The sequence below is a fragment of the Neoakkermansia glycaniphila genome, assembly GCF_001683795.1.
GTDB lineage: Bacteria > Verrucomicrobiota > Verrucomicrobiia > Verrucomicrobiales > Akkermansiaceae > Akkermansia > Akkermansia glycaniphila.
The window spans coordinates 57,672-108,196 of the sequence record NZ_LIGX01000020.1 but is presented as its reverse complement, the minus strand read 5'-3'; the positions used below and the strand labels follow the sequence as shown (position 1 = coordinate 108,196).

The window sequence follows — 50,525 nt, the reverse complement described above, 5'->3', positions numbered from 1 at the left end:
GGGGGAGATCCGGGGGGCGGTCGGTGCGGGTCGTTTCGCGGCGGACGAGGGTTTCCCGGTCGCAATGGACGCGGACGGTGTGGAGAGGGACGGAGCCGAGGCGGCGGCGGAGGTCGTGTATCCAGTCCGGGTTTTCTCCGATGACGTGGTCGGCGATGACGCAGGCTCCGGCGCGGGCGGCGGCGGCCAATGCGGCGTGGTAGGCTTCGACGAGGGGGAGGCCGGAGGCGTCCAGCGTGCCGGTGAGGGTGCTGGAGGCGGTGCCGCAGGCCGGGAGAAAGTCGTCCACGGAGAAGATCATGACGGGCCGGGGCGAGAGGCGGCGGAGGGCTTGCGCGAGCGTGGTTTTGCCTGCGCTGGATGGGCCGTTCAGCAGGATGATTTTTCCTTGGAGGCGGGCGGCTGTTTCCGGGGTGGGGAGGGGCTGCGCCCAGTACAGGTGGATGTATCCGGCGCGGATGTTGCCGTGGGAGATTCCGTCGCGGCAGGCGGAACCGTCCCGCCCCGTCCATGTGTAGAGCGAAGGGTAGTCGCGGTGGTGTTCGATGGAGGACCAGTGGAATTCATGCCCGCGCAGGGTGGTGCGTTCGAGGCCGAGGGGGGAAGTTCCGGGGATGGAGACTTCACGGTAGCCGAGGGAGCGGAGTGCGGAACCCATGCGGGCGGTGGCGTCGAGGATGCCGCTCATGGGCCATTCCGTGCCGTCCGGGGTGACGAGGGTGCGGCAGAGGTACATGTAGCCGCCGCATTCGGCGAAGATTTCCTTGCCTCCATCGGCATGCTGCCGGAGGGCGCGGCGCATGGCTTCGTTGGCGGAGAGTTCGCGGGCGAAGGTTTCGGGGTAGCCGCCGCCGAGGTAGACGGCGTCCGTTCCTGCGGGCAGGGCGGTGTCGTGAAGGGGGGAGAAGGGAAGGATTTCCCAGCCGAGCTGTTCAAGGCGGGAGAGGTTGTCGTCGTAGTAAAAGCAGAAGGCGCGGTCGCGGGCGACGGCGAGGCGGCGGCGCGTGCCGGATGATGCCTGAACGGGGTGAGCGGGTTTCGGGCGCGGAAGGCGGGTCAGTTCCAGCAGGGCGTCGAGGTCGACGGACTGTTCGGCGGCATCGGCCAGAGTGTCGTACCAGTCGCTGCCGCACGGGGTTTCTTCGGCGGGGACGAGGCCGAGCTGTCGGGAGTCGAGAGCCCATGAAGCGTTGTGCGGGATGGCTCCGAGGAGTGGCGGAAGGTGGTCGCGACGGAGGGCCTCGGCCAGAATCCGCGTATGAGAGGGGCTGCCGACGCGGTTCGCGATGATTCCCGCGATGCGGAGTCCGGGGTGGTAGTGGGCGTATCCTGCGACGAGGGCGGAGATGGAGGCGGCCATGCCTTTGGCCGGGACGACGAGGATGACGGGCAGGCCGAGGGCGAGGGCGCAATCCGCCGTGCTGCCGGAGAGGTCGCCGGGGGCGCGGCTGTCGAACAGTCCCATGACTCCTTCGCAAAGAACGACATCCGCCGAGGCGGCATGCCGTTGCCAGACGGAGCGGACACCTTCGCGGCCCATCATCCATGTGTCGATGTTGAGGGAGGGACGGCCTGTAGCCTGCCGGTGGAAGGAGGGGTCGATGTAGTCCGGCCCGCATTTGAATCCCTGGACGGAGAGTCCGCGCCGCACCAGCGCACGCATGAGGGCGAGCGCGACGGTGGTTTTGCCGCCGCCGGAGTGGGGGGCGGCGAGGCAGAATCCGTGGAAGGGTTTGCTGTCCGGTTGCGGAGGCATGGGGGAGATTACATTTTCGGAGCCACAGATTTCACGGATTTTCACAGATTGTTGATAATAAATTAAATATAATTTATTCAGATTTTAATATGATCCGATTTCCTGTTTTTTCATGAAATCATCTGTGAAGATCTGTGCCATCTGTGGCTTTTTTCTTATTCCTTTTCGAGATATTTTTCCTGATAGCCCCGGGCTTCGTAGAGGGTGTCGCCGCTGCGTCTGGTGCGGGGGCCGCCGATGAGGATGAGGCTGGACATGTCCACCCGGTCGCAGGGGAATTCGGCGAGGGTGCCGATCCACGCGGATTCCTGCGGGCGTCCGGCATGGCGCACGATGGCGCAGAGGGTTTCCGCACCCCGGGCTTCAGTGAAGCGGGCGACGGCTTCTTCCATGAGGTGGCGGCGTTTGCGTCCGGCGGGGTTGTAGAGGACGGCGGGGAGGGCGGTGTGGACGGTGTGGGTGAGGTTGCGCCGGACTTCTTCGGTGGGGACGAGGAGGTCGGAAAGGCTGATGAGGTGGTAGCCGTTTTGCAGGGGGGCGCCGAGGCGGGCCGCCGCGAGGCTGGCAGCGGTGATGCCGGGGAGGACGCGGATGACGACTTCGGCGAATGGGGGTTCGTTGTCCCGGAGTTCGTAGAGGAGTCCGGCCATGGCGAGGACGCCGGGGTCTCCGGAGCAGACCATGCATACTTCCTTGCCTTCGGCTGCGGCGGCGAGTGCATCGCGGCAGCGGGCGACTTCGCCGAGCATGCCGTTCTGGATGAGCGGTTTCCCGGCGATTTCATCGCGGATGAAGTCGAGGTATTTGGTGTATCCGGCGACGATGTCGCAGCGGCGGATCGCATCGGAGACTTCGGGAGTGATGTGGGCAGGGGAGCCGGAGCCGAGGCCGACGACGGTGATGCGGCCGCAGGCGGGTGCAGGGGCGCGGGAGCCGTGCGGGATGGAGGCGAGGGAGAGGGTGATGCCTTCGTATTTGGTTTTCGGAACGGCGACGTGACCGCCGGAGGCGAGGATGGCTGCGGCTTCGGCGACGGAGGGGATGCCGATTTTTTCCTGTACGGTCGAGGATGGGGTGGGTGTGTCGATGGCCGCGAGGCGGTCGCGTTCAAAGACGGAGAGCGGGAGGCCGTGTTCTTCGGCAAGGGCGAGGATGGCGGGTTCGTCGGCCTTGAGGTCGCAGGTGGCGATGGAGGCTATTTGCTGCGGTGCGAGGCCGTGGCGTTGGAGGAGGTCGCGCAGGGCGGCGCACAGGGTGCTTGCCGGGGTGTCTTTTTTGCAGCCGATGCCGAGGACGAAGGCGGCTTCATCGATGAGGAGGGTGCGGGGAGGGATGGAGGCCGGGTCGAGCCGGGAGCCCCAGACGACGAGGTGTTCTCCGGGCTGCCGGGTGGCGGGGGCGCCTGTGCGGACGTTCGGAGCATTTTCCCACAGGGCTGCGATGGCTGCCGGGGCGGAGAGGAGGATGGGGGAGCCGTCGAGCAGGGCGGCATTGAGTTCCTTGACGGCATCCGGGTTGAGGATGCGGGCGCGGTGTTGTGCGGCGGTTTCGTCGAAGGAGGGGATACCGCGCGAGTCGGTGGCGGTGCTGACGACGGCCTGTCCCCCGGTGATGCGGGCGAGGCGGCGGCAGAGGCGATTGGCTCCGCCGAGGTGGCCGGAGACGAGGCTGATGAGGTGGGAGCCGCTTTCGGTGCAGGAGACGACGGCAGGGTCGGTGGTTTTGTCACGCAGGAGAGGAGCGATTTTGCGGACGGCGATGCCCGTCGCTCCGATGAAGATGTGGGCGGTGTAGCGCCGCCAGTTGTGTTCCAGCCGGGAGTCGAGTTCTTCGGAGGCGACGACGGATGCGCCGAAGTGTGCGCCTGCCGGGCGGGTGGTGAAGATGTCCGCATGGTCGAGTGCGGCGGCGAGTTCGGCGGCGCGGGCGAGACCTTTTTCGGTGAATGCGTAGATGGCGCAGTTGCCTGCGTATTGTTCGCCGGGCAGGTTGTTGCGGTAGCCGTGGCTGAAGCTGCGGTCGTAGAGTTTGGAGCGGTTGCCGTGGGCATCGAGGGCTTTGCCGACGAGGATGAGGGCCTGCCTGCCGATGCCGCTTTCTTCCGCCTGCCGCCCCATGGTGGCGATGGTGCCGCGCAGGATGCGTTCTTCCGGCCACGAGGCGCGGTAGACGATGGCGGCGGGGGTGTCGTCCGGGAGTCCGGTCTGCCGGAGTTGTTCCATGAGGTCGGAGGCGTTGCCCATGCTGAGGTAGAAGGCGAGGGTGGCTCCGGTGCGTGCGAAGGCTTCGACGCTTTCGCCGGATGGCATCGGGGTGCGGCCCGGCGTGCGGGTGAGGATGAGGCTCTGGCTGACGCCGGGGTAGGTGAGTTCCGCCTTGAGGGCGGCGGCGGCGGCAAAGACGCTGCTGACGCCGGGGACGATGACGGGGGTGATGCCGCGTTCGGCGAGGCCTTCGATTTGTTCGGCGATGGCTCCGTACATGGAGGGGTCTCCGGTGTGGAGTCGGACAACGAGTTTGCCATTCAGGGCGGCTTCGCTCATGGCGTCAACCTGTTCGCCGAGGTCCATTTTCGCACTGTCGAGGAGGGTGCAGCCGGAGGGGCAGCGCGTCAGGTGGTCCGGGTTGACGAGGGATCCGGCATAGACGACGAGGTCGGCGCGGCGCAGGAGGTCGCCGCCGCGTTCGGTGATGAGGTCGGAGGCTCCGGGGCCTGCCCCGATGAAGTGGACGATGGGAGGTGGCGTGGTCATGCTTGGGAGAAGGTGTGGATGTAGATGCGGTGCAGGGGCTTGTAGTGGGTGTATTGCCCGGCGATGGGGGAGGAGGTGGCGATGTCGATGCTGGCGGAGCCGAGGCGGAGTTCGGGCCGCCAGTTGTGGAGGATGTGTTCGGCTTCGAGGGTGACGGCGGAGGCTGCAAGGATGCCGCCGGGGCGGAGTCGCGCGATGCAGGCATCAAGGATGCCGGCGAGTTCACGTCCGCCGCCGCCGATGAAGATGCGGTCGGGGGCGGGCAGGAGATCGAGGTCGGCAGGCGCCGTGCCGCAGACGGCGGCGTAGCGGATGGCGGAGAGGTTTTCGCGGTTACGGCGGATGTCGTTCAACCTGTTTTCGTTTTTTTCGAGGCCGTAAACGTCCAATCCGGGGCGGAGTGCGGCGGCTTCCAGTCCGATGGAGCCGCTGCCCGCGCCGATGTCCCAGAGGACTCCCCATGCCGGGAGGCGGAGGCGGGAGAGGATGACGGCGCGTACGTCTTCCTGCGTGATGAGGTTGTTTTCCTTGCTGTATGAGGCGTTGTTCAGCCCGAGGGGGAGGATGGGGGCTGCTGCGGCGGTGTCCGCAGGCAGGAGGAGGAGGATGGAGGTGGGTGAGGCGGTTTCTTCCGCGAGGGTGGAGATGGTGCCGCGTGTGATGCGTTCGCCGGGCGTGCCGAGGTTTTCCGCGAGGATGGCGGGGCGTTCTGCGCAGGCGGGATGGTGGCCGAGGCAGGCGCGGGCGATGCCTGCGGCGGTGTGGCGGGTGCCACCGTAAACGGCGGCGAGGGTGCAGGAGAGGATTTCCCGGAGGGGGATGGTTTCCTGATGGTGCGCGCTGAAGTGCCGGGCTTCGTCCCAGGGGAGGCCGAGGCGGTGGAAGAGGGTCTGGAAGGCAGTGACGCCGGGTACGAAGGTGACGGGGATTCCCTGTTTGTTCAGGGAGAGGATGGTGCCGCCGATACCGTGGTAGAGGGCGTCTCCGGAAGCGAGGATGAGGATGTTTTGGCCGAATGCTGCTGCGGCGAGGGCTTCGGCGGCTTTGCTGCGGGCATCGGCTCCGAGGAGGATGCTTTTGCCTTCCGGCAGGTTCAGGGCGGCAAGCAGGCGTGCGGAACCATAGACGAGATCGGCCTGAGCGGCAGCGTGCCGGAGGCGGGGATCGGCGGCGGGGTCGTCGATGCCGCAGGAGTGGACGGTTACGGGTGGCATGGTTCGGCAGGGGCGGGGTGTTCGAGGAGGAAGGTGCCGTCGAAGTCGAAGACGAGGAGGCGCGTGCGGAGCGCGGGTGCGTGGAGGGCGAAGCAGGCGGAGGCCTGTTCGCAGAAGTCGGCGAGGAGGGGGAGCCTGTCCTGCAGGGAGACGCAGGCGAGGGCTTGCCGGACGGAGGCACAGGAGAGGATGGCTCGTTCCTGTTCGGCGGTGGTTCGGTGGTGCCTCCGCAGGGTGGCGAGGAAGAGCTGCATGTCCTGTTCCTTGCGGTGGGCGTGGGTGTTGGCGTATCCGGCGGCGTATTTGCAGAGTTTGCCGGGCATGCAGGCGACGACGGCGGTGCGGATGCCGGATTGTTCGGCGGCGGCGAGGCTGTCTGCGATGAAGTCGCCGATGCAGGTGAAGTTTTCCGGAGGAAGGTGGGGGAGGCGTGCCTGTGCGGCGGTCTGGGTGCGGCCTCCGGTGCAGTAGACGACGGTGTCCGCGCCACGCAGGGCGGCGGAGCGGGTGCAGATGCGGATGGTGGCGATGTAGGCTTCGTGGCTGAAGGGGCGCACGACGCCCGTGGTGCCGAGGACGGAGAGGCCGCCGACGATGCCGAGGCGGCTGTTGAGGGTTTTCGCGGCGAGTTCTTCGCCTCGTTCGATGGAGAGTTCGGCGAGGATGCAGCCGCAGGAGTATCCGGCGGCGCGGAGGTTGTCCGCGATCATGCGGCGGGGGCCGGCGTTGATGGCCCAGCGGTTTTGTTCGCAGTCGAGGCCGGGCAGGGTGCAGAGGCCGATGCCTCCGCTGGCGCGCAGGATGAGTGAGCCGCTGCCGATGGAGAGGAGGTAGTCGTGCGGTTCCGCTTCGTGCGGGGCGGCGGGGCGCACTGTGGCGCGGATGAGGGCTCCGTGGGTGCAGTCGGGGTCGTCCCCTCCGTCCTTCACGATGGAGGCGATGCCCGGCTGCCATGAGGCAAGGGGGAGTGTGCGCCGGAGTCCGTCCGGAAAGAGGAGGGGGTAGGAAAGGGCGGATGCTGTGCGGGTGAGGCCGTCTTCCAGAGCCTGCCATGCTGCGGAGATGGCGGCGGCAGCGCAGGCTCCCGTCGAATATCCGTAGCGGAGGGGTTGTCCGGAGGCGGCAGGCATGGTGTCAGGCGCTTTCGATGATGGCGTGCAGGGTGGTGACGGCGAGTGCGCTGCCTCCCCGGCGGCCTTCGAGGACGATCTGGGGGACGCCGCAGAGGGCGAGGAGCTGTTTGGATTCGACGACGTTGACGAATCCGACGGGCATGCCGACGACGAGGGCGGGGCGCACGCCTTCTTCGAGGATGTAGCGTGCAATGCGGGCGAGCGAGAGGGGGGCGTTGCCGATGAGGACGATGCAGCCGTCGAGGATGGGGCGCGCTTTTTCGGCGGCGCAGATGGCGCGGGTGCGGTGGGTGGCGGCAGCCTGCGCGGCGATGTCTTCATCGCTGATGTGGCAATGGATGTCGTCGCGGGTGTAGGCCGGGTTCAGGCGGCGGAGGCGGTCGAGGGAGAGTCCGGCGCGGATCATGTTGGAATCGCAGAAGACGGGGGCTTTTGCACTCAGTGCGGCGAGGCCGCTTTCGATGGGGTTGTGGCGGAAGACGAGGCTTTCCGCGATCCGGGTGTCTGCCGTGGTGTGGATGAGCCTCCGGGCGACGCGCCATGCGGGGAGGGGCATTTCCGCGTGCTGCGGGCATTCGCGTTCGATGGTGCGGAAGCTTTCCGCCTCGATTTCGGCGGCATTCATGTCCCAGCGTATGTCGGGGTAGTCTTGCATCGGTTCAGGGATGGGTGTAGTGGATGAAGAGGGCGGTGAGGGTGATGAGGATGGCGGTGCCGATGAGGCGGGAGAGCTGCATGCCGAGGACGATGGTGAAGGCTTCCCGTGCCGGGAAGATGCCGAGGGCGGAGGGCAGGTTGCGGCGTAGGGTGCGGATGGGGTTGCCGACCATGCTGCCGACGAGCATGGCGAGCAGGATTTGAGGGTTGGTGACGGCCCCCATGTCGCGCAGGCCTGCGGCGACGGTGGCAGACTGGACGAGGCCGCCGATCTGGGCGAAGACGATGCCCATCAGTTCGGAGGGGAAGATGCGGTGTACCCAGTCCGGTGCGTGGCGTTCCCAGAATTCGAAGAGTCCCTGTTTCGTGAGCCATTCGATGAAGAGCATCAGCGGGATGGTGAGGCAGAGCATGCGGAAGAGGATGGTGCCGACGCGGCGGCAGCCCATGCCGAAGGCGGCTTTCCACGGGAGGGCCTGCGGTTGTTCGTCCGGCGGGGCGGTTTCGGCAGTGGGCGTTTCTTCGTCGCTGCGGCGGCGGAGGGTGCGGCGCCTGTTCCACAGCAGCACGCAGAGGATGAACATGAGGCCGACGGTGAACTGGCCGCCGAAGTAGAAGATGCCGGGGATGCCGATGGCTCCGATGACGGGGTAGACGACGCGCAGCGAATGGGAGACGTAGGCGAGGTAGCTGTTGGCCATGCCTCCGGCGATGAGGGCGGAGCGGTTGATTTTCCCTTCCGCATGGCTGGCGACGAGCATGCTGTTGGCGGCGGCGTTGGAGTACAGGGCCGTGGGCATGGCGACGCTGACGATGGGGGGCAGGCGCATGGCGCGGGCGAAGCCGCCGAGGATGTAGCCGAAGACGAGGTGCCAGCGGCGGGCTTCGATGATGCTGCCGATCATGGCGGCGATGCCGACCATGAGGAGGAGGCTGCCGATGGTATCGAGGCGGTCGAGGATGTTGTCCCAGAAGGCCGTTTCGCTGTCGGCGGGGGCGGCTTTCTTGTGGTGGCGTTTTTTCGGCGGCTGGGCGGAGGGTTCGGCCGCACCGGGAGCCGTGGCGCCGGCCTTGCCATGGTGTTTGCCTGCTTCGGCAGGTTTGGCTTCAGAAGAAGGGGCTGCAACCATCGTTGCCGAAGCGCGTTTCATGCCGCCCATGCCTTCGGATGCGGGCATGATGAGGATCAGCCAGGCGGATGCGGCGAGAGAGAGCGCCAGCCAGAGCCAGTGCCATTTGCTTTTCCACGGCGGGAGGCGTCTGGAGCGTTTGCCTTTCATTTTTTCTTCACCAGCATGAGGGAGAGGTAGGCTTCAGGCCGGTCGAGGATTTCCTCGCTGTTCGTGGAGATGTACTGTTCGGGCATGCCGAGCCGTTCGCCATAGACGATTTCGATGCCGGGCTCGTGCCGGAGGCGTTCGAGAAGAGCGTTGCGGCTGCGGTAGGTTTTCATCAGCACGGTGGTGGTGCCGGAGGGGAATTCGAGGTCGTCCGCCGTTTCGCTGCGGAAGGCAGGGACGATGCGGAGCTGCTCCCCGTTTTCCACCATGATGGTTTGGGAGACGGCGGAGAGGGTGCAAAAGGAGGTGATGCCGGGTACGACTTCCGTGGGCAGGCCGGGATGGTCGGCCTTCAGTTTTTGCAGGACGTAGCCGAAGGTGCTGTACGTCATCGCATCGCCGAGGGTCGCGAAGGCGCAGTTGCGGCCTTGCGCGAGTTCGGCGGAGATGGCGGCGGCGTTTTCGTCGATCTGCCGCTGCCGTGTTTCGGGGTCGCGCGACATGCTGAAGACGAGAGGGCGGACTTCTCCGCGTACGCCGCCGAGGGATTGGACGATGGCTTCGGAGATGCTGGTTTCCGTGTTGGGGCCGGTGACGGTGTAGATGATGTCCACCGAGCGCAGCACATTGGCAGCGCGAAGGGTGAGGTATTCAGGGTGGCCGGGGCCGATACCGACTCCGTAGAAGGTGCCTGTTTTCATGCGTGTATGAGGGAAGGGAAACGGAAAGCTTTCACAAGAAGAGAAGCGGAAGGTGGGGAAGACGGCAGACTGCGAAAAGTGCAGAGGCTCGTACCGGGCAAAGAGGTCGGTGCAACAAAAGGAGGGGCAAGGCCCCGGATGGTCGACGGTTCAATCATGCGTTGAAGTTTTCGGTGGTTCACCTCAGGCATTGGATATTCGGACTCCGGGCTTCATGCCTTCCTCCCGCCTTCACCCGGAAGATGTTCCGGATTGGCTTTCGTGCCTGTGTTGCACAATGGGAGGTTGTATCCCGTTACCGCAGCGCGACTGTTTCCGATTTTCACGGAATTCCCCGTTGCCGCAGGCAATGTAGTCGAAACAAGTCTCCAAGTCAAGGTGAGATATCTGGGGCAATACACGAAAGACGGGCTTATTCGGAAAATTTTGAAAGCAATTGCTCATGTTTACGGCTTGTTTTCAATTTTGTTATTGTCGATTGATTGTTGAATGACAATACATGCATCATGTATCGTTTAAGTTGAGATTTGATGATTTACAAAAAATTCATCGTATAATACCTAATTATAATAAAGTAAAATTGCATTGAGAATATTCCAAAAATACAAAAAATTAACAAATAAAGCATATTAAATTATTGGTAATATTAATATTATAAATGTTTTTATTTTTTGCTTTGACAACAGGATTCATTATTTGTTATATAGCTCGGCGTCATGAGATCAATGATGAAAACGGGGTTGTTATTCCTTGTTGCTACCGGATCGGCAGGCTATGCCGCCGATCAGGATAATCTGCAATATTACTGGGATTTTACGACTCCTCCTACTGCCACAACGACCAATCCTGTACGGATTGACCCTGCCAAAAGCGTGAACCAAATCGGGATCAACCGTTTTGTTGACGGAACCAACTCGACTGTCTACCATCAGACGGGCGGTGCATTCGGCGGAGGTTATATCGCCGCCAATGCAGCCAATGCCGGATATAACAACTTTCACGTATATTATGGCATGGAGTCGTACATCAATATGACGACCGGTTTTTCCATTTCCATGCAGGTCAGGAACGACAAGAACGCCAGTTTCAACACTTCCGGCGTGTCCTTTTCGATGGTGTTCGGCAGCAACGACGACGCCACATTCCGTATTACGAACAATGCGATCGCTCTGGGCGGCTACACGGGCAGCTGGACCTACACGGGCGCGGCAGGCATCGTGGATAACGGAGCTTCCTGGCAATCCGTCGTCCTGTCGGTGAATGGCAGCGGAGCCAATGCCGGTATCATGTCGGTGTATGTGGACGGCAACCTGTTTGCAACCTCTTCGGCTGCCTTTACGTCGCGCATGAACGGCGGTGTGACCAAATTTGCCATCGGTGGCAAACTGGCGGACAATTATCAGGAAACGCGCACGGACGCCTCCGATCTCGCTTTCTGGAATACGGCTTTGTCGGCTCAGGATGCTGCTTTCCTGAAAGACCATGCCGCTGACCAGCTCGGCGTCATTCCCGAACCGGCCACGGCTTCCCTCGGATTGCTGGGCAGCCTGATGCTCATGCTTCGCCGCCGCCGTTCCTGAACACGAGCTAATCATCCTTGAATGAGAAAAGGCTGCCTCACGCAAAGAGGCAGCTTTTTTTGCTTCGCAGGGATTACAGAACGATTTCCTCCCCTGTGCCCATGTACCGCACCTTGTTGTCCATCATGGCATGCAATTGCTCGAAAGGCGTCCAGCCCCGTGCAGTGGCAGGTATGGTACACGGTCGGAAGCTTGCACAGGTGGGAAGACAATCCTTCCCAAACGGACGGCTCGACGCTTTTCCCCGTACGGGGGGTGAGCAGATGGAAGCCGCCGATGACCCGGTCGGGAACGATTCCCGTTCTCTGTTCGCATTGTTCAAGAATATTGAGAATCCCACAGTGTGAACATCCGGTAAAAAGTACATTTACCCCTCCGTCGGATACCATCAGATTCTGTTCGTGAAGAAAAGTGTCCCGGACATATTCTTCTCCGTGCTTGACGGACAGAGTCGAGTTCGATTCTGGAACCCACTCTTTTTTTCCCTCCACGCAGGACAGAAGCCGGAGTTCTCGATCAATGGTAAGATCGCCTTGGAGTTTCACGAGGCAGGAATGGCGCTCCAATTCTCTGTCGAGGCCGATGAAGGCATAGCCCTGCGGCTTTCTGGAATAGAAATCTCCGAAAGCTCCAGCTTGCACATACACGGGAGCCTTTTCATTTTTATCGAGGAAGGTACGGAGGCCTCCTCCATGATCATAATGCCCGTGGGAAAGAATAGCCAGATCGACTCCGGACAAGTCGATCCCGAGCGCACAGGCGTTTTCCCAGAAATCGGAACCTGTTCCCATATCGAAAATGACCTTGTGCGATGCTGTTTCCAGATAAAAGCTAAGGCCGAATTCGCTTTTCAGGCATTCCGTTTCAGACGTGTTTTCTATCAGGCATACAACCCTCATCGTTTTTCCGGTTGACTCGGAAAATATAACGTTTCACTGCATGGAACGAAAGACGAAAGGGAGGCATTCCAATGGTTCGAGCTTGTTTTGCACCATAAAAGAGGCTGTCTCATTGGTTTGAGACAGCCTCTTTTTATGGGCAGGTAAATGGCAGTAATGCCATGAGAGAATCGATAATCTTCAGGAGTGGCCGGCATCGGCGGCTGCCGGAGCGGAAACGGGCACCATGTCGTCAACCGTCTCGAGAGCATGGCGCAGGAAAATGCGACGAATGCCTTCCATCTCACCCAGTCCTTTGAGGTGGGCCTTGACGTTGAAACCTTCTTTTTTCAGGATGCTGGCCCAGGAATCTTCGTCGCTGCCGACGAGATCGTTGTTGGCATGGTCTCCGGCGACGATCATGAAGGGGGCGAGCCAGACGGTTTTGACACCTTTGTTCTTCAATTCCTGCAAGGCGCGTTCCAAAGAGTAGGTACCTTCGACGGTGGCCATGAAGGTGAGGGAGTCGCGGCGCTGCAATTCGTCGCGCACGGCGGCAAGGACGAGGTCGGCCCGGCCGTGCTGCTGCCCGTGGGCCATGTACAGGACGGCTTCGTCGGGACGGCGTTCTTTCGGCAGTTCTTCGGCGAGCGTCTGCACGACGCCATCGAGATCCGCATGGCTTTCAAGCAGCGGACGGCCGAGCAGGACGCGGTCGAAGGCTTGCGGATGGGCATCGATATAGTTCTGGACGGTTCGCTCCATTTCGGAGAATTCTTCACCAGCTGCCATGTGGAGCGACTGGATGCGTATGTTGCGGACTCCCTGCCGGGAAAGGTTGTCGAGGCTTTCGCGGATGGAAGGCACGGGCTTGCCTTGCTTGGCCAGCTTCTTGCGGATGATGTCCGAAGTGTAGGACCAGTGAATGCGGTCTTTGGAAAAGGAGGGCTGGAAGGTTTCTTCCGTCTTGTCGTAGGAGACGCGGGCTTTGCCGTAGCTGGTACCGAAAGCGACGAGAAGAATTCCATCGTTCATGGGTGGAGGTGGTGTGGCGGCGAAAGAGGCAGGGAATATCATGAGTGCAGCGCTCATGCCCAGGGCCAGATTGCGGGTTAATGTCATGTCGGTGATGTGGTTTGGCTGTCCGCATGGCTGTACTTTCCCCGATTCGGATATTTCGAATACAGGTGCGGTTGTGATACCGCAGAATGCTCAATCATGCGTTGAATATGGATGGGGCGTGGTGCCCCAGGCGACGGATATTCGGACTTCTGGTTTCAAACCTTCCTCCCGCCTTCACCCGGCATGTGTCCGGATTGGCTTTCACGATTTGCATCGCGATGAGAGGTCGTAACCAGTTACCGCAGCGCGACTGTTCCTGATTTTCACAGGATTCCCCGTTGCTGCGGGCATGATAGCGAACACGTATAAAGGCGTCAAGCGGGAATTCATGAAATAAAAACAATCTTACACGCACGTGTAACCCGGCGATAACGAATACAATTGATAGTCTATTGATGGAACGGTAAAAAGGCAATTCTTCCTTGTATGCCTTCCTTTTGGAAACACACGCAGGAAAGGATCGCCGGGAACGGTTGATTCGTGACGTTCTTTCGTTTTTTGGCTTCCGGTCGGCATGTTTTCTGTGATACACTATGACTAATATGATATCGCGTATTTTGTTTGGAACTCTATTGATGGCTACCATGGCCCATGCCCAGGCTCCGGCCGGGGATAACTCACCCGAAACCAAACCGGCCCGCCGAGAGGCCTCCGAAAAAAATACGGCACGCAGCAAAGCTCTGTATCCCCGGACGCAGGAATCCATCAACAAAACCATTGCCGCCATTCAGGCCAAGAAAGGAAGTGGGAATCTTGCCGAAGCGCAGGAGGCCGTCAATGCCTTGAACGTGTACCGCTACCTGTGTGGAGTGCCTTTTTCCGTCAAGGTGAACGCATCCATGTGTTCTCAAGCGCAGTCTGCCGCTGATGCCTGTGCTGCCAAAGGAACGCTCTCCCACTCGCTCGGAGCCTACACCGACCAGTGCAATCTGGCTGCAGCCAGCGGCAATCTGCCGATGGTGAACACAGTACACATTTACATGGATGATGCCGGCGCGAACAACCGTGAAGTGCGCGGGCACAGGCAACATTGTTTGAAATATGGTCTGACGTCTACCGGATTCGGTAAACAGAAGGGGTTCGGCGCCATGAGGGTCATGTTGGGAAGAGGTGCAAAAATGCCTAAAATGAAACGTGGATGGAGCTATCCCGGCAACGGATTCTACCCTGCCGCCTGGATGAAAGGCAACGGATGGAGCTATTACGCTCCGGCCGGAATTTCGATGAAAAAAGCGAACGTCACCATGTGGAAACTGGCCCAGCCGCCCACCAAGGTTCCTACGCCGAGCGAATTGCAACAGGCGCAAAAAATTTCGATGGGCAGTGTCTTCACGCATGATGGGCAAATCGTGTTCGAACCCGGCATTCAGACTCCTGAAGGCATTTACTGGGTAGAGATCAAGGCCGGTAATTTCTCGGATAAATACGTTGTCGAATTTTTCTGACAGACGACGGCCAGTGCGGGCTGACTGCTTATTCTCTTGCAGATTGTTGGCTGTTAGAATAGAATAGCATCCGGTACATGAGTACGTTGAAACACAAGTGGACGGATAGCAAGGGCATCGCCTGCTTCGGCGCATGGGAAAAAGTAGTCTGGGGCATTGCCATTCTCTGGTGCCTCTCCTTTACGATACTGGCTTTTCCCGATTTTTCGGAAGATGCCCCCGGACTGGCTGCTCTGATCGTAGGGTTCGACAAATACCTTCCCGTCTTCTTCCTGATCGAATATATCCTTCGCATTGCCGTGTCGCAGTCGCGGTTGCGGTACATCTTCAGCTTCATGGGACTCATCGACCTCGTGGTTTGCCTTCCGGCCCTTCTGCCTCTGCTGGGAGTGGACGAGGCCAACGTCCTGTACTCCCTGCGCATTGTCGAATTGTTCTGCATCTTCAAAATCGTCCGGTTCAACAGGATATTCGCTCCTTTCGCCCAGATATTCAAATCTATCAGCAAGGAACTGTATATTTTCTTCGGACTGTTCTTCTTCCTGCATTACTTCTTCGCCATGGGCATCTATATGGCCGAAAGGAAGGCGCAGCCGGAAGTATTCTCCTCGCTTCTGGACGGTTTCTGGTTCGCAGCAGTCTCCTTGACGACGACGGGATACGGCGATGTGGTGCCCGTTACGGTCCTAGGCAAGGTATTCAGCGGTTGCATGCTGGTACTTGGCGTCGCCGTCGTCGCGGTACCCACGGCACTCATCACCTCGGCAACGACGCGGCTGTGGCAGAGCCGTAAACTGGATATGATCGAAAAGGCGGCCAAACAGGCATCCATCGCCGCAAACGCACAATTGACCGCTTCGGGCACCGACCCGAAACCGGCACAGCCTTCCCAGTCTGCTCCCCAGGCAAAGGCACCTGCCGTGCATCAGGCCAAATAAAGCCTGCATGAACGTGATATTGCTTGACCTTGACACATATATCGTCTAGGCTCCCTGACCCTGCATGTCCACGAATCTTACGCGCAATTTTTCGATCATCGCCCATATCGACCACGGCAAAACGACTCTGTCCGACCGCCTGCTGGAATATACCAATACGATCTCCGACCGTCAAAAGCAGGACCAGCTTCTCGATGCCATGGATCTCGAACGGGAAAAGGGCATCACCATCAAATCCCATCCCGTGACGATGCACTACCGGGCGAAGGATGGTAAAACATACAAACTTAACCTGCTGGACACCCCCGGCCACGTGGACTTCTCCTACGAAGTCTCCCGCTCGCTCGCCGCTTGCGAAGGCGCGATTCTCATCGTCGACGCTGCGCAGGGCGTGGAAGCCCAAACGCTGGCGAACATGCACCTTGCCATGGACCAGGGGCTGACCATTGTCCCCGTCATCAACAAGATCGACCTTCCCAGCGCCAACCTTCCCGGCGTCTACCGCCAGCTCGAAGACGTCGTCTGCATCCCGCGCGAAGAAGCCATCAAGGCATCCGCCAAAACGGGAGTCGGCATCGAAGACATTCTTGAAGCCATCGTCACGCGCATGCCACCGCCTCGCGAAAGCGAAGACAATCTCCTGCGTGCGCTGGTATTCGACTCCGTGTACGACGCCTATCGAGGCGTCGTCTCCTATGTGCGCGTCGTCTCGGGACAAGTCAAGCGAGGTATGCGCGTGCGCCTGTTCGCCACGGACGAAACCTATGAAGTCAAGGAAGTCGGCGTCTTCACACCGAAAATGCAGCGGACGGACACCCTTGAAACGGGAGATGTGGGCTACATCATCGCCAACATGAAATCGGCGGCCGACGTCAAGATCGGCGACACCTACACGGACACCGCCAATCCTTGCAAAGAACCGCTGGCCGGCTTCAAGGAAATCCACCCGATGGTCTTCTCGGGCATCTACCCCGTCGACTCCTCGGACTTTGAAGCACTCAAGGCCGCCATGGCCAAGCTCCAGATCAACGACGCGGCCTTCACCTACTCCGCAGAATCCTCCATCGCTCTCGGCTTCGGTTTCCGCTGCGGCTTCCTCGGCCTCCTGCACATGGAAATCATTCAGGAACGCCTCCGCCGCGAGTTCAACATGGACGTGATCTCCACGTACCCCTCCGTCATCTATGAAGTGACGCGCACGGACGGCGAAGAAATGCTCGTGGACAACCCGAGCATCCTGCCGGAACCGCAGGAAATTCAGGAAATCCGCGAACCGCTCGTCCGCGTCTTCATCATGATCCCCGGCGACTACATCGGCGACGTGATGCAGCTCATCCTCGAAAAACGCGGCGCTGTCGAACACACCGAAACCATCGACGATACCCGCGTGATGATCACCGGCACGCTGCCTCTGGCGGAAATCCTCGTCGACTTCAACGACAAGCTCAAATCCATGACACGCGGCTACGGCTCCATGGACTATGAACATGCAGGCTACCGCGCCGCCAACCTCATCAAAATGGACATGATGATCGCCGGGGAACCGGTGGATGCCTTCTCGATGATCGTCCACCGCGACAAGGCGGAAAGCCGGGGCCGCGAACTGGCGACCAAACTCAAGGACGTCATCCCCAAGCAGCTCTTCACCGTGGCCATTCAGGCCTGCATCGGCGGCAAAATCATCGCCCGTGAAAGCATCTCCGCCATGCGCAAAAACGTGACGGCCAAATGCTACGGCGGCGACGTGACCCGAAAGCGTAAACTCCTCGAAAAGCAGAAGGAAGGCAAAAAGCGCATGAAAGCCATCGGCCGCGTCAACATCCCTCAGGAAGCCTTCATTCGCGTGCTCAAGAGTGGCGACTGATTGCGTGGCATACGCCTTTGAACAAAAAAGAGCAGGGACTTGATGTCTCTGCTCTTTTTGCATGAAATGAACCGGAAACGGCTTATTCCTTGAACTGGATATTTACGCCCTTTTCCTTCCAGGCGGCGGAAAAATCATCCTGAAGCTGCTTGAAATTCTTGCGCTTGCCGAGCAGGGTCTTCTTGCATTTGTCCGGAGCAGTACCGCGCTGCAGGGCATTCATGTAATTCGTGAAATTACGAAGCCCGTAACGGTCGTCGAGATGGAAATGGTACGCTACCAGCATCGCGGCCAGCGTATAATTGCGGTGTCCGTAATTGGGATCCGTACTGCCTTTGCCGTAGAACGTATCCTGGCTCATGTCGATGAACTCCTCGATCGTGAACGGAAGCGTCCATTTCCCGTGTTGTTCGTAAACCATGGCTGCTTCGCGGATATTCTTGAAAGCTCCCGTGAAATCGAACTCGTTACCGTCGTACGGCACATAACCCACATACTCGGACATCCCTTCGTTGATCCAGATCGAATTGCGGAAATTGCACAGGCAGGTCAACTGGTGCGTAATTTCATGCGCCAGAGTATGGCTGTCGATCTTGTCGTCGAGCAGCTTGCCGTCGGGTGAAATACCGAGCGCCGTAAAAGGCACAATCGTCATATCATCCTGCACGTCTTTCTCGGTCAATCGCTTGTTGGTTTGAGCCATGGCCGAGCGGAATACACCGACGGAGCCTTGAGGACCGCCGGCTGCATAATAGGAAGCCATATCCGGCGTCAGCAAAGCCTTCAGTTCCTGTCCTGGACGCCGCTTGCTCTTCACGCGGGGAATCGGCAGGGGCATCCGTTTGACGGCGGCGAACGTACCTTCATACAAACGTCCGATTGCTTCCTGAGCCTTTTCATCCAGAGGCTTCTGGGAAGTAAACCGGAAATTGGCCGTCTTGTAAATATAGGTCGACCGGTTCTTGTCCTTGGCATTCTCTTCCTTCAATCGGAAATTCTTGGGCCCCGGAACCTTCTCCGGCCAACGGTCGGGCATATCGACCACATCCGCGCTATCGACGGGTTCCTGTGTCTCTTGCTCATTCACGAAAGCAACATCCTTCGGACTGAGAGAGTCGATGGGAACCGTAGCGGTCTTGCCTGTCTTGGTAAGCTTGAGCGTAACATTCGTGCCGTCAGTCGACACGAAATCGGCATCAATGGTACGGCCCTTCTTATCCGTCCAGGAACGGGCGTCTGCATTGGTAAAGAGGAAAGCGGCCGCGAGAACGGCTGACATGGATTTTAACCAGGTGAAATGCATGGTAATCAATTAATTAGGAGTTGGTTGAGAAGGATAGTGCGTCCAGCTCGCTGTGGTAGTGGTCCAGATCGAAGGGAGATTGGGTAGCCATCATGGTATTGATCTCCCAAAGTAAAACGGAAGCCATGGCGTGCAAAGCCTCGTCTTCCGCACAGCCGTCGGCTGTCAAGCGATCGAAAGTACAACGCACGAACGCCGTCTCATCGCTTGCCATCTGCTGGCGGAGAGCCGTCAACAGATCGGCAAGAACATCATCGGGAATCCGTTCGTCAACGGAAGAAAGGGCATCGTCTGAATTCATGAAATCAAATGCGTCCGAGCTGCGTACGGATGATATGCCCCAATTCCTTTTGGAAAGCATTCAAATCCTCTTCCGAAGGTTCGCCAAGAATCGGCTCCCAAGACACACTCCCGCGGGCGTCGATCAACCATGTGGCGCGTGCTCCGGTCGGGAAAGCCACCTGTCCGGAAAGAAACACGCCGGGTTGCTTCACCTCGTCGATCGTCACCTTCAACTGGCCGGATGAAATCGATTGCGGAACCTCCTGTGCGGCAGCATCGGCAGCAGGTGCAGCCTCTGCCGGGGAACGAAGCTCAATACCGAGATCCAGCAAAAGAAAACGCGTATCCATATATGTCATGTGAATACCCAGCTGCTCCGTCAGGGCCTTTTGGATGCCATTGAGATCCAATCCATCTTCCGCCCACTTGCGCAAAGTGGCGATTTGGTCTTCTGACAATGATTTGCTCATACATGAAGGATGCCCGAAACAGCCAGTCAGTTCAAGCAGAAAGGGGAAAACAGACGAAAAAACAGGCAATACGGACTCCTTGAGACTCGGAAAACAACACCAAAGATCCGAACACATCGTTCATAGAACCCGCTCACCAACGTGAACGATACAATACCGCAATCTTCTTTCGTAGCCTGGCAATAGGAGCCGGATTAAAGCCATTATCCTGATAATGCTGCAACAGAACGAGGCAACGCTTATCCATCATGGACAGCAAATCTCGAACGACCTGCCGGACATCTCCCTCCAGCTCTACCATATCACCGGGGTGTGCATCATGGGCGATCTCTCCAATATGCCTGAGACTGTCTTCCAGATACATTCCAATACCATCTCGCAGAATCTCTTCCAACTTGTTTTTGCTGCGATGGTTTATATCTTCCATCATCACACCGCGAACAGTATCCTCCGTCACCGTAATCGTTCGGGGCATCGCCATATTATCGGAACAAGAAGTCTCGGACTGGCCGCTCTTGGTACGTTGTATCGGAACACCTTGAACATGCGATAGAATATCCATGTCGAACGCCTGTTTTGGCGTCGGAACACAGGCCAACACCATGAGAATACCCCATGCTGCCGCATAAAACACCCACAAGGTCGGATCATACAAGGTACATGCCAGCAACACTCCTGCCAGCGCGAAAACTGCCACTGCAACCGAAAAACGGGAACCGCACAGACGAGACAAAAACAACGGTAACAAAAACAGGAACGCGGCGATCCATGGTAAGGCTTTGTCTGTCCAAACGTTTTCCGACCTCGCCCCAGATTCCTCAGAGATTACGGTCTCATCTCGTTCCATGCCTGATTCTACATCCGGTTTCAAATCGATCCCCTGATGTGATCGGTTATTGGGCAATACCACCTTCGGTTTCGGTGGAGTCAGAACCGTCAGGGCAGGGACTCTCTTCATCGCAACCGGGCGATCAAGCCCCGGCATCTGCAGATTCAGAATATCGCCACGCACCCGCACGCTCCAAGCCTCTTCTTCCTCCTGCCCCTTCCGTCTCACGGAAAGCGGCATGAACCCGTCGCTATCGGCTGCACCTGCCACCGTAAAAGCGTACTGTTTCGACTTGCCGTTCTGCCGGATGGCGATCGTTCCTCGGATTCTCCCTTGGGCATCGGTTTCCCTCGCATTGAACTCATACTCCGGGAAATCCTTCCCGGCAACCTGCTTGCTGCTCAAGACGATAGGATGATACGTCGACTGTTCCCCCTCCCAGTCGAAAGGCGAACCCTGAACCGTCAAACAGCAAAACATCAAAAGCAGAATGAAAGCAACATGCCGCATACGGATTTATATATAAATGATCATGAATTAAATAACAAGAAAAAGATAGAAAAAAAAGCATATGTCATGATTCAAATGGATGATTGAACGACCTGCTTTTCTGTTGTTCAGGTAATACGACCGAAAGACTTTGTGTACGTGTACCAATACAATACTCAAGTCCATTTTTTTCAATGGGAATTCGCATGGCATACACCAAAAAACTGAAGCCATATCCACCCAAACATTCAAAAATCGAGGCATGAAAAAGCCGCCCGTAGGCGGCTTGGAAAAGGTTTGCAGCTTAGGAAACCAAGGCTTCTTTTACATGGAGCCGGTTGTCGGATTTGAACCGACGACCGTCCGATTACAAATCGGGTGCTCTACCACTGAGCTAAACCGGCTTGAAGCATTGTCTGCGGCGGGATGATACACGAGTTCATGAAGCAGGGCAAGTGATTTTTTCAAAAAACTTGCCATGCCTGCCGCCACGAACCGTTCCATCAGAAGTTGTAGCGAACGTCCACACCAGCGGTGAACTGGAAGTGGTCGATGATGCCTGTGCCGACGGCCTGGTTGATTTTCGTGCGGTTGTTACCGGCCCATGATGTTTGCACCCATGGGACAAGCTGCCATTGGGCATCGCGGCCCATCGTGCCGCCGATGTTGTAGGGAAGGGCTTCACAACGGATATAGTAGGCATCGACGCCATCCGCATTGCCTGCCCAGTAACCGAAGGAGTAGCTCATGCCGGCGCGCACGGTCGCATCCCAGCCGATGTTACCCCGGGTGGGGAGGACATCCTGCCAGCGGTAGCCGCCTTCGATGAGGCCGTACCATCCGGTGAGTCCGTAGAAGCCGGCCCCAAGGTCGAAGCGGCCGAAGTATCCGGTCTGGCGGTCGTCGTAGGTGAGGTTGATGTGGATGTTCTGGGCGAGCTGGTGGGGGGCTTTGCCTCTGTATTCGGAGAGGAAGCCTTCCAAGCCGCCGTATTGAAGTCCGTAGCCTGCCTTGGCCACGAGGTTCGGGAAGATTTCCTTGGTGAGGCCGTAGCCTGCGCCCAATACGGGTTCATTGCCGAGCACTCCGCTGCCGTAGATGGCGCCGGCCTGAAGGTCGAGCTGCTGGCCGATGCCCCACCCGAAGAGGTTGGTGTTGCCGGGTTTCAGTTGCAGATTGACGAAACTCCATCCTGCATCGGAGTATCGGTTGGTGACTCCCATGCCGCGCACCTGATAGTTGCTGGAGTAGGCGTTGATGTCGAGGGTGGCCCATTTCCGGTTGCTGTATGCGCTGATTTGGCGCGGAGCGGCAGCCGGGGTGGGGGTGGCGTAGTCCGAGTGCGAGGCAAAGTCATCCGCATAGTCCGTTTGCCCGTTGACGGCAGTGTAGGTGATGGATCCGGAGGGGATGGCAGGAGGGGCTTCTGAGAAAGCGATTCCTGCGGACAGGGCAGAACCCGCCATGAGGGTAAGAAGGTTGATCGATTTCATAAACGTTTCTATGGTACAGGGTGCATCGGGGCGATTCAAGCCCAAATTTCCGGACGATCCTTTTTCCCATAGCCAGATGCCGCTATACTCAGTATTGCTGTACGGGCGAGCCGGGCGCACTTCCGGCGGAGGGGACGGTGCGGCACAGTGTGTCGGCACGGCTCATGAGTTTGTCCCACTGTTTTTGGGAGAATTTGGGTGGTACGCATGATTTGTGCATGTTGTATTCCACCCGGCGAATGGTGTCGTGCATGGTTTGCGGGCAGATGCGGGCGATGCCTTCCGCAATGCCATCGATGATGTCCATGACGTTGTGGCAGACGAGAGGCAGGTCGCATCCTGCTTCCAAAGCCCGCGGTACGGAGAGATGGGGGGGCAGTGTGCGAGCAATGGAACCCATGCAGAGGTCGTCCGTATAGACGAGGCCGCGATAGTCCAGCCTTTCGCGCAAGATTTGTTCGATGAGCGTGCGGGAGAGCGAAGCTGGGTTGTCCGGATCAATGTCCGGGAGAAGGATGTGGGCGAGCATGACACCGGAAAGTTCGTCGTCCAGAGCCATGAACGGGACGATGTCTTCGGTGATGAATTCCTCCAGCGTGGCATGGATGACGGGCAGATCGCTGTGCGGATCGGTTTCCGCCTTACCCATGCCCGGGAAGTGTTTGCCGCAGGTCATCAGGCCGTAGTGTCTCTGGTTGCGGTTGAAGATTCCGGCATAGGCGAGTACCTGCTGGGGTTCCGTGCCCCAGCAGCGGGAAGGCAAAGCATTGGCCTGGGGAGAAGGGGAAGCGAGGTCGAGTACGGGAGCGAAGTTGGTGTTGAATCCCAGCTGGCGGAGTGTGAACGTGGAGACGATGGCCGTTTCTATGATGGATGCCACGCTGCCGAAAGAAGCCAGGTCGGCAGCACCGGGTAGTTGCAGGCCCAATGCTGCTGTGCGGATGACGCGGCCTCCTTCCTGATCGATACCGACAACAGGTTGAAAGTTGAGGCTGCGCGCCCGCAGTTCATCGGTGAGGGCACGCGTTTGTTCGACGCTTTCGATGTTGCGCGAGAAGAGGATGTACCCGGCAGGCTGGAGACGGTCAATGATCTCCCGTTCCCTTAAGGTGAGGGCGGTCGTTTCCAATCCCAGGATAACAGGGAGCATGTGGTGGAATATCAGTGATTTTCGATGAGCTCAACTTCATAGCCGTCCGGATCGGTGACGAAGGCGATTTTCGATTTTCCTTCCGGTACGGCGGGCAGGGCGCTCTTCCAGTTTTCCGGCCATATCTCAATGCCTTGGGCTTCCAAATCCGCACAGGCCGCCATGATGTCGTCCACGCCGATGGCGGTGTGCATGAGGTCTTCGGGAACCTGTACGTCGTAATCGGCGCTCCAGCAGAGTTCCAGCAGGTGTTTCGAACCGGGAATGCCAACGTAGGCCAGTTGGTTGCCCTGGGGAGAGATCATGCGTTTCGTGAGTTCGAAACCGAGCTTTTCATAAAAAGCGATGGTGCGTTCGAGGTCGGAAACGCGGATGCGGGTATGGAGGAATTGCAGCATGGCGAAGAGGTATGGAATCGGGGTGTACGAATAGAGCCAGCACGGTGTGCTTTAACGGCTTCCGAAGATGGATTGGCGCGTGAAGAGCGGGAAGACGGGGATGTCGCGGGCTTCGATGGCTTCGCGGCCTCCTTCTTCGCGGTCGACGAGGACGAGCGCAGCGACGACTTTGCCGCCTTCGGCTTCAATGGCGTCAATGGCTTTCAGAGTGGAGCCGCCGGTGGTGATGACATCGTCCACCACGATGATTTCCTGTCCGGATTCAAAGTTGCCTTCGATGCGCTTGCCGCGGCCGTGATCCTTGGCTTCCTTACGGACGGTGAAGACGTTCAGCGTAGTGCCGCATGTCTGGTCCAGCGAGCTGTACATGCCGATTGCCAGAGAGATGGGGTCGGCGCCCATGGTCATGCCGCCGATGGACGAGACGTTCGGGAATTGCGCGAGGATGTCTTTTTTGACAAGCTCCCAGCCGACCTGGCCGATGAGGTTGGCTCCACGGGCATCAAGCGCGGTGACGCGGCAATCGCAATACAAGTCGGATTCCTTGCCGGATGCGAGGACGAAGTGGCCCGTGCGAATGGATTTGGCCAGAAGAATATCGAGGAGTTCTTGTTTCGGTGCGTCGTTCATGTCAGGCGCATTGTAAGGCACAGTACGGAGAAAATCAATATCAATTCAAGGATGGTTGGCAAGGCCGTTCATGAACATTGCATGACTCCGGCCTGCACAGGTATCCAATATATTTTTATTACTTCGCATAATATATGTAATGCAAAATAGAATGATTTGATTTTCTGACGACAGTGGATGTTTGCAATCATACTCACAATCGTCAGAAAATAGCACGTGCCGTTAAATCTCCTGCAGTTCGATGACGCAGGACTGCAATTCTTTGCCCCAGCCGAAGGAAATGCCATTGCCCATCAGGTAATCTCCGCCCACTTCCTTCCCATCAAGGAAAGTACGCTTGCCGCTGTGGTCGACATTGAGTTCGGTCACCTTGTAGCGCTTGTCCGGTTTCAGACCCTTCAGTCTGATAGGAGAAGTAGAATCCGCCTGAAGTCTGCTTAACAAATAAGCAAATACAACGGCTCTTTGTTTTCCACTTTCTTCCTTGACGTACATTAAGGACGCTTCTTTTGTATCATAAGGCGAGCGCAAACGATAAAGATCTCCCAATTGGACGACGGGGCGAATTCTCTTATACTCTGTGAGAGCTTTCTTTGAGAAGGTCACTTCATCCTGAGTTAAATTCTGTGGTTGAAGCTCGAATCCAAGGCGAGCTGCGCTTGCCACATCAAAGCGGAACTTGAGCGGCGTTGATCTCGATGTCTGGTGACAGGGGGAAACCGTGACGTGAGATGCCATTGAAATCGCCGGGAACAAATGTCCTACCCCCCACTGCATAAATATACGATCATAGGGGTCAGTATTGTCGGAGACCCAGAACTCATGATGGTACTTCATTGCTCCAAAATCAGCTCGTCCGCCACCGGAGGCGCATGCTTGGAATATAACACTGGGATGCTTTTTCACCAGTTCATCCATGATGCGGTAGTAGCCGTTGACATAATCAACGTGTAAATTCTTCTGATTGGCATCGGAAAGATAGGTTGAGCCCGGATCCCAGACAGTACGATTGCAGTCCCATTTGATATAGGCAATCTCGGGATTGCCGGACAATAAATCGTCCATGCACTTGATGATGTAATCCTGAACTGCCGGATTCGACAAATCCAGCACTAGCTGGCTGCGCTCTTCTCTGAGGGGGCGGTGGGGGAGCTTGATGACCCAGTCAGGATGTGTCTCGTACAGTTCAGACTTGGGATTCACCATTTCCGGTTCAACCCAAATGCCGAACTTGATTTTGTTATCCTTAGCAACTTTCACTAGCCCTTCTACGCCGTTTGGAAGCTTCTTCTTATTGACAGTCCAGTCTCCAAGGCCGGCATTATCATAGTTGCGAGGGTATTTGTTGGCAAACCAGCCGTCGTCTAATACGAACAGCTCCAATCCCATGTCAGCAGAGCGCTCCATCATCTTGTGCAACAAAGGCTCATCGAAATTGAAATGCGCTCCTTCCCATGAGTTAAGCAACGTATCACGTTCGGAAGTTCCTTTCTGGATGCCTCCGGCTCTTGCCCAGCGGTGCAATTGGCGTGTTGCTTCGCCCTTGCCCTTGTCACTATATGTTACGATCCAGCGAGGCAGGGTCAAGGTCCTATCTGCTTCCAAACGATAGGGAGATTGACACAAGTTCGCTCCAAAAGAGGCAAACATATGATGATTTGGCGAGTGTTTGAATCGTAAATCATAGTTGCCCGACCATGCCAGAGCCCCCAAGAATACCTCGCCCTCATCTTCTTGCGCAGGACCATTCAGGGACAAAATGAATCCCGGTGTTCCTTCCTGAGCTGTACGTGTTCCGGTATGAGAGGAACGTTCCAGGATATTTCCTTGTTTCACTTCCTCTTCACTGATGAAGGATTCTCCTCCCCACGTGCCACTGAATGTGGAAACATAATAACGAGTTCCTTTTACCTTCAAATGTCCGGATGCCGCTTCGTCAATCGTAATCGCATCCTTCCCATTATTCGTGATTTCGATCCATTGCTCAAAAACATCCGAATCTTCGTGCGCTAGCACGGAAAGGCGCACTCTGACGGGGTAATGAGTGTCTCTGAATTCAAAAACGGCTAGTTCCTGCCCGGGCGTCGGTGTACTCACCTTATAAGAATCCAGAACCAAATCCAGAGACACACGACCATCCCCCTGGGTAATGGAAATATTATATTCTCCCGATGCGTTGGCCCAGCCTTCGTTGGCATTCCAAAGCGTAGGGTAAGCAAGCGTGGAGGAAGAACTGTTAAGGCGTGCGTCATCCTGATTCGCCAGTTTACGACCGAAATAACATCTGTACAGCTGTCCTGAATTTTTGATATCAAATGACATCTGAGATGATTTTGTCTTCAGGTCTATTTTTTGATCCGCGGATGCGGAACCGAGAGAAAGGCTGGCTATCGCCGTCGCCAGTAATACTTGTGTCGTCATACGCGGTATAGGTTTGGATTCTTTTAGTACGAGAAAACACGGAACTATCTATCACGACTGCTCCTATATTGTTCATTTATATCCTCCTTGAGTTTAGACGAATTGAGCCGCATACCGAAAAAAGATTTGAGCGGCCACGCGCCTTAATCTGCCCACAATCTATACTGTATCAGGGTCAGAATGACCGATGCCGGATAATCGACGGCAATTTTGTCCAGTACGCATATCCCTTGTTGAAACCATGTCGCGCGGTCAGGTTGAGAGACGATTCTTTGTGGGGAAAATCGATAATCATGGCTGGCATGCTCTGGGCTTTCCAGAGATCTAAATGATTCCGGCATGTCGACGGTCGATTTGAGAGTACGCAGGGTGTCGAGATGGCCGAAGAAGATACGCCCGTCTACTTTCCGGTTCTCCTCGGGATGGTACCATTTGATCGGAATTTTGCTGGCTTTTCGCTGATCGAATTGAGCATCCGGTATCGGCAAGGGGTAGCCGAGAGTTTGTCCGAGGTCGTCGGCATAGTATGATGTAGTTTCATCATGATCATTGCTGCGGGTAAATCCGTCGCCATTTTTTGTCAGGAACCTGTCGACTTCTTTCGGAGAACATTCCATGTAGACGTACCGGGGTGCCTCCTGCTCCGCCATGCGCTGATAAAGAGTCGGATTTAATTCTGCCATGAATATGCTGCCCGTCCATTCCGGGATGCGCTTGTATGTGTGGACACGGCGCTTCATGTAGTATTTTCCATCCAGCCGGTACAGGCATTTGTCTTCAATCGGGCCGTACACGAGGCGTTCGCGCCCGATCTCTGCGATTTTCTCGGAAGACCGGAGGTAGTGGCAGGAGGAAGCGGTTGTCAGGAGGCAAGATGCACCAAGGATGCAGCATGCGAGGCGAAGGGAGCGGGTCATGGAACGCATGATACTCTCAATATGCGCCCATGACCGCAAGAGTGTTTTCGCCCGTTAATGGTATTTGTGCTGCATTCTGCCGACAACGGCAAGGAAGAGGATGCCGACAATCAGGGCGATGCCGCTGTACGTCAGGAACATGCCCGTGGATGCGGCATTGCCGGGAAACAGGCAGGTGAGCGCGACGACGAGCAGGTTGCCAAGGCAGATGGTGAGGTTCCAGAAGCTGGTTGTGATGCTTTTCATGGAAGCCGGTGCCTGCGTATAGGCGAATTCAAGGCCCGTGGTGCTGACGAGAACTTCTGCGACGGTGAGGACGCAGTAGGGGATGAGCTGCCAGATGATGGAGAGTGTGGCTCCCTGCTCAAGGCTGTATTGCAGCCAGGCTACAATGGCGAAGGATACTGAAGCGAGGATGATCCCTGCCCCCATGCGACAGATGGGTTTGCCCCATTTGCCGACGTGCGGATAGATGGCCAGCGTGAGCAGAGGGACGAAGATCATCACGAAGATGGGATTGGCGGACTGGAATTCTTCGGGACCGATTTTCCAGACAAGGCCGTCCACCAGCCATTGCAGGTTGATGTACAGGGGTTCCATGGATTTGCCCTGAATGACCCACGATGTGGCGGTCTGTTCGTAGAGAGACCAGAAGGGGATGATGAAGGCGAAGACGGTCAATACCTTGAGCATGCGGTGGGCATTGTCCACTTTTTCTTCTCCGTGAAGGGCCAGGGCCTTGTTCCAGCCGGAGCTGCATGCCGTTTTGAGTACGGCAAAGAAGCCGGTGCCTCCTTTTTTGCGGGAAGGCGGTACGATGTGGTACCGTTTGCGGCCGATCCAGAAGATGAAGGTGGCGAGCCCCATGGCGATGCCCGGCACGCCGAAGGCCCAGCCGTAGCCGAAGGAGTCCCGCATGGCCGGGATGACGAGGAAGGAGAAGAAGGATCCGAGGTTGATGGACCAGTAGAAGGCGGCGTATGCCCGGGTCATCAGCGTACTGTCCTGATTCCGTATCTGGTCGCCGACGAAGGCGGAGACACAGGGCTTGATGCCGCCGGAACCCATGCCGATGATGGCAAGGCCCATGTAGAGGATGATCCTGTGCATCTCGATGGATTCGAACATGTCCGCCGTGGCCAGAATGCCGTGGCCGAGGCAGTAGAAGAGGGAGACGAAGAGGATGGTGTGGTACCGCCCCAGAAAACGGTCCGCCAGCCATGCTCCGATGAGGGGCATGGTGTAGTTCAGGGCGACGAAGCCGTGAAAGATGGCTTTGGCATTGTCTTCGCTGAGCAGCAGTTGCTGCGTCATGTAGATCATCAGGATGCTGCGCATGCCGTAGTAGCTGAAGCGTTCGCATGCTTCGTTACCGATGATGTAGCGAGTCTGTGGAGGTAGAGCGGACATAAAAATAGTACGTTGGAACAAAAAAGAACCCCCGGGTTGACCGCCGGGGGTAATGGGTTGATGCAGTCGTCAGTGCTGGGCTACCTGTACCTTGTACTTGACATAGCATTGCAGCAGCCAGTCTGTCATGATTTCGCTGCGGTGTATGTTTTCCAGCTGCGGAAAGTAGTAACCAGTACGGATGGCCGCCTGCTGTGGGCCGTCTTCGACACTGCGCTTGCGGATGCCGACGAGCAGGATGCCGTCCTTGTCTTCCATGATAGGTGCCAGTTTTCCGGTATCCGTCGTGAGAAGCGCCTCTCCGGCATTGAGCAGGGCTGCAGGCGCATTTTCCATTTCGCCGGTAAACTTGTCGATCGTGGCGACTTCAGCGCCCACTTCCTTGGCAATGGTGAAAGCCTTGTCCAGGGAATCTTCCTTTTCCATGCGGGCGAAAAGTTCCTGGGCCGTCTGGTGCAGTTTATCGCTGGTGAGCTTCGTCTTCAGGTCGGCCAAAGCGGATGCACGGGCTTCTTCATACGGAAGTTCGGTAGGCTTTTCGATGGTGTTGACGCGTATGATGGCGTATTTTCCGTCTTTCGTGCTGTATACGCCGCGCATCTGTCCGGCTTTGATTTCGGAGTCCGCTTTGCCTGCTTCCTTGCGCTGTTCGTAAACTGCGGGCGCAGGTGCGTCTTCTACAGTAAAGGCAGCATCGGCGATGGTTTCGATACCTTGATCGGCTCCTACGATGGGAGTGGCGAGTCCGGCAGCCATCTGGTCACGGGCGGCGAGAGGATAGGTTTCTTCCTTGACGATGAATTCGCTGCCGGCTCTGGTGGATGCGGTTTCCAACTGTTTGACGACGGCGCGGCCGTTGGCTTCCATGACGGTTTCGTAAAGTTCTTCGATATCTGCGCGGAAGTTGTCGTCGTTCTTGACGTTTTCAGCCGGAGTGAGAGTGAAGAGGGTAACTCCGCGGCGTTCCTTGCTGAGGTATTTGCCCTTGTTCTGTTCCCAGAATGCCTTGACATCTTCTTCGGACGGATCGGTGGAGGGAGCATATTTCGCGCGATGAAGTCTGGCGGTGCTCAGGTCGAAGGTCTGCTGGTTGATATCCAGCATTTTGCCTTCGATGGCTTCATTGATCTTGAGGTCGTCCACGAGGATGGCCTGCAGGGCGTTCCATGCGATGATGTCGGCCACGAGAGAGTGGAAGGCGGCTTCGCGCTCCTTATTGATGTTTCCATCCTTTTTGCCGATGAACTGCATGTAGGCTTCCGCATCGAAGTCGCCGCTGCCGTTCTGGAATGCAGCGAGGTTTTCAATAAATGTATCGGTCTGCTTCTTGTCGGGATAGACACCGTATTTTTTCGCTTCTTCCCGGACGATGATGCGATTGGTCATCGCTTTCGTATCTTCCTTGCTATTGTTGGGGCCGATACCCGCCCACATTTGGTAAAGCTGATTCAAAAATACGACTGCTTCAAGATTCCGCTGGAGGGCTGTTTCGTTGGCCGGCCCCATGGCGGCGCGTTCCTTGTCGTCGAGCTGTCCGTCCTTGTTCGTATCGAACTGTGCAAGCATGCCGGCATGGTGCCGTTGGCATTCCGAAGACAGCATTCCGAGCATGCGCAGGCCGTTCTCGCCCAATTCGACCTGGTCCGCATAGCTGTAATTGGTCTCATTGACCGAGGCGAAACGGTCGGAACCCATGACATTTTTGCCGGCATAGTCCATCAACAGGAACCCGATCAGGATGGCTGCAATCGCAGCGAGAGCGATCCACGAGTTTTTACGGATAAATTCAAGCATAGTATTTGGTCTGTGAAAAACGCCCCGCCGGAATCAATCAAGCGGGTGCATGAATCTACACTTTCCCGACAGGCAGCGCAAGAAAGAAACGTCGTACACCGCGCGACTTTGTGAGTCATTCCCTTCACGTACGCGAATTCGGTGCGGCCGGGATGGCCGATTCTGACACGCCCTGCTCTTGCCTGCCCCCTCCGGCTGTGCCATACTCCGCCGGAACATCCAGACAAGCCATGCTGAATATCGACGCCATCCGCAGCAGATTCCCCATTCTCCGATCCACCGTGCATGGGAAGCCGCTCATTTATCTGGATAATGCGGCGACGACCCAGAAACCCGTCGAGGTTCTGGAAGCTTCGCGGCAGTATTACGAAACCGTCAATTCCAATATCCACCGCGGCGCGCACTACCTGAGCCAGCTTGCCACGGAAGCCCATGAAGAGGCGCGGAAGACTGTGGCGGAGTTCCTGCATGCGCCGGATGCGGATAGCGTCCTCTTCACCTCCGGCTGTACGATGAGCATCAATATGGCGGCGGAGATTCTCGGGCTGTCCGGCAGAATACGCCAGGGGGACGAGATCGTGATCAGCACCGATTCCCACCATGCCAACATCGTGCCGTGGCAGATGCTGTGCCAGCGCACGGGCGCCGTGCTGCGCGTGGTTCCTTTGACGGAAGGTCTTCGGTTCGATATGGAGGCCTATGCCCGCATGCTTTCCCCCCGGACCCGCATCGTTTCCGTTCCCTATATTTCCAATGCTCTCGGCCTTGTGCTTCCCGTGCGGGAGATCGCCCGCATGGCGCATGAACAGCATGCGGACACGCTGGTGCTGATCGACGGCGCTCAATCCACCGGGCACATGGAAGTGGATGTGGTCGAACTCGGATGCGATTTCTATGCCTTTTCCGGCCACAAGGTTTATGCTCCGACGGGCATCGGCGTCCTCTGGGGGCGCGAAGACCTGTTGAGGGAGCTTCCCCCGTGGCTGGGAGGCGGCGAGATGATACGCGAGGTGACGTTCGAGAAGACGACCTACAACGATCTTCCGTTCAAATACGAGGCCGGCACGCCCAATATCGAAGGGGCGATCGCCCTCGCGGCGGCGCTGCGCTTCGTGCGCTCCGTCGGCATGGATGGCATCGAGAGCCATGAAGCCGGGCTGACGCGCCGCCTGCTGGAAGGCCTGCGTTCCATGGACGGCATGCGCGTACTTGGAGGGGACGAAGACCGCGGCTCGCTGGTTTCCGTCGTCGTGCCGGGTGTTCATCACTACGATCTCGGCACGCTGCTGGACCAGATGGGCATTGCCGTGCGGACGGGGCACCACTGCGGGCAGCCGCTGATGCAGGCTCTCGGCATCACGGGAACGACGCGTTTTTCGTTCGCCATGTATAATTCCGTACAGGAGGTGGAGAAGACGCTCGGAGCCGTCGAACGCGCTCTGAACATGCTGCGGTGAGAGTTTTCATCTTGTCGTCCCGTTTTCTCTCTGATATAGTTCCCTCCGTTACTATTTTTTCCTCCGGCTTATTATGACACCTCCCAGCATCAAGGAGCTCAATGCTACATTGTATGAATACAATTTCCTGACGATTCTCCAGGGGTCTCCTCTGGGGTGTCTGTACAAGGCCGTTTCCCGCGAAGACAATACGGATGTACTGATCGCCATCGTCGCCCGCGACTCCGACGGGGAGAAATGGCTGGGCAAAGCCGGAGCCGTACACGACGTGCGCCACGAAGCCCTGCTCCCGGTGTACGACTGCGGCAAGGCCGGGGAATACATCTACGCCATCATCAAGTATCCGGACGGCGAAACGCTCGCTTCCCTGATGGGAAAAGGCCCCTGCCCCATGCGTTCCGCCCTGCGTTATATCGTAGGCGCCGTCGCTCCGCTGGAGCTGGCCCGCCGCCGCTACATCCTGCCCCGCCACCTGCATCCGGAAAACATCTTCGTCACCCCGGCGGATACTCTTTCGTTCAGCCTGGTGGACATGCCGGAACTCCCGGACTTCCATTACACGCTTGCGCCCGAACTCCGCAACCATCCGGAAGACGAGCCGACGGCGGCTTCCGTCATTTACACGCTCGGCTCCCTGCTGGCGACGCTGATTCTCGGCAAGCCCTACCCGGACCCGACCGATCCGGAAGATCTGCCTGCCGATTTCGTGGAAACGTATCCCGAACTGGCGCAGCTGCTGGAACATGCCACCGCCGATGCTCCGGAAGTCCGCATCTCCTCCCTCAGCGAACTGGCCTCCAAGCTGATGGCTCTGAACCTTCCGGACGAGGTGTACGAACCGCGCAAGCAATCCCGCATGGCGAAGCACGCTCCTGCTCCGGGCAACCGCCTTCTGTCCGCTGCGGCGGCAGGCAATGCTCCGGAAGCTCCCGTCCTGCGTGCCGGTTCCGATGCAGGCTCCTCCGTGCCGTCCTACCGTTCACCCATGGAACGCGAACTGGAGCGTCGGAAGGTCAAGGACAATACGACCTTCTACCTTGCTCCCGTGCTCGTGCTTTTATTGCTGTTCGGCGCCGCTGCCGTCATCGCCAAGTTCAGCGACAAATCCCCCGCTTCCAAAAAAGAAGCGGCGGTTGCTGCCGCACCAAAAACGGAAAGAGGGGCCGATACCGCCACCCATCCGCATCCCGCACCTGTCGAGCCTTCCCACGAAGACGATACGCCTGCTCCTACGGCGACCGATACTGACGACGTCTCCGGCAGTCCTTTCGATACCCATACGCCGGATGACGACGATACGACGACTCCCGCCGAGCCGAAGCGGCCCGACACTCAGGCCGAACCCTCCGCCACGGATGAAGACGGCAATGCGAACCTGCCGCCGCCCGCCATCCCCTCCGGCATGGTCAACTGGCTGGCCTCCGGCTCCGAAGGGCTGCTGCTGAAACAAAGCTCGACGCTCGCCCCGGCTGCCTCCTACGGCCCTGAAATCGCCGTCAACAACAATTCCGCCGACGATGGCGCCGTCTCCGTCGCCCTGCCAGCCGACGGCAAACCCGCATGGTGGTCCGCCACCTTCAAGGCCGAGGCCGTAAAACTCGTCTCCCGCGTTGTCATCTACGGCGGCGGCGACCGTTCCAAGGCAGGCAAGCTCACCAAATTCTCCGTCGAACTGACGCTGGCCGACGGCCGCAAGATCAGCAAAAACTTCCTTGCCGAGGGGTACGCCCTCGAAGGCTGGGAAATGTGGTCGCTGCCGAAGCCCGTCGCCGTCCGCAGCATCCGCATCACTTCGCTGACCAAGAAAGGCATCATCGTCCTTCGCGAAGTGGAAGCCTACGGCCCTCCGCAATAATTCACCCCTTACCGACCATCACCAGAACATGAGTGCAGGAACACCCATCAGCATGACCGCCGCGGGACTCAGCGTCCCGAACGATCCCATCATCCCCTTCATCATCGGAGACGGCTCCGGCCCGGACATCTGGCATGCCGCATCGCGCGTCATCGACGCCTGCGTGGACAAAGCCTACCGGGGAAGCCGCTCCATCGTCTGGAAGGAAGTGCTGGCCGGACAGAAATCCTTCGACCAGCTCGGCACATGGCTGCCGGATGAAACGATGGATGCCTTCCGCACCTACCTCGTCGGCATCAAGGGTCCGCTGACCACACCCGTAGGCGGCGGCATCCGCAGCCTGAACGTCGCCCTGCGTCAGGGGCTTGATCTCTTCTGCTGCCTGCGCCCCGTGCGCTACTTCGAAGGCATCGAAACTCCCGTGAAGCATCCCGAAAAGGTGGACATGGTCATTTTCCGCGAAAACACGGAAGACATTTACGCCGGGATCGAGTTCCAGAACGGTACGGAAGATGCCAAAGCCTTCTACGAATGGCTCAAGCAGGCCTTCCCGGCCCGCGCCTCCAAAGTGCGCTTCCCGGAAACGTCGAGCTACGGCATCAAGCCCGTTTCCCGCGAAGGGACGGAACGCCTCGTCCGCTCCGCCATCGAATACGCCATTGCCGACGGCCGCAAGAGCGTCACGCTCGTCCACAAGGGCAACATCATGAAATTCACCGAAGGCGGATTCCGCGACTGGGGCTACGACCTCGCCAAACGCGAATTCGGCGCCCAGCCCATCGACAAGGGACCGTGGCTCCGCCTGCCCAACGGCCTCGTCATCAAGGATTGCATCGCCGATGCCTTCCTTCAGGAAATACTGCTCCACCCGCAGAAGTTCGATGTGGTCGCCACGCTGAATCTGAACGGAGACTACATCTCCGACGCCCTCGCGGCGCAGGTCGGCGGCATCGGCATCGCCCCCGGCGGCAACATCAACTACCACACCGGGCATGCCGTCTTCGAAGCGACGCACGGCACGGCTCCGATGCTGGCGGGCAAGGACAAGGCCAACCCCTCCTCCGTGCTGCTCTCGGCGGAAATGATGCTCCGCTACATGGGCTGGACCGAAGCTGCCGATCTCATCATCTCCGCTCTGAACAGGACGATTGCGGACAAGACCGTCACCTTCGACCTGGCGGAAATGATCCCCGGCTCCCGCGAGCTGAAATGCTCCGCCTTCGCCGATGCGCTGATCGCCAATCTGTAAAGATCCGCCGCCGCCTTCCTTTCCGGCAGCCGCATCCCACTGGGGCGGCTGCCTTTTTCATCATGGAAAGAGAGCGGTCGAGACGCACTGAGTGCTTGAACATGAATCCTGTTTCTGCCAGAATCCCGGCTATGAATTATCAGCGGGTCATCATTACCGGAGCCTCGTCCGGATTCGGCGCGGCGTTTGCCCGCCGACTGGCCCCCGATGTGCGCGAACTCGTGCTGATCGCCCGACGCCGCGACCGGATGGAAACTTTGGCTCATGAGCTGGCGGGGAAATACGGCAATCTTGCGGTGGACATCCGCGCCTGCGACCTCTCCCGGCCGGAAGAACGGCAAAATATGATCGACTGCCTGATGCGGCTTTCTCCGGCCCGCACCCTGCTCATCAACAATGCGGGACTGGGCGACTACGGCGAACTCGCCTCATCCGATACCGCACGGAACCGCCAGATGCTCGAAGTCAACATCTGCGCCCTCACGGAGATGTGCCGTGCCTTGGCTCCGGCGCTGGCCGCCCACGGGGGCGACATCATCAACATCAGTTCCCTCGGCGCCCTGCTTCCCATTCCGGATTTCGCCATTTACGCCGCTTCCAAGGCCTACGTCTCCTCCTTCTCCGAAGCTCTGCGGTTGGAATTGAAATCTTCCGGCGTCGGCGTACTCGCCGTATGCCCCGGCCCCGTGCATACGGAATTCGGTGCCGTGGCGCGCCGCGAAGGATTCACCGGGAACATGACGCCGGGCAAAGACCTCTTCGATACGGATGTCGAGACAGTCATCACCGCCGCCCTGCGCGGTATTTCCCGCCGCAAGGCCTGCGTCTACCCCTCCTTCAAGATCACCTGCCTTTCCTTCCTGCTTCGCATGATGCCCCTGCCCGTCATACGCATGGTCATGGGCCTGCGCCCCCGCAAAATCTCTTCCGATACCTGACCCCATGCCGCCAAGAAAACCATCCCCTCTCGTCTGGCTCATCGGCGGAGCCGCCCTGCTGGCTGCCGGTTCCCTGTATACGCCCTATCCCGCCCAGCTCGTCCGCGCCTTGCAAGGCTTGCCGGAGGATGACGGCGCCGTCTCCACACCGCTTTCGGACGAACCGGGCGACCGGCCTTCCGAAGGCCACCCCTCCGAACAGCCGGACAAGCCCCTCGTCCACCGCATACCCGCAGGCAGCGTGACCCCGTGGAAGCCGCAGGCCAACTTCACCATGCCGGCCATCGTCCTGCCGCCCTTCCCTCCTGCGCTGCCCCAGAAGATATCGACCGGGGAGTTCGTCAACGTGACCGAACTCATTCGCGGCATCAACCTGAAAACCAAGGTCAACTTCATCCCCGGCACGACGGCCACGCGCGACCGCAAGAAACCCGAAAACTACCGCGCCACCTTCTCGCTCGACATCGTCGTACCCAAGGCCGCCAAGGGCGAAGACCTCAAGCTCGCCAACCCGGAACTGCCGAATGTGCTGAAGGAATACGACGCCCTCCTTGCCGGAGCACAGACATCCCCGTATTACAACCAGCTCTACCAGAACAAGGAAAACCGCATCCGCAACAGCGCGTCGTCCCTGCTCAAGATCATCGACCGCCACAACTTCTACGACACCGATACCATCCTCGAGATCACCCATCCGCAGACCCGCCGCAAGGTGCTCTGGCTCCAGTCGGACATGGATGTCGTATCCGACGGTACGGACGGCGACCGCCTGCCCAAGATGCCGGACGCCATCGTGAACAGTTCGACCTACCAGCCCTTTACGACCTACGCCTGGAAAAAGCGCACCAAGCAACCGAACCCGCTGCTCGCCTCATGGGAAAGCAAGCTGAAAACCGCCGAGGCTTCTCTGAAGAAGGCGACAGGAACCAGCCGCACGGCTCTTCAGGAACGCATCCGCACCCTCAAGCTCGAAATCACCGACCTGAAGACCAAGAGCTACCTCATTGCCGAATACGATCCCTTCATCGTCATCCCGCTCCGGGTCATCAACCAGAGCAACTCCGATTTCTCGCCCAAGGCTGGGGATTATGCCGTCGTCGTGCATGAGAACCGCCTGTTCCCCGCCATCGTCGGCGATGCAGGCCCCCATTATAAAACGGGTGAAGCCTCCCTGCGGCTGGCGAAGGAAGTCAACCCGAAGGCCACCATCTACAGCCGCCCCGTGAGCGATTTGTCGGCCAGTTACCTCGTGTTCCCCGGCACGGCGGAACCGGACAAAGGGCCGATCGACTACGACAGGCTGAATGCCCGCTGCCGCGAACTCCTCGATGAAATCGGCGGGATTCACGAAACGGCCCGCTACCACCAGTGGGAAGACCTCCTCAAGCCCAAACCCGAACCTCTTCCGGTGCCTCCGGTGGACAAGCCCGGCAACGGAAAGCCCGAACAGACCGATCCGGCAAAAACGGATACGCCTTCCCCAGTTCCGGCTTCCATTCCGGGAACAGCGGACAAACCCTCCGAACCACAGCCGCAGCAGCCACCCGTGCAACCCACCCGGCCGGAGGGAACGAACGGCGCCTCAGCATCGCCTGCACGGCCTTGAATGGCGCTTGTCCGCACCCCTAATTGATAGAGTTGCGGCTTGCCTTCTCCCGTCCGGTAGGTTTGAATGTTGGAGATATGAGTAAAACAGTCTCCGATCAACTCGTCGGCATGCTGCGGGATGCGGGCATCAAGCGGATCTACGGCATTGTAGGCGACAGCCTGAACCCCGTCACGGAAGCCCTGACAAGCGACGGCAGCATCCGCTGGATACACGTCCGGCACGAAGAAGCCGCCGCCTTCGCCGCGAGCGCGGAAGCACAGATCACGGGTGAACTCGCCGCCTGCTGCGGAAGCAGCGGCCCCGGCAATATGCACCTGATCAACGGTCTCTACGATGCGGCGCGAAGCGATGCACCCGTCTTCGCCATCTCGTCGCACATCCCCCTCAGTCAGGTAGGCAACGATTACTTTCAGGAAACGCACCCGCAGGAATTCTACCGTGAATGCACGGCCTTTTGCGAACTCGTCTCGGAAGCGGAACACGCGCCTACCATCGTCGCCAATGCCATCCGCCACGCCAAGGACAAGCCGGGCGTCGGCATGATCGTGCTGCCCGGCGACGTCGCCGCCCGGAAAGCGGAGCGCGAGGGATATGCCAAGGCACCCCTTTGCGTAGGCCGCGCCACCGTCACCCCCTCGCCGGACGATATTCAGGCTCTGGCCTCCCTTATCAACGGCAGCAGGCGCATCACCTTCTTCTGCGGCTACGGCTGCACGGGCTCACAGAAGGAAATCGTCGAGCTGGCTGGCAAAGTCAAGGCACCCATCGCCTACACCTTCCGCGCCAAGGACATCATGGAGCAGGACAATCCCTACGCCGTCGGCATGACCGGACTTCTGGGCTGGGGCGATGCCACGCAGGCCATGAACGACTGCGACCTGCTCGTCATGTGGGGTACGGACTTCCCGTACAGCGCCTTCCTTCCCCATCACGTCAAAGTCGCACAGGTGGACATCAACGCCACCCACCTCGGCCGCCGCGTCCCCGCCTTCCTCGGCGTACAGGGCGATACGCTCGCCACCCTGCGCGAGCTGATGCCTCTCATTCAGGAAAAGTCCGACGATGAGTACCTGCGGCAGTCCCTGACGCGCCACGCCAAGGAAATGAAGAAGCTGAACGCCTACATCCACCATGTGGACGAAGACGCCCCCATCCGGCCCGAATATATCACCAAGATCATCAGCGACTGCGCGAGTGACAGCGCCGTCTTCACCGTCGATACAGGCACCCCGAACATCTGGTCGGCCCGCTACCTGCACGGCGGCGGTACGCGCCGCATCATCGGTTCCTTCAAGCACGGTTCGATGGCTTGCGCCCTCGCCATGGCAATGGGCGCACAGGCTCCCGACCGGGAACGGCAGGTCATCGCCCTCTGCGGAGACGGCGGACTCGCCATGCTCCCCGGCGACCTGCTCACGCTCGTACAGGAGGGATTGCCCGTCAAGGTGCTGGTGTACAACAATTCAGCTCTCGACTTCATCAACCTCGAAATGACGGCGGCGGGCATACGCCCCGTCAACACCGACCTGAAAAACCCCAACTTCGCCGAAGTGGCGCAGGCCATGGGCGTGCAGGCGGAACGGCTCACGAAACCGGGAGATGCCATTCTGGCCGTCAAGCGTTGGCTGGCCTGCGAAGGCCCCGCGCTGCTGGATGTCGTCGTGGACGAGCATGCGCTCGCCATGCCGCCGGAAATCACGATGAACCAGGCATTCGGCTTTGCCAAAACCATCGCCAAGCACGTCTTGCACGGCGAGCTCAACACCGTGAAGCGCATCCTGTTCGGCAACCGCAGGCTCTTCTTCTGAGCAGCCGTTCACCATGAACCATTCATTGATGAGCCACAGATGCCACTGATTTTCGCAGATTTTGATAAAAAAGATGCGAGTGGTAACTCGTTTCTTGAATAAGATCCTGATCTGTGCCGATCTGCGGCATCTGTGGTTCCCTGTGCACTGGCATCGGATGTTCCGGCGCCAGTTTTGCGTAGGCGATCAAACGCCAAGTCCTTCGCGGCCGGGGCCGAGATACCATTCCACCGTCTTCGCCATGCCGGAAGCGAACGATTCCTCCGGCTGCCATCCCAGCTCCGCCTGCAGCTTCGACGCATCGATCGCATAGCGGCGGTCGTGGCCGGGCCTGTCTTCCACGAAGGCCAGCAGCTCGGCATGCGGGCGGCCGCAGGCGCGGGGGCGCAGCGCGTCCAGCAGAGAGCAAATCGTCCCCGCAATGGCGAGATTCGTCATCTCGGCATTTCCTCCCACGTTATACGTCTCTCCCGCACGGCCGCGGTGATACACCGCATCTACCGCCTTGCAGTGGTCGAGCACGTACAGCCAATCGCGCACATTCAGCCCGTCCCCGTAAATGGGAATCGGCCTCTCCGCCAGAGCGTGCCGGATCACCGTCGGAATCAGCTTCTCGCGGTGCTGCTTCGGGCCGTAATTGTTCGAGCAATTGGAAGTCGTCACATCCATGCCGTAGGTATGGAAATACGAACGCACCAGCAGGTCGGATCCCGCCTTGCTCGCGGAATAGGGGGAATTCGGCGCATACGGGGTCTCTTCCGTAAACAGCCCCGTCTCGCCCAGGGAGCCGTACACCTCGTCCGTCGAAATATGGTGGAAACGGCATCCCTCGTAACCGGGCTTCCAGCGGTTGGGAGCTTCCATCCAGTGCCTCCGGGCTGCATCCAGCAGCGCAAACGTACCGGTCAGATTCGTGCGGACGAATGCCGCCGGGCCGGAAATGGAATTGTCCACATGGCTCTCCGCCGCAAAATGGATCACTCCCCGAATATCCCGGTCCCGAAACAGGGCATCGACAAACGGCACATCCGCAATATCCCCTTGCACGAAAGAATAATTCGGCAAGACATCGCATTCCCTCAAATGGGCCGCATTGCCGGCATACGTCAGCAGATCCAGATTCACCACCTCGTATTCCGGATGGAGAGCCGCAAAGAACGGAACGAAATTGGAACCGATGAATCCCGCTCCGCCCGTGATGAGAACCGTACGCTTCATATGGACAACATGGTGAGGACAGCCTGCCTTATGTACGCTGCCAGAATAGCAGGACAGGCGGAAAAAAGCAAACCGAAAGGTTCCTTGAGGGCTTTGAAGAGATGCGCGAGTGAAAGAAAGGCACTCCGCACGGCGTATTTCAACGCATGACCGACTTGCTGCCTCCGTTAAACAAACGGCTGGATGTCGTCGATGCCCTCAGGGGATTCGCCCTGATGGCCATCGTCATCCTCCACAGCCTGGAACATTACAACCTGTACTGCATCCCGGAAGGCATGCCCGACTGGCTCAACATGCTCGATCTGGGCGTCTGGGAAACGACCTTCTTCCTGATGGCGGGCAAGGCCTATGCCACCTTCTCCCTGCTCTTCGGCTTCAGCTTTTACATCCAGTTCCGCAACGAACAGGCGCGCGGCGGCGACTTCCGGAGGCGTTTCGCATGGCGCATGTTCCTGCTCTTCCTCTTCGCCCAGTTCCATTCGCTGTTCTACAACGGGGATATCCTTTTGCTGTACGCCGTCGCCGGGCTGCTCCTCATTCCCGTTTGCCGGCTCAAGGACAAAACCGTCTTCATCATCGCGCTGGCATGCCTCTTCCAGCCCTTCGAATGGGGGCGAGTCCTGTATTCCCTGTTCCACTCCGGCTACACGCCGCTCTCCGACGGCTATATCACCTACAAGCAGCTGGCCCTTCCGGTCATGAAAGACGGCAATTTCCTCGAACTCCTCCGATCCAACATCTGGCACGGGCAGCTTTACAGCAACTTCTGGCAGGTCGAACACGGCCGCCTGTTCCAGACCGTCGGACTCTTCATGTACGGCCTGCTTCTGGGAAGACGGCAGTACTTCATCCCGAGCGCACAATCCGTCCGCCGCTGGAGAACCGTATGTACGGTTTGCGCCGCCGCCTTCGGCCCGCTGTGGTACATCAAGGAAAGCATGGGCGATATGCTTCACACCGCCGGACTGGACAGGCTGTCCGTACCCATGGATACCATCGTCATGTCGTGGTTCAATATCGCCTTCATGGGGCTGCTCGTCGCCGCATTCACGCTCGCTTGGTTCCGGACGAACGGCCTTCGTATCCAGCGCTTCATCATCCCCTATGGCCGGATGAGCCTGACCAACTACATCACGCAGTCCATCATCGGCGTCTTCCTGTACTACGGCTACGGCCTCGGCCTGTACAAAACGACGGGGGCTACGGTCACCTTCCTCATCGGCCTCGGCATTGTGGGTCTCCAGCTCTTCTGGAGCCGCCGGTGGCTGGCAAGGCACAAGCAAGGCCCCTTTGAAACCATCTGGAGCAAGGGAACATGGCTCGGCCATCAGCGCAACCGGGCGTAAGCACTCGAACCTTGACATTCGGTCACGGACTTCCTAGCATTCCCTCATGGCATCCAAGCGCATCCTCATCATCACCGGAGACGGCAAGGGCAAAACGACCTCCGCCTTCGGCATGGCTTTGCGCGCTATCGGACATGGGAGAAAAGTATCCGTCATCCAGTTCATCAAGCACGACGGAGGGTATGGAGAAGTAGCCGCCCTGCGCCGTTTCCCCGAAGCGGAAGTCGTCTGCTCTGGCCTCGGATTCACGCCGAAGCAGCCGGACTCCCCCCAGTGGGAGAAACACCGCGCCGCCGCCCTTTCCGGCTGGGAACTCGCCCGGCAACGCATGGCCGACGATGAAACATCCGTCATCATCCTCGACGAATTCTTCTACCCCGTCCGGTATGGATTGATTGATGAAAACGAAGCCTGCAAAGCAATCGCCGCCCTGCCCGAAGGAAAAACGCTCATCATGACCGGGCGCAACGCCCCGGAATCCCTCATGGCACTTGCCGACACCGTAAGCAGCATCGGTTGCATCCGCCACGCCCTTCAACAAGGCACCCCGGCGCAGGAGGGGTTTGAATACTGAAAAAGCAGCCTATTCTTATTGGAATAGGCTGCCTGTAATTGTCTTACATAAGACAACCTTATACTCGCGGCAATTTCAAAAGATTGTCGTCCTTCGTATCGTTTGGTTCTGATCGGACGTATTTTTCCCCTTTGGGACTGACAACTGCAATTAATTTGGGATAACTAGGTCCAATATTCACAGTAACTACATTTTCGTCTTTGACGAAATCATGTACTGCTGCTTTAGTATAAAAACCTTCCTTATTTACTCCTTCGAGATAAATTTCAGAGATTTCCAGCGTGGACTTCGGAGATGTACATCCGTCTTTTAACTTAATTTTCGTGGCTTTGGCCATAATGTTATTATATTATGTCTTACTGCCGGATTGACATCATCTGGATGAACTTGTAAAAAGCGTTCAGCGATTCAGCTAAACTGATGACATTTTCTGCATAAGACTTGTTTTCAGAAATAGAAGGATGGAGTTCCAAGCTCCATCCTTTTTTATTCCGACAGAAAAAAACTATCATTTCGGTGAATTGATGTCAAGAAATTATTTGTCATTTTAATTTGTTTGAGAATTAATTTAAATTTTTCACTTACGACTAATAAGAAATATAATCTCAAAAATTGACTTTTTCATGGAGTATGGCATATTCTCGTTCATGTGTATTTATTGTACCCGTCCGGAAGTACATTATACCTTTTCGGAGTGCGTGAGTTGTACTTCTACTCACATAATACTTTGAGTACATGTAAAATCATATCTGTCAAAGGGTATGAAAATGGAAATCGAAGACGATATATGTCGCATTCCTCACGGAGTGCGTGGATTGAAACTTATTTGTCGTCCGTGATAAATGGTACAATCTGCCCAGTTGAATTATACTTCGACTGGGCAGATATACTGAATAACATGCTTGTGACAATTGTAAATATATTATATAATGGTACATCAAAGTATGCTAAAAATCGGTTGCCATCTATCCTGCGCGAAGGGCTTTCTTGCCATGGGCAAGGCGGCCACATCCATCGATGCAAATACCTTCCAGTTCTTCACGCGCAATCCGCGCGGTGCTTCCGCCAAGAAGCTGGATGATCGCGATGTGGAGCAATACCGAGTCTGGGCATTGGAGCATCATTTCGCACCGGCACTGGCGCATGCCGCCTATACGATGAATGCCAGCGCAGCGACCGAGCATCTGCGTACCCTCGTCCGCGAGACGATGGCGGACGATCTGGCCCGTCTTGAATCCATCCCCGGCAGCCTGTACAATTTCCATCCCGGCAATCATGTGAATCAGGGGGTAGAGGCCGGGATCGAATGGGTGGCCGCCGCGCTGAACGAGATACTGAAGCCGGAACAGGCCACAACGGTGTTGCTCGAAACCATGTCCGGCAAGGGCAGCGAGATAGGCAGGGAGTTCGAGGAGCTGCGCGAGATCATGGACCGCGTCGGGCATCGGCATCTTCTCGGAGTGTGCCTCGATACCTGCCACGTCTGGGATGCGGGATACGATATCGCGGGCGATCTCGACGGAGTGCTGGAGCATTTCGACCGTGCGATCGGGTTGGAACATTTGCAAGCCATTCACCTGAACGACAGCCAGAATCCGCGCGGCAGCCGCAAGGACAGGCATGCAACCATCGGCGAAGGCCATATCGGACTCGATGCGCTGGCCCGCATCATCAATCACCCCGTATTGCGCCATCTTCCCTTCTATTTGGAAACGCCCAACGATCTCGCCGGACACGCCCGCGAGATCGCCATGCTCCGGAAACTTTACCGGGACGATGTTTGAACGGAAACATGACGATCCAACATCCAATGAATATATGACCGTTTACCGCGATACAGCTTTGGGATTCATCGGCATCGAGTCGGATGGAAGGGCCGTCGTACGCGTCGTGCTGAATCCTCCCCTGTCCTGCCATGATCAGCCTCAGGCAGAGGGAGATTCCATCATCGAAGAGGCATTCCGCCAGCTGGAACTGTATGCCGCCGGAGAACTGGAGTCGTTCGACCTGCCGCTGTCGCCGCAAGGCACACCGTTCATGAAGAAGGTGTGGGATGCCCTGCTCCGCATTCCCTATGGGCAAACGGCCTCTTACCGCGACATCGCCGAGGAGATCGGTTCGCCGAAGGCATGCCGTGCCGTCGGCATGGCCAACCACCGGAACCCCATCCCCATTTTCATTCCCTGCCACCGCGTGATCGGCTGCCGGGGAGAGCTGACAGGGTACGCCGGAGGCCTCGCGATGAAGCAGCGGCTTCTCGACCGGGAGCAGCGCGCTTTCCTGTTACATACTTGTGACGGGGAACTCTTTGCCTCTCCTTGACATCCATTCGGAGCAACGATACAATACCGCCCATGAATCAGGGACCCCAATGGTGGAAAAGCGGCCTCATCGCCGTACTGGCGCTCGGAGGCGTCTGCATGGTTTCCTATCCGACAGCCTTGTTCTCCTCCGGTCGGCCTGCCGATTCCCTTCCGTTCCAGATGTTTATCGGTCTGGCGGTGATTGTGCTTGCCATGGAGGCTCTGGCATGGTTCGGCAAAGCCCGCAACATGACGTGGTTCGCCGGTCTGGTCATCGCCTGGCTGCTGGTTTATCTGTCTCTGCCCATTCTGTACCTGATGGCTCCCGAATATGTGTTCCCGACGCATGATGCGGAAGATATCATGATGGCGCGCGGCCTCGGCCTGCTGACTTTGTTCATCGCCTTCAGCGCCTTCATCCGCATTATGGTACTGCCCATGATGGCTCCTCCGCGTGACAAGGTGTCCACCGAGGACGCCCAGCCCATCGACTCCATCGCACCTTCACGCGGTAAGACAATCCAGACAATCCTTCAGGAACAGCCCAAAGCTCAGGCGAGGTTCCTCTTCGGCATGTCCGACCGCGAGCTGGTGCAGCGCTGGGGGGTGCTGGCGCAGGCCATGTTGAGCATTTCCCGCACACGGACGCGGCAGACGCTTGTGCTGCTCGCCATTCTCGTCATCTGGCCCTTCGCCTTCTGGCTGGGTTCCGGCGGTTCCGAAGGCGCCATGCGCCGCGATGTCGCCGCCCTGCGCGAATATACGCATGCATCCGGCGGCCGAAAGCTCGCCACGAACCGCGCCGTCCATGCAGCTCTCCGCATTTTCCACGAGGCCGACGCCAACCAGCTTTTCACCGGCAAGACACGCAAGGAAATCAACGATTTTCTCGAACTGGACAAAATGAACCCCGAGTACCGCGCACAGGTGCTTTCCCCGGGACTTGAAGAAGGTGCTTCCCGTGAGAAATTCCTTTCTCTCGACGATGGACAAAAACAGACGGGCCTTGAACTGAACTGGGATACCATGGGCGCGCGCAAGGACCGCATCGTGAATATCGATGCAGCCTGGAGCACGATTCCCGTATGGCTGGCACGCGAACGCCACGAACCGAAGGTCTGGAACGCCATTTCCACCGATACGGGTTGGAACCCGCCGCGCAAGAAGGAAGAAGAATTCTGACCTGTTTCCCCGTATGCCGCCATTCACCCATCATCGAAGGATCTCCTTTTACGAGACGGATGCCGGAGGCATCGTCCATTTCTCCAATTATCTGCGCTTTGCCGAAGAAGCGGAGCTGCAGGCTCTCCTCTCGCTCGGACTGGCTGCCTACCCTTCGCCCTACATGCTGCCCCGCGTCCATGTGGAGGCGGATTACCATCTTCCGCTGCATTTCAACGATGAGATTGCCGTCGAAGCCATTTTCGACCGCATCGGCAACAGCTCCCTGCACTGGCGGTTCGACATCCGCCGCGGCGGCGACCACTGCGCCCAGGTGCGCATCGTGACAGTTCGCACCGGAAAGCAGGAGGAAAACGGCGGGTTCGCCGTCGTACCCTACACCGAAGAGGAGAGGGAAAAATTCCGCACCCTGCTTGCCTGATCTTCTTTCAGGTAGAAACGGGCATGGCGTTCCATCCTGCCATTGTTTCGCTTTTGACGCAGAATCCCCTTTTCGCTTCATGCCTCATCCGGTATAGTGCCGGGGATGAGTCATGCGGGCATGCAGCAGGGAATGAAGCAGTCCATGGTGGCGGGAGCCTCCATGCAGCTCTTCATGCGCACCCTGCAGGCTTCATCCATGGAGTTGTCGCAGATCGTGCAACAGGCCATGGCGGCCAATCCCGTGTTGGAGGAAGATACGCCCCGCGAGGATCCCCGGCACGATGACGACGGCTGGGAAGCATCGTCCCCTTCGGACGGTACAGCCGCTGCCGAACGCCACGAGTTGCTCATGAATTCGCTCAGCGAAGAACTTTCCCTGACCGAGCATCTTGAAGAACAGGTCGCCCGTTCAGGCATCGCTCCCCCGATCGCACGGGCGGCTCTGGATTTGATCGGCGAGCTGGACCATCGGGGCTTTTTCGAAGACAGCCCTGAAGAGATAGCCGTCCGCAACGGCATTGCCCCGAAAATTCTGGAGGAAGCCCTTGGCATCGTGCAGGATCTCGACCCTCCGGGCGTCGGGGCGCGCGATCTGCGGGATTCCCTGTTGATCCAGCTCCGGCAGGCTGGGGAGGAGGATTCCCTGCCCGGCCGCCTTCTGCGTGACTGCTGGGATGATCTGGTACGCCACCGCTATGCGGATGCCTCACGCACCCTCGGCGCGGACGAGGACGAGATACAGGCTGCCGTACAGCGCATCACTCGCCTGAACCCCGATCCGGGAGCAGGCTTCGCCCGCGAGGCGAACCCGTCCGTCACGCCCGACCTGATCGTCGAAAAAGGCAAGAACGGCGGCTTGCACGTCTCCCTGACGGGCGAACACATTCCGAAACTCTCCATCAGCAGCGCCTACCGCGAGATGTTGTCCGAACATGCCGAGGATGCGGAACTGCGTGCCTACCTAAGCCGCTGTTTCCGGGAAGGGCGCGAGTTCATCAAATCCATCACCGACAGGCAGGAAACCATTCTGACGATCGCCCGGGAAATCGTCCGGCGGCAGGAACCCTTCTTCCTCGAAGGGAAGGACCATCTCGCCCCGATGCGAATGGAAGACGTGGCGCATGCACTGGAGATTCATCCCTCCACCGTCTCCCGCGCCGTCAGCCACAAATACCTGTTGTGCAGCCACGGCATCTACGAACTGCGCTCGTTCTTCCAGACTGCGCTGCCGCAGCACGACGGAGACGGCGACGCGCTCAGCCCGCAGGCCATTCAGGCGCGCATCAGGAAGCTCGTCGACGAGGAGAATCCCGCCAAGCCCCTGAGCGATGCCAAGATAGAAGCCGCCCTCGCAGCGCAAGGCGTTACCGTGGCGCGGCGAACCATCGCCAAGTACCGCGACCAGATGAAAATCCTTCCGGCCAGCCTTCGCAAGCGGTGAGGCCGTTCCGTCAGGAATCGATCCGCACGCAATCCTTTTCAGCCGAGGGCTTTCCCTGCCGGATATACGTATTGCCCTTCACCGTCACCTTGTCGGCATGGTGGGAGCGCACGGCTGTGCCGCCCTTCAGTTCGAAACGGTTGTTTTCGATCCTGATATTGCTGTGCACGGGGCCTTCGGATTTTGTTGCGTGCGGATTGATGTGAATGACAGGTTCGGCGCATTCCACAAAGGTATTGCCCCGGATCGTCATATCCTTCACCATGCCCGATTCGTACCAGCCGGAAGCATCATCCTCCACCAGAATGCCGGGCATGCCCGTGCGGATGAACCGGCAGTTCTCGACCACCACCGGGCGGCGCGTCGTCAGCAGGAATCCCCGCGTCGGAATATGGCGCACCGTCGTTCCGGAGACGTGGACGGAGGGCGTCCACGTCACGTTCTCCAGAGCATCGGTCGGACGTATGCCGGAGGGAGCGGGCTTTTGCAAGGTGAGGGCCATTTTCCTGTCGTCGAGCCTGTCAACCTTCTGCACCTTGTTCGAGCCGAAGGACACAAGGCTGTCTCCCCGGATGAATTCAACCTCGTCGCCGGGGTGGAAACCGTCGATACCGAATGTCTGGGGATGCATGAACTGCACTACGACCTTGTTCGGAGCGGGCTGCTGCACGATGCGGAGATGGGTGCCGTGTACGTTGATGGCATCGTCGTGCGCAGCGGAAAGAAAACAGTCGCGCACGGAGATGCGCCCCTTGCAGCCCGAGAAATGCAGAATGTCCGCCCATGTCACGTTCGTGCGGGGAGAACCCTTGCGCGGCGCGACATTCAGGCGATCGAAGCTCAGGTTCTCGCAGAACTGGGAGACGACCCCCATGCCGTGGATGGCATGGATCGAGCAATCCTTCCACTTCAGATTGCGGCTGTTTCTTTGCAGGAAACCGACGCAGTCGCGCGTAATATCCCGGTTCTGGACGACCTGCCCCGGTTTGAGCGTCGGCGAACCGGAGAGGTAATGCACGCGGAGCCTGCCGGGAGAGAGTTCTTCGATGCGGGTGCCGTTGGGCGAGAAGGAGCCGGAGAATACGCCCTGCTCCGGGTCGAACACCTTCATGTAGCCTCCGAGCGGGAACTGCCAGCCCGGCCCTTTCCATGTCAGCTTGCCGTCGTTCAGTTCGTACCCGTAGTCGGGAGCGATGGAGATATCCATCGTTTGCCCGTCGATGGATTCGACCTTGAATTCGCAGACGGTGGGATGCAGGTAGTCGAAGGTCAGGCCTTCCAGAGTGACGCCGTCGCAGCCGTCCGCCATCATGTAGATCGACTTGCCTGCGAGCAGAATCTCGGCTCCCTTGCCTTCCAGCCGTACGTTTTTCATCCCGTCGAGCCGCAGGGCGATGCTTTTCGGCTGGTAGGGCCTGTCGTTCGTGTTGGAAATATGCAGTTTGTCCGTCGCCAGATTGCCGTAGGCGAACACATGCCTCCCCGGAAGAAATCTCAAAGTGATATTGTCCTTCTCCGTGCCGCAGCCGGAGGCAATCAGGGAATAATCGTGCGTGCCGGGAGCAATCACCAGCGTATCGCCCGGCGCCAGCGTCAGGGCATTCGCCGGAGCCATGCTCTTCCATGCCTTGCCGGAGGAAAGTCCGCTCGCCCGGTCGTCGCCGCGTTGCGGATCGATGTAGCGAACCGTATTCCCTTTGGAAAGCGTGCGCCGGGAGGCAGCGGGGTAAACCGTCTCATCGTTGGAAGATTCTCCGGGATTCATCCATACCGGAACCGCCCCATCGTAAACAAGGCGTGCATTGCCCCAGTTCGCGTGGTCGAAATCCCTGCCGTCTCCCCCGTCGTCCACTTCCAGTTCGAGGCGGCGCACGCCTTGCAACGGTACGTCAACCGATACCGGCTCATCGCCTCCCTTGAGTATGCCGCTCTCGAAAAGCGTTTTGCCGTTGCCCTTCACCCGGAACCGAACCGTCCCCTTCGCCTGGGAGGCATCCACGCCTACCTCCGCCAGAAAGCGGCCGGCCTTGCCGTCGAGCTTCAGCGTACCTGCGGAGGGTGCATGCGTGCCAAGCCCCCGTTCAAAAGTCCTGCCGCCGATTCTCATGGCTTCTCCGGAGACGGATTTCCCCGGCCGAACCGGGCGGCCTTCCCACCCGCAAGTCATCGCCGTGCCGGGAAGGCTGTCGAGCTGCGTTTCCTGTACTGCGGCATT

Annotated in this window: 41 protein-coding genes, 1 tRNA gene and 2 riboswitches (1 of these 44 only partly in view); of the genes, 17 read left to right on the top strand and 25 right to left on the bottom strand. The window is 58.3% G+C overall.

Going from position 1 to position 50,525, the window contains the following annotated elements:
- The 7 genes from AC781_RS06120 to cobI form a co-directional block, all read right to left on the bottom strand.
- On the bottom strand, positions 1-1,756 hold a 1,756-nt coding region (locus AC781_RS06120), incomplete at its 3' end, for a cobyrinic acid a,c-diamide synthase CobB (protein ID WP_141675787.1).
- A gap of 155 nt (positions 1,757-1,911) precedes the next feature.
- Entirely contained in the window at positions 1,912-4,509 is a 2,598-nt protein-coding gene (gene cobM, locus AC781_RS06115) for a precorrin-4 C(11)-methyltransferase (RefSeq protein WP_067775085.1), read from the bottom strand.
- Positions 4,506-5,723 carry a bifunctional cobalt-precorrin-7 (C(5))-methyltransferase/cobalt-precorrin-6B (C(15))-methyltransferase gene (locus AC781_RS06110; RefSeq protein WP_067775082.1) on the bottom strand — a complete coding sequence of 406 codons (1,218 nt, stop codon included), beginning with the start codon at positions 5,721-5,723 and terminating at the stop codon, positions 4,506-4,508. Before AC781_RS06110 ends, cobM begins: the two co-directional genes overlap by 4 nt.
- The gene (cbiD, locus tag AC781_RS06105; RefSeq protein ID WP_067775079.1) at positions 5,711-6,853 is read right to left on the bottom strand and encodes a cobalt-precorrin-5B (C(1))-methyltransferase CbiD; all 1,143 of its coding nucleotides are present in this window, start codon (positions 6,851-6,853) and stop codon (positions 5,711-5,713) included. Before cbiD ends, AC781_RS06110 begins: the two co-directional genes overlap by 13 nt.
- A gap of 4 nt (positions 6,854-6,857) precedes the next feature.
- Positions 6,858-7,511: a precorrin-8X methylmutase gene (locus AC781_RS06100; RefSeq protein ID WP_067775076.1), complete on the bottom strand. Its 654-nt coding sequence runs from the start codon at positions 7,509-7,511 to the stop codon at positions 6,858-6,860.
- 4 nt (positions 7,512-7,515) lie between these two features.
- Positions 7,516-8,793 carry a hypothetical protein gene (locus AC781_RS06095; RefSeq protein ID WP_067775073.1) on the bottom strand — a complete coding sequence of 426 codons (1,278 nt, stop codon included), beginning with the start codon at positions 8,791-8,793 and terminating at the stop codon, positions 7,516-7,518.
- The gene (gene cobI, locus AC781_RS06090) at positions 8,790-9,494 is read right to left on the bottom strand and encodes a precorrin-2 C(20)-methyltransferase (RefSeq protein ID WP_067775070.1); all 705 of its coding nucleotides are present in this window, start codon (positions 9,492-9,494) and stop codon (positions 8,790-8,792) included. Before cobI ends, AC781_RS06095 begins: the two co-directional genes overlap by 4 nt.
- A gap of 172 nt (positions 9,495-9,666) precedes the next feature.
- Positions 9,667-9,859: riboswitch (cobalamin riboswitch) on the bottom strand.
- Between the two features lie 375 nt (positions 9,860-10,234).
- On the opposite strand from cobI, the gene AC781_RS06085 reads away from it, so the two are divergent.
- The gene (locus AC781_RS06085; protein ID WP_141675786.1) at positions 10,235-11,074 is read left to right on the top strand and encodes a LamG domain-containing protein; all 840 of its coding nucleotides are present in this window, start codon (positions 10,235-10,237) and stop codon (positions 11,072-11,074) included.
- Positions 11,075-11,085: 11 nt separating this feature from the next.
- On the opposite strand, the gene AC781_RS06080 is transcribed toward AC781_RS06085, so the two are convergent.
- Positions 11,086-11,973: an MBL fold metallo-hydrolase gene (locus tag AC781_RS06080; RefSeq protein WP_083076648.1), complete on the bottom strand. Its 888-nt coding sequence runs from the start codon at positions 11,971-11,973 to the stop codon at positions 11,086-11,088.
- A 180-nt stretch (positions 11,974-12,153) separates the two neighbouring features.
- Entirely contained in the window at positions 12,154-12,987 is an 834-nt protein-coding gene (locus AC781_RS06075; RefSeq protein WP_218107257.1) for a sirohydrochlorin cobaltochelatase, read from the bottom strand.
- A gap of 205 nt (positions 12,988-13,192) precedes the next feature.
- Positions 13,193-13,405: riboswitch (cobalamin riboswitch) on the bottom strand.
- 253 nt (positions 13,406-13,658) lie between these two features.
- On the opposite strand from AC781_RS06075, the gene AC781_RS06070 reads away from it, so the two are divergent.
- The 3 genes from AC781_RS06070 to lepA all read left to right on the top strand — a co-directional run bounded on the left by AC781_RS06070 (position 13,659) and on the right by lepA (position 17,321).
- Positions 13,659-14,519, top strand: a complete 861-nt coding sequence (locus AC781_RS06070; protein WP_067775060.1) for a hypothetical protein — start codon at positions 13,659-13,661, stop codon at positions 14,517-14,519.
- A 77-nt stretch (positions 14,520-14,596) separates the two neighbouring features.
- On the top strand, positions 14,597-15,457 hold the full coding sequence (locus AC781_RS06065; RefSeq protein ID WP_067775057.1) for an ion transporter: 861 nt from the start codon (positions 14,597-14,599) through the stop codon (positions 15,455-15,457).
- A gap of 64 nt (positions 15,458-15,521) precedes the next feature.
- The gene (gene lepA / locus AC781_RS06060; protein ID WP_067775054.1) at positions 15,522-17,321 is read left to right on the top strand and encodes a translation elongation factor 4; all 1,800 of its coding nucleotides are present in this window, start codon (positions 15,522-15,524) and stop codon (positions 17,319-17,321) included.
- Between the two features lie 82 nt (positions 17,322-17,403).
- Here lepA and AC781_RS06055 read toward each other — a convergent pair whose 3' ends face one another.
- The 13 genes from AC781_RS06055 to AC781_RS05995 form a co-directional block, all read right to left on the bottom strand.
- The gene (locus tag AC781_RS06055; protein WP_067775051.1) at positions 17,404-18,600 is read right to left on the bottom strand and encodes an SHD1 domain-containing protein; all 1,197 of its coding nucleotides are present in this window, start codon (positions 18,598-18,600) and stop codon (positions 17,404-17,406) included.
- A 37-nt stretch (positions 18,601-18,637) separates the two neighbouring features.
- Positions 18,638-18,925: a hypothetical protein gene (locus AC781_RS06050; protein ID WP_067775048.1), complete on the bottom strand. Its 288-nt coding sequence runs from the start codon at positions 18,923-18,925 to the stop codon at positions 18,638-18,640.
- A gap of 4 nt (positions 18,926-18,929) precedes the next feature.
- Entirely contained in the window at positions 18,930-19,376 is a 447-nt protein-coding gene (locus AC781_RS06045) for a hypothetical protein (protein ID WP_067775045.1), read from the bottom strand.
- 133 nt (positions 19,377-19,509) lie between these two features.
- On the bottom strand, positions 19,510-20,610 hold the full coding sequence (locus AC781_RS06040) for a hypothetical protein (protein ID WP_141675785.1): 1,101 nt from the start codon (positions 20,608-20,610) through the stop codon (positions 19,510-19,512).
- Between the two features lie 413 nt (positions 20,611-21,023).
- Positions 21,024-21,098: transfer RNA gene (locus AC781_RS06035), tRNA-Thr, on the bottom strand.
- A gap of 99 nt (positions 21,099-21,197) precedes the next feature.
- The gene (locus AC781_RS06030; protein ID WP_067775039.1) at positions 21,198-22,187 is read right to left on the bottom strand and encodes a hypothetical protein; all 990 of its coding nucleotides are present in this window, start codon (positions 22,185-22,187) and stop codon (positions 21,198-21,200) included.
- 88 nt (positions 22,188-22,275) lie between these two features.
- On the bottom strand, positions 22,276-23,337 hold the full coding sequence (locus tag AC781_RS06025) for a glycoside hydrolase family 3 N-terminal domain-containing protein (RefSeq protein WP_067775037.1): 1,062 nt from the start codon (positions 23,335-23,337) through the stop codon (positions 22,276-22,278).
- A gap of 11 nt (positions 23,338-23,348) precedes the next feature.
- Positions 23,349-23,735: a VOC family protein gene (locus tag AC781_RS06020; protein ID WP_067775034.1), complete on the bottom strand. Its 387-nt coding sequence runs from the start codon at positions 23,733-23,735 to the stop codon at positions 23,349-23,351.
- A gap of 51 nt (positions 23,736-23,786) precedes the next feature.
- A complete protein-coding gene (gene pyrE, locus AC781_RS06015) occupies positions 23,787-24,365 on the bottom strand; it encodes an orotate phosphoribosyltransferase (protein WP_067775031.1) in 579 nt (192 codons plus the stop codon).
- 222 nt (positions 24,366-24,587) lie between these two features.
- Complete coding sequence (locus AC781_RS06010; RefSeq protein ID WP_067775028.1) at positions 24,588-26,786, bottom strand: alpha-galactosidase; 2,199 nt, start codon at positions 26,784-26,786, stop codon at positions 24,588-24,590.
- A gap of 143 nt (positions 26,787-26,929) precedes the next feature.
- The gene (locus AC781_RS06005; protein ID WP_141675784.1) at positions 26,930-27,703 is read right to left on the bottom strand and encodes a hypothetical protein; all 774 of its coding nucleotides are present in this window, start codon (positions 27,701-27,703) and stop codon (positions 26,930-26,932) included.
- A gap of 54 nt (positions 27,704-27,757) precedes the next feature.
- Positions 27,758-29,113, bottom strand: a complete 1,356-nt coding sequence (locus AC781_RS06000; protein ID WP_067775022.1) for a POT-type proton-dependent oligopeptide transporter — start codon at positions 29,111-29,113, stop codon at positions 27,758-27,760.
- Between the two features lie 69 nt (positions 29,114-29,182).
- Positions 29,183-30,907 (bottom strand): peptidyl-prolyl cis-trans isomerase, encoded by a 1,725-nt coding sequence (locus AC781_RS05995; protein WP_067775019.1) that lies wholly within the window; start codon positions 30,905-30,907, stop codon positions 29,183-29,185.
- 230 nt (positions 30,908-31,137) lie between these two features.
- On the opposite strand from AC781_RS05995, the gene AC781_RS05990 reads away from it, so the two are divergent.
- From AC781_RS05990 to AC781_RS05965, 6 genes are all read left to right on the top strand, one after another.
- Positions 31,138-32,364: an aminotransferase class V-fold PLP-dependent enzyme gene (locus AC781_RS05990; protein WP_067775104.1), complete on the top strand. Its 1,227-nt coding sequence runs from the start codon at positions 31,138-31,140 to the stop codon at positions 32,362-32,364.
- A 73-nt stretch (positions 32,365-32,437) separates the two neighbouring features.
- Positions 32,438-34,219, top strand: coding sequence for a hypothetical protein (locus tag AC781_RS05985; RefSeq protein WP_067775016.1), 1,782 nt, complete (start codon positions 32,438-32,440; stop codon positions 34,217-34,219).
- Positions 34,220-34,247: 28 nt separating this feature from the next.
- Positions 34,248-35,468: an NADP-dependent isocitrate dehydrogenase gene (gene icd, locus AC781_RS05980; RefSeq protein ID WP_067775013.1), complete on the top strand. Its 1,221-nt coding sequence runs from the start codon at positions 34,248-34,250 to the stop codon at positions 35,466-35,468.
- Between the two features lie 131 nt (positions 35,469-35,599).
- On the top strand, positions 35,600-36,406 hold the full coding sequence (locus AC781_RS05975) for an SDR family NAD(P)-dependent oxidoreductase (protein WP_067775010.1): 807 nt from the start codon (positions 35,600-35,602) through the stop codon (positions 36,404-36,406).
- 4 nt (positions 36,407-36,410) lie between these two features.
- A complete protein-coding gene (locus AC781_RS05970) occupies positions 36,411-38,012 on the top strand; it encodes a glycoside hydrolase family 75 protein (RefSeq protein WP_067775007.1) in 1,602 nt (533 codons plus the stop codon).
- Positions 38,013-38,089: 77 nt separating this feature from the next.
- Positions 38,090-39,823 carry a thiamine pyrophosphate-dependent enzyme gene (locus tag AC781_RS05965; RefSeq protein WP_067775004.1) on the top strand — a complete coding sequence of 578 codons (1,734 nt, stop codon included), beginning with the start codon at positions 38,090-38,092 and terminating at the stop codon, positions 39,821-39,823.
- Positions 39,824-40,009: 186 nt separating this feature from the next.
- Here the strand turns inward: AC781_RS05965 and rfbB are convergent, their stop codons facing one another.
- Entirely contained in the window at positions 40,010-41,041 is a 1,032-nt protein-coding gene (rfbB, locus tag AC781_RS05960; RefSeq protein WP_067775001.1) for a dTDP-glucose 4,6-dehydratase, read from the bottom strand.
- 146 nt (positions 41,042-41,187) lie between these two features.
- On the opposite strand from rfbB, the gene AC781_RS05955 reads away from it, so the two are divergent.
- Together AC781_RS05955 and AC781_RS05950 are read left to right on the top strand one after the other, a co-directional pair.
- A complete protein-coding gene (locus AC781_RS05955; RefSeq protein WP_067774998.1) occupies positions 41,188-42,387 on the top strand; it encodes a DUF418 domain-containing protein in 1,200 nt (399 codons plus the stop codon).
- 46 nt (positions 42,388-42,433) lie between these two features.
- Positions 42,434-42,961, top strand: coding sequence for a cob(I)yrinic acid a,c-diamide adenosyltransferase (locus tag AC781_RS05950; protein WP_067774995.1), 528 nt, complete (start codon positions 42,434-42,436; stop codon positions 42,959-42,961).
- Positions 42,962-43,019: 58 nt separating this feature from the next.
- Here AC781_RS05950 and AC781_RS13275 read toward each other — a convergent pair whose 3' ends face one another.
- Positions 43,020-43,298, bottom strand: a complete 279-nt coding sequence (locus AC781_RS13275) for a DUF3892 domain-containing protein (protein ID WP_083076643.1) — start codon at positions 43,296-43,298, stop codon at positions 43,020-43,022.
- Between the two features lie 607 nt (positions 43,299-43,905).
- On the opposite strand from AC781_RS13275, the gene AC781_RS05945 reads away from it, so the two are divergent.
- From AC781_RS05945 to rpoN, 5 genes are all read left to right on the top strand, one after another.
- Positions 43,906-44,745, top strand: a complete 840-nt coding sequence (locus AC781_RS05945) for a deoxyribonuclease IV (protein WP_067774992.1) — start codon at positions 43,906-43,908, stop codon at positions 44,743-44,745.
- 34 nt (positions 44,746-44,779) lie between these two features.
- The gene (locus AC781_RS05940; protein WP_067775101.1) at positions 44,780-45,283 is read left to right on the top strand and encodes a methylated-DNA--[protein]-cysteine S-methyltransferase; all 504 of its coding nucleotides are present in this window, start codon (positions 44,780-44,782) and stop codon (positions 45,281-45,283) included.
- A gap of 32 nt (positions 45,284-45,315) precedes the next feature.
- Positions 45,316-46,446 (top strand): hypothetical protein, encoded by a 1,131-nt coding sequence (locus tag AC781_RS14010; RefSeq protein WP_067774989.1) that lies wholly within the window; start codon positions 45,316-45,318, stop codon positions 46,444-46,446.
- Positions 46,447-46,459: 13 nt separating this feature from the next.
- Positions 46,460-46,867 (top strand): acyl-CoA thioesterase, encoded by a 408-nt coding sequence (locus AC781_RS05930; protein WP_067774986.1) that lies wholly within the window; start codon positions 46,460-46,462, stop codon positions 46,865-46,867.
- A gap of 105 nt (positions 46,868-46,972) precedes the next feature.
- Positions 46,973-48,310, top strand: a complete 1,338-nt coding sequence (gene rpoN / locus AC781_RS05925) for an RNA polymerase factor sigma-54 (RefSeq protein ID WP_067774983.1) — start codon at positions 46,973-46,975, stop codon at positions 48,308-48,310.
- A gap of 10 nt (positions 48,311-48,320) precedes the next feature.
- Here the strand turns inward: rpoN and AC781_RS05920 are convergent, their stop codons facing one another.
- Positions 48,321-50,525, bottom strand: the 3' portion of a protein-coding gene (locus tag AC781_RS05920; protein WP_083076638.1) for an NPCBM/NEW2 domain-containing protein. 42 nt of this gene lie beyond the right edge of the window; only the last 2,205 of its 2,247 coding nucleotides appear in the window; the start codon falls outside the window, past its right edge — the gene reads right to left on this strand; its stop codon occupies positions 48,321-48,323.

Excerpts from the sequence above, each read along its gene's own strand:
- cobM (WP_067775085.1), bottom strand. The coding sequence starts at position 4,509 with ATGACCACGCCACCTCCCATCGTCCACTTCATCGGGGCAGGCCCCGGA.
- AC781_RS06110 (WP_067775082.1), bottom strand. The coding sequence starts at position 5,723 with ATGCCACCCGTAACCGTCCACTCCTGCGGCATCGACGACCCCGCCGCC.
- cbiD (WP_067775079.1), bottom strand. The coding sequence starts at position 6,853 with ATGCCTGCCGCCTCCGGACAACCCCTCCGCTACGGATATTCGACGGGA.
- AC781_RS06100 (WP_067775076.1), bottom strand. The coding sequence starts at position 7,511 with ATGCAAGACTACCCCGACATACGCTGGGACATGAATGCCGCCGAAATC.
- AC781_RS06095 (WP_067775073.1), bottom strand. The coding sequence starts at position 8,793 with ATGAAAGGCAAACGCTCCAGACGCCTCCCGCCGTGGAAAAGCAAATGG.
- cobI (WP_067775070.1), bottom strand. The coding sequence starts at position 9,494 with ATGAAAACAGGCACCTTCTACGGAGTCGGTATCGGCCCCGGCCACCCT.
- AC781_RS06080 (WP_083076648.1), bottom strand. The coding sequence starts at position 11,973 with ATGAGGGTTGTATGCCTGATAGAAAACACGTCTGAAACGGAATGCCTG.
- AC781_RS06075 (WP_218107257.1), bottom strand. The coding sequence starts at position 12,987 with ATGAACGATGGAATTCTTCTCGTCGCTTTCGGTACCAGCTACGGCAAA.
- AC781_RS06070 (WP_067775060.1), top strand. The coding sequence starts at position 13,659 with ATGGCCCATGCCCAGGCTCCGGCCGGGGATAACTCACCCGAAACCAAA.
- AC781_RS06065 (WP_067775057.1), top strand. The coding sequence starts at position 14,597 with ATGAGTACGTTGAAACACAAGTGGACGGATAGCAAGGGCATCGCCTGC.
- lepA (WP_067775054.1), top strand. The coding sequence starts at position 15,522 with ATGTCCACGAATCTTACGCGCAATTTTTCGATCATCGCCCATATCGAC.
- AC781_RS06055 (WP_067775051.1), bottom strand. The coding sequence starts at position 18,600 with ATGTCAGCCGTTCTCGCGGCCGCTTTCCTCTTTACCAATGCAGACGCC.
- AC781_RS06050 (WP_067775048.1), bottom strand. The coding sequence starts at position 18,925 with ATGAATTCAGACGATGCCCTTTCTTCCGTTGACGAACGGATTCCCGAT.
- AC781_RS06045 (WP_067775045.1), bottom strand. The coding sequence starts at position 19,376 with ATGAGCAAATCATTGTCAGAAGACCAAATCGCCACTTTGCGCAAGTGG.
- AC781_RS06030 (WP_067775039.1), bottom strand. The coding sequence starts at position 22,187 with ATGAAATCGATCAACCTTCTTACCCTCATGGCGGGTTCTGCCCTGTCC.
- AC781_RS06025 (WP_067775037.1), bottom strand. The coding sequence starts at position 23,337 with ATGCTCCCTGTTATCCTGGGATTGGAAACGACCGCCCTCACCTTAAGG.
- AC781_RS06020 (WP_067775034.1), bottom strand. The coding sequence starts at position 23,735 with ATGCTGCAATTCCTCCATACCCGCATCCGCGTTTCCGACCTCGAACGC.
- pyrE (WP_067775031.1), bottom strand. The coding sequence starts at position 24,365 with ATGAACGACGCACCGAAACAAGAACTCCTCGATATTCTTCTGGCCAAA.
- AC781_RS06010 (WP_067775028.1), bottom strand. The coding sequence starts at position 26,786 with ATGACGACACAAGTATTACTGGCGACGGCGATAGCCAGCCTTTCTCTC.
- AC781_RS06005 (WP_141675784.1), bottom strand. The coding sequence starts at position 27,703 with ATGACCCGCTCCCTTCGCCTCGCATGCTGCATCCTTGGTGCATCTTGC.
- AC781_RS06000 (WP_067775022.1), bottom strand. The coding sequence starts at position 29,113 with ATGTCCGCTCTACCTCCACAGACTCGCTACATCATCGGTAACGAAGCA.
- AC781_RS05995 (WP_067775019.1), bottom strand. The coding sequence starts at position 30,907 with ATGCTTGAATTTATCCGTAAAAACTCGTGGATCGCTCTCGCTGCGATT.
- AC781_RS05990 (WP_067775104.1), top strand. The coding sequence starts at position 31,138 with ATGCTGAATATCGACGCCATCCGCAGCAGATTCCCCATTCTCCGATCC.
- AC781_RS05985 (WP_067775016.1), top strand. The coding sequence starts at position 32,438 with ATGACACCTCCCAGCATCAAGGAGCTCAATGCTACATTGTATGAATAC.
- icd (WP_067775013.1), top strand. The coding sequence starts at position 34,248 with ATGAGTGCAGGAACACCCATCAGCATGACCGCCGCGGGACTCAGCGTC.
- AC781_RS05975 (WP_067775010.1), top strand. The coding sequence starts at position 35,600 with ATGAATTATCAGCGGGTCATCATTACCGGAGCCTCGTCCGGATTCGGC.
- AC781_RS05970 (WP_067775007.1), top strand. The coding sequence starts at position 36,411 with ATGCCGCCAAGAAAACCATCCCCTCTCGTCTGGCTCATCGGCGGAGCC.
- AC781_RS05965 (WP_067775004.1), top strand. The coding sequence starts at position 38,090 with ATGAGTAAAACAGTCTCCGATCAACTCGTCGGCATGCTGCGGGATGCG.
- rfbB (WP_067775001.1), bottom strand. The coding sequence starts at position 41,041 with ATGAAGCGTACGGTTCTCATCACGGGCGGAGCGGGATTCATCGGTTCC.
- AC781_RS05955 (WP_067774998.1), top strand. The coding sequence starts at position 41,188 with ATGACCGACTTGCTGCCTCCGTTAAACAAACGGCTGGATGTCGTCGAT.
- AC781_RS05950 (WP_067774995.1), top strand. The coding sequence starts at position 42,434 with ATGGCATCCAAGCGCATCCTCATCATCACCGGAGACGGCAAGGGCAAA.
- AC781_RS13275 (WP_083076643.1), bottom strand. The coding sequence starts at position 43,298 with ATGGCCAAAGCCACGAAAATTAAGTTAAAAGACGGATGTACATCTCCG.
- AC781_RS05945 (WP_067774992.1), top strand. The coding sequence starts at position 43,906 with ATGCTAAAAATCGGTTGCCATCTATCCTGCGCGAAGGGCTTTCTTGCC.
- AC781_RS05940 (WP_067775101.1), top strand. The coding sequence starts at position 44,780 with ATGACCGTTTACCGCGATACAGCTTTGGGATTCATCGGCATCGAGTCG.
- AC781_RS14010 (WP_067774989.1), top strand. The coding sequence starts at position 45,316 with ATGAATCAGGGACCCCAATGGTGGAAAAGCGGCCTCATCGCCGTACTG.
- AC781_RS05930 (WP_067774986.1), top strand. The coding sequence starts at position 46,460 with ATGCCGCCATTCACCCATCATCGAAGGATCTCCTTTTACGAGACGGAT.
- rpoN (WP_067774983.1), top strand. The coding sequence starts at position 46,973 with ATGAGTCATGCGGGCATGCAGCAGGGAATGAAGCAGTCCATGGTGGCG.